This window comes from Arsukibacterium sp. UBA3155, from assembly GCA_002364615.1.
In the GTDB taxonomy this organism is placed as follows: domain Bacteria; phylum Pseudomonadota; class Gammaproteobacteria; order Enterobacterales; family Alteromonadaceae; genus Alishewanella.
The window spans coordinates 1-57,671 of record DEYP01000030.1; the positions used below are offsets into that span (position 1 = coordinate 1).

The following is a 57,671-nucleotide window of genomic DNA, read 5'->3' on the forward strand; positions in this document are numbered from 1 at the left end:
ATTCTTATCTGATCGGCATTATGCCAATTGGCAGGTTTTTTTATGCTTAAAAGCTCAGGGCGAACAAAGCCTGCTTAGCTTTAGCATACCCTCTGTTAAAAATTTACCACCAGCGGTTCTGAGCACTGTGCGGTTGCATCCAGACACAAGCGGTATGTCGCACTGTTCACAACTGGATTTTTGAACTGGTCGTTGTAACGACCAGGCCGGCTTAGCGAGGCTACCGGGCTGTCATCGCGGTACAGGGTCAGGGCCTGGTCCACATCACTGCTCCAACGCAATTGTACCAGGGTTGCACCGGAACGGCTGCGGTTAACCCGGATAAGCTCCAGATTGATGTCGACCGGAGGGTAAACCGGTGCCAACTGCAGTGCTACAATCACCGGATCATGGTCAGACGAGCGATACGCATCCGGGGCATAGTAATCGAATATCTGTTGATCGGTTTTAAATTCAACGTTGTAATCCAGCGCTATCGGCTCGTCAGCGTTAATATTCCATTTATCAGCATCGGCCAGTACCTGTAGCGCATGCTGGTTTAACAAGGCATGGTCCAATGAACCGGCAAGCCCCTGAAACACATAACCATAGCTTGCTGTTTTACCTAGTACGTCAAACACATCATGGTAACCGGCCTGGGCAAGTGCCGTAATCGGATCTTCTTTGGCATAGGCATTTAAGTCACCGATCACCATCGCCGGAATATCAGCAAAGTATTGCTCAGCAAAAATGCCAATCGCTTCAGCAGCCCGGGTACGGCTTAAGTTACAGTTCCCCTGACCATCACCGCTATCGCCATCAGCTGCACCACAACCCGAGCCCTTAGACTTAAGATGGTTAACCATTACCGCAAATTCGGCATTATTTTCCAGTAAACGGAAACGTTGTGCCAGCATCGGCCGGTTGCGGCTGTCATCAAATAGTGGCTGACCACTGCCATCCACAGCTGAATTACCGGAATCTAGCAAACGAGAGGCCTCTGCAGGCACCAGTAAATCGGCACGGTACAGCAAGCCAACTGCAATTTCATCGGTACCGATAGGGCTTACCTGCGCCTGCACAAATTGCCAATCCATCTGGCCCGTTGTCTGGCGCAAACCCGCCACTAAATCAGCGATGGCAGAAGTGGCAGCAAAACCATCATTTTCCAGCTCCATTAAGCCGATCACACTGGCGTCCAAACCTGCCATGGCGGCCAGAATTTTCGCACGCTGGCGTTCAAACTCTACCGCTGAATCTGCACCGCGCGAGGTTGGGAAACCGCCACCCATGCCGTCACCGTTAAAGTAATTCAGCACGTTAAAACTGGCCACTTTAACGTTACCGTCAGCCAACAAAGCCGGAGCAGCGCTTCTTGGGTTATCTGCCAGAATGGTCACCGGGTTGCTCGGCATAATCCGGTATTCATTAAACGAATAATATAAAGTACCTGTTAAACCTACCACGGTATCACCACCGCGCACCGAATTAGCTGCGCTTAGTCCAGGTGCAGGATACGGCACCAGCGCCGGGTTCTGTACTGTGCTGTTGTCGTCCAGAATAATCCGGTTTAGTTGATGGGCAGCGGCCAGAGCAATAGCGTCTGCCCCGGGTGCCACAACCTGAGTAGGCGTATAGCGACGACCATTTGCTAAGGTAAGCTCACCAAAACGTCCCAGCGCAAACGTCTCATTTACGGTCAGCGGCTCTGAAAAGCTGACCAGCATGCCCTCATGCGCCTCCCAGTAAGCCATATCAGGCACCGGCAATTGCAATTCGGTTGCTGCAGGTATTGCCGCAGTACCACAGTCAATGGTGGCAGCAACATCAGTAAGCTGAGTCATGGTAAAGAATTCGGCAACCTTAGCCTGTAATCTAACGCGTTGACCGGCCACTACTGCCAGGTTATCACTGCCGGTGAACACGAATACGCCTTCAGAGGTCATTGGATCGCTGTCTTGCTCAAACGACGCCGATTGAATGTTAAAGCCACGCAGTCCAGGTAGTGTTTGGGTAACAACCGCTTCAACGACCAGCGTCTGCCCCACTAGCGGACTGGTATCGCCGCTGCCCTGAATTTGGTGGATCGGCGTAAATGGTGCACCGCAACTTAAATCAAAGTCCGGATCCGGATCCGGGTCACCCGGGCCGCCGCCTTCGCCATTAAATAAGCCAATATCGCTGAAATCATCCTGGGGGAAACCTAACCATTGATCAGCAGGCTCAAACGTATCCAACGCGTTGCTATCGTAGCTAACTGCGGCACGACGTAAGGTATCATTTGCCGTGGTGATATTTCCTGATCCCCAGGCTGAACCCGGGTCAAAACCAATCTGACCAATACTGTCGATCACCTGACCACCTTTGGTCAGGGTAATGGCATCGTCACCATTCCAGAGTCCGCCACCGAGGGTCTGATCCGCCAGACCGAGTAGTTCTTCAGACGCGCTGGCAGAAACAAACACATAAGTTGCACCTGCTGCCAGCTCACCGTTTAATGCTACGCTGACGCCCGCGCTGGCACTGCCATTAAAAAACACGTTTATCCGGTAATCTGCCAGATTTAACGTGGTGTCGGTCGGGTTAAAAAATTCTAACGCTTTATTATTACCCGAGCCTTCAACATATTCAGAAATAAAGAGCTCAGCATGCGCTGCAGGCGCTAACAGTATTGCAATACTGGCCGCTAAAAGTGTTTTTTTCATCGTGATTCCCTGAGATTATTGTTATTAAATAAATAAAACAAAGCGTCTTACCATAGCGCTAATTTATGTCATTTTCATTAACATTTTGCAAAATAACCAACTGTTTATTTTACATGGTAATGTCAGTTTTTTTTACTGGGAAAACCAGTGGTTTTAAGGTTTACTAGTACGCTTACTTTAAGGAGAAGACATGTTTAACGTAAATCAGTATTTTGATGGCAAAGTTGCATCTATCGCGTTTGCCGGCGAACAACTTCCTGCCACCGTGGGAGTGATGGCGCCAGGTGAATATGAATTTGGTACCAGTCAGCACGAAGTAATGACGGTAATAAGTGGTGCATTAACGGTATTACTGCCCGGCACTACTGACTGGCAAACGTTTAACAGCGGCCAGCATTTTAACGTTGCGGCTAATGTGAAATTTCAGGTAAAGGTAAACCAGGATACCGCTTACCTGTGTACTTATGCATAATACTCATTAGTGATCATTAAATAGAGCAGTCTATGCGCGGCATGCGAAGTACAGCTAAACAACCGGAACCGCAAAAGCGCCCCGAGGCACTGCAACTGGGCCAGACCATCGCCACACTCTGGCCTTATTTAATGGCATTTAAAGGCCGGGTGTTGCTGGCTATATTGGCGCTTATTGCCGCCAAAGCTGCAACGCTAACCATGCCCTGGGCCTTAAAAGAAATTATTGATGCGCTCGACCCTACCGTCAGCAGCGTGGTGCTGCTGCCTGTTGCGTTACTGTTATTGTATGGCGGGCTGCGGTTTGCCACGGTATTTTTTGGCGAGTTGCGCGACGCCCTGTTTGGCCGGGTGACTGAACACGCCATGCGCCAGATTGGTCTGAAAGTATTTAAACATTTGCATAGCCTGGAGCTGGCGTTTCATCTGGATCGGCAAACCGGCGGCATCAGTCGTGATATTGAGCGAGGCAGCAATGGCCTGAGCTTTCTGATGCGTTTTTTAATGTTTAATATCGTGCCTACCCTGTTCGAAATACTGGCGGTAGCCGTCATATTCAGCCTGTTGTTCTCGCCGTTGTATGCCGTTATTACCGTAATTGCCGTAGCGCTTTATATCTTTTTTACCGTGTCGGTAACCGAATGGCGCAATAAGTTTATCCGAGAGGCCAACCAGGCAGACAACACCACTAACAGCCGTGCGGTCGACAGCCTGTTAAACTACGAAACGGTCAAGTACTTTAACAATGAAGCGTATGAAGCAAAAACATACGACGGCTTTCTGGCCAGCTGGGAGCAGGCCCGGCTGAAAAACCGCTTAAGTTTGCTGGCGCTAAACTCAGGACAGGCGCTGATCATTGCTGGCGCCATAACCAGCCTGATGTGGCTGGCTGCGGCAGAAGTGCGCGCCGGTAATATCAGTCTTGGCGAACTGGTAATGGTTAATGCTTACATGATCCAGCTGTTTTTGCCGCTGAATTTTTTAGGTTTTGTTTACCGCGAAATTCGCCGCGCCCTCACCGATCTGGAAAATATGCTGGGGCTGCTTAGCCGCCAACCCGCCATTGCCGACACCCCGGATGCGAAGGCACTTACGGTTAGCCACGGCGGTATCACCTTTAACAATGTCCAATTTGCTTACCAGGCTAATCGCGCTATTTTGCAGGGGCTAAGCTTTACCGTGCCCGCTGGCAGTAAGGTGGCTATTGTCGGTGCCAGTGGCGCGGGAAAAAGCACCCTGTCCCGCCTGCTTTATCGTTTTTATGCCATTACCGGTGGTCAAATCAAGATTGATGATCAGGACATCAATAGCGCAACGCTGGACAGCCTGCGCCGTGCAATCGCCATCGTGCCACAAGATACGGTGCTGTTTAACAGCAGCATCCGCGATAATATTCAATATGGCAACCCGGATGCCAGTGGCTCAGAGGTTGATCAGGCCATCGAGCTGGCACATTTGCGTAAATTTATTGATAGCCTGCCACAAGGTGACGCCACCATAGTAGGTGAGCGCGGTTTAAAAGTCTCCGGAGGCGAAAAGCAGCGGATTGCTATTGCCCGCGCCATTTTAAAAAAATCCCCGATCCTGGTATTCGATGAAGCCACTTCGGCACTCGATTCCAGTGCCGAGCAAGCTATTTTGCAAGCCATGCGCGAAGTGGCCCGCAACCATACCAGCCTGGTCATTGCCCACCGGCTGTCTACTATTACCGACGCCGATAACATCATCGTGTTAAAAGACGGCATGGTGGCCGAGCAAGGCAATCATCAGCAATTAATTGCCCGCCAGGGCGAATACGCCAGGATGTGGCAATTACAGCAACAACAGCAGACATGAGACAGATCAACCCCTTAACCTTAAAAGCAGGCTATGCTTAGACTGAGGGTAAAAAGGGGGTTCATCATGCAGATACAACAGTTAAAACATAAATTATTAGTGCACAAAATGCAGTTAGAACGTCAATTGTCTGCTAACCATCACGATTTTCTGCGAAGTGCTGATTCTGCCGAACAAGCCGCTGAGCGAGAAAGCGAGCAGATACTAAGCAGTCTGGAACTTAATGCTGCCGAAGAATTAAAGCAAATTGATATTGCACTGCAACGCATGGAGCATGGCGAGTACTTAAATTGTAGCCATTGTGGCGAGGCTATTGGACTGGAAAGGTTAAATGCCGTACCCTTCACCACCTTGTGTATCAGCTGCGCCAATACACCCGTGTAGCGCCAGCCTGCCTTTGAGCGACAAGCTGGCTGTTTAAAGGATTACTGGCAGAGCGTGTTAACTCAGGTGTTGCTTAAAGAAGGCTACAGTGCGTTGCCAGGCCAGCTCCGCCATTTCTTCGTTGTAGCGTGCGGTAGAGTCATTGTGAAAGCCATGGTGCGACTCTGGATAGCGGTGTACGGTAAATGTTTTATTATGCTGCTGCAGTAATGCTTCAGCCTCAGGCCACATCGCATTTACCCGGGTATCGAGCTCACCTAACTGCACCAGTAACGGCGCTTTAATGTCAGCAATTTTATCGGCTGGCGGTGGCGAGCCATAAAATGGCACACCGGCATCCACCACATCGGGCAATTCCGCTGCCAGCAAGCCGGTCATGGCACCACCAAAGCAAAAACCGACTACCCCCAGTTTACCGCTGCCGCCATCAACCTTATTTAACCAGGTTGCTGCCGCTTTTAAATCAGCAATAATTTTCTGACCATCCATACTGCGCTGCATTTGTCGGCCATCGTCGTCATTGCCCGGATAGCCGCCTAGTGGCCACAGCGCGTCAGGCGCAAAAGCAATAAAGCCGGCTTTGGCTAAACGACGGGCCACATCTTCAATATAGGGGTTTAAGCCACGGTTTTCGTGTATCACCAGCACGGTTGGAAGCGCAGATTCGGCTTTAGCAGGTTTTACCAGATAGCCTCGCCCCTCCCCATGCCCCTCTGGCGAAGGAAAAGTCTGATAGGTAGCGGTAATATCAGGGTCATTGAATGACACTTGTTCTGCCAGCGCATAATTCGGTAATAAGCCACCAAGAATACTGGCCGCGGTGGCCGTGCCAATGGCCAGGCCGCCAATAGCCGTTAGAAAATCCCGGCGGTTTAACATGCCATGAGCATATTTATCGTATAACTCATATGCTTTGGCCGGAATAGCTGAAGGTTGTTCTTTTTTGTTGTTGTTCATCGTTTTTCCTGTTTTACCGTTTTTTTGATTACAGATTGCAATAACGCAACACGATCTTTTTGCCTACGCTGATAGGTTCAGTAAAGTTTAGTATAACAGCTGAAAAATAGTTGCTGCTGAACGCTGCGCTCAGTGGAAAATAGTGTTGCAACTGATATGCTATGCAACAGTATTCTCAACGGGGACAACCTTATGTTACTGGCAGTGTTAGCGTTAGTTTTTGGCCTGACGTTATTGGTCTGGAGTGCTGATCGTTTTGTTGATGGTGCCGCAGCGACGGCTCGCTTTGGTGGCATGCCGCCATTACTTATTGGTATGTTGGTGGTGGGTTTTGGTACGTCGGCTCCTGAAATGGTGGTGTCTGCCATGGCCGCTGCTGATGGCAACCCCGCCCTGGCGCTCGGTAATGCTTATGGCTCTAATATTACCAATATTGCGCTCATTATAGGTTTGGTTGCGCTTATCAGCCCGATAAATGTGCACTCGCAGGTCATTAAAAAAGAATTACCTTTGTTGCTGGCCATTACCCTGTTTGCTGGCTGGCAATTGTTTGATCATCAGCTAAGCCGGTTAGATGCCTGGTGCTTACTCGGCGTATTTGCTGCAGTTATGGCCTGGTCGGTATGGCAAGGCATGCGTAACCCCCAGGATGCCATGGCAGCCGATGTTAATACCGAAATCAGCAATAATACCATGACACTAAAGCAGGCATTAATGTGGCTGGTACTGGGCCTGATTTTGCTGATTATTGCTTCACGCTTTCTGGTTTATGGCGCTGTTTACATCGCGCAGGGTCTGGGTGTCAGTGATTTAGTGATTGGTTTAACCGTTGTTGCCGTCGGCACCTCGTTACCAGAACTGGCGTCGTCATTAATGGCCATCAAGAAAGGCGAACATGATATTGCCCTGGGTAATATTATCGGGTCTAACCTGTTTAATACCTTAGCCGTGGTCGGTATTGCCGCACTCATTAAGCCAATGGCGGTCGATCCGGTAGTGCTTACCCGCGATTATACCCTGATGTTTGGTTTAACTGTCGCCTTACTGGTACTGGGCATTGGTATCAAAAAAGCCGGCCGTATTAACCGTTTAGAAGGCGCGTTATTGCTGGCGGTATTTTTTGGCTACACCGGCTTCTTAATCAGCACGGCGTTCTGATACCTATCTATACTTCTGTGCGGCTGATGGCTTACATTAGTCGCACAGAAAACTCTGCTTACAGTTTTTGACATCAACAATTGTTATCCTGTGCTATTACTTGTGGGTTATTTTTTTAAAACCACAATAAAAATGCAGGGGACTCTGATGTTTAAACCCAAAAAACTGGCCATGTTATGTTGTATCGGCCTGGGCCTTAGCGCCACCGCCGCCGTCGCAAACGATGGCACCCGCTTATTGCAACAACCCGATATATCAGCCAATCAGCTGGCATTTGTTTACGGGGGCGATATCTGGCTTACCGACCGCAATGGCCAGAACCCACGACAGCTCACCAGCCACCCTGCCAGTGAATTTGCGCCAAAATTCTCGCCCGACGGCAACTGGCTGGCGTTTTCAGCCAGTTACGATAACAATACCGATGTTTATGTAATGCCTGCCAGTGGCGGCCCGGCCAGCCGGCTGACGTTTCACCCGGATGCTGACACCGTTAATGGCTGGAGCCCCGATGGCAAAAGCATTGTGTTCGCGTCGAACCGCGAAATTGCCAACAGCCGCAGTAACCAGTTATACACAATAAGTGTTGAAGGCGGTTACCCGGAAAAGCTGATGGAAGCGGTTGCCTATGAAGGACAGCTATCTGATAACGGCAAAAAACTGGCTTACCGGCCAAATAATATGGCCTACAGCGGTGCCAGTGGCTGGCGGCTGCATCGCGGTGGCAGCACCCCACCGGTCTGGATTATCGATTTAGAAAAACAGCAGCTGGAGAAAATCCCCCACCCTAATGCTAATGAATTTAACCCGTTCTGGCTCGGCGATACGGTGTATTTTTTATCAGACCGCGATAATACCGCCGTTAACCTGTTTCAGTACCGTGATAAGCAGGTAAAACAGTTAACTAACAATACTGACTGGGATCTACGCAGCGCGGCCGGCCACGACAACAGCATCGTCTATGAGGCGGGCGGTTTCCTGCATCAGTTTGATGTTAATAGTGGCCAGAGTAAGCCCATTAATATCAGTATTACCACGCAATCAGCCCAGAAACGGCCACAGTGGAAAGACGCCAGTAAAACCTTAACCAGCGCCCGCTTATCCACTACCGGACAGCGGGTTATTGTCAGTGCCCGTGGTGATATTTTTACCGTACCGGTAGAAGATGGCAGCAGCCGTAATTTAACCCAAACGAGTGGCGTGCGTGAATTTGATGGCCTATGGAGCCCCGATGCCACTAAACTGGCTTACATTTCTGATGCCGGTAATAAGCATCAGCTGGTGCTGGAAAATCAGGATGGCTTAAGTGAGCCGGAAGTATTTGCATTAGCCGATACCGGCTACTTTAACCTGCTGAGCTTCTCACCCGATGGCAACCTGATTGTCTATCACGATAATCATTTAAACCTGTATGCGTTTAATCTTAAAACCAAGCGCAGTCAAAAACTCGATACGTCATTACGGCGCACAGACTTTAATGTGTCGTTCTCCCCTGACAGCCGCTACCTGGCCTATACCGTATCCGGTGCAAACTACTTTAGCCAAATTAAATTATTTGATTTTCAAAACAATAAGGCCACTCAGATCACTGACGGTATGAGCGAAGCGAACGATCCGGTATTTACTCAGGATTATTTGTACTTTACCGCATCGGTCAACAGTGGTCCGTCGCAGGTTGGCCTGGATTTATCCACCCAGGAACGGCCGTTACGAAAAGCTATTTATGCCTATGTGCTGGCCAGTGATGGTAAATCACCATTGCTGCCGAAAAGCGGTGATGAACCGGCAAAAGCTACAGCTAAAAAAGATGACAAAAAGAGCAAAGATGAGGATAAGCCAGCGGTAAAACCGGTAAAACTTGATCTGAACGGTCTGCAAAACCGGATTGTTGCCCTGCCAATAGCCGAGCGTAATTATGACAGTTTAAGTGTTGCTGACGATGGTGCGCTGTTTTATCTGGAGCGCACTCAGCCCGGCATAAGCAACGAGCTACCTGGCTCGGATAGCCGCAATAGCGCCACCTTATACCGCTTCGACTTTGAAGAGAAAAAAGCAGAAGCTGTTACCCAGGATATTGCCAGTTACAGTTTAAGTGACGATGGCAAAAAAATGCTGTTACTGAGCGTGCCGAATAAACTGCAGGTCGCTGATACCAAAGCCAAACCCGAACCCAAAGCGGTGTCAATGGCAGAGGTTCGCAGCTTTGTTGAGCCGGCAAAAGAATGGCAGCAAATTTTTGATGATGCCTGGCGCATGCAAAAAGAGTTTTTTTATGATGCCAAACTGCATGGCATTAACTGGCAGGCCATTTACGACAAGTACCAGCCAATGCTTAAGCATGTGCAGCGCCGGGAAGATTTAAACGACGTGCTGGTACAAATGATTGCCGAATTGCAGGTGGGCCACAACCGGATTGGCGGTGGTGATGTGCATCAGGAAAGCAGCAGCAAAGTGGGCTTACTGGGCGCAGACTTTGTGATTAACAATGGCAAGTATCAGTTTAAAACGGTGTACACCGGCGATCGCTGGAGCCCGTTTTTAAATGCGCCGCTTAATGTCCCGGGCGCCAGTGCTAAAGCCGGTGATTATTTACTGGCAATTAATGGCGAACAACTGACTGCCAGCGACAATGTGTTTGCCCTGTTGGATAACACCCAAGGCAAGCAAGTCGTGCTAAGCATTAGCGATGATGCCCGCGGCAAAAACCAGCGCAACATTACTGTAGAACCGGTGGCCAGTGAGAATCAGCTGCGACTGTGGCATTGGGTTGAGCAGAACCGTAAGTTAGTGGCCGACAAAACCGACGGTAAGGTCGCTTATGTTTATCTGCCCAATACCGCCGATGGTGGCTTTTACTTCTTTAACCGCATGTTCTTTGCCCAGACCGATAAACCGGCGGTTATTCTGGACGAGCGTAAAAATGGCGGTGGTCAGGCAGCTAACTACATTACGGAAATTCTGGCCCGGCCGTTTTTATCTGGCTGGAAAGACCGCGATGGCCTGATCTTTACCACACCAGGCGCCGGCATTTATGGCCCGAAAACCATGCTGATTGATCAAGACGCCGGCTCAGGCGGCGATTTCCTGCCATGGGCCTTTAAGCGGCTTAATCTGGGCACCACCATCGGCACCCGTACCTGGGGTGGTTTAATTGGTATTTCTACCAATCCACCGATGATCGACGGTGGCTTTCACGTAGTACCGTTTTTCCGCTTCTACACCCCGGACGGCGAGTGGCGCGTAGAGAACGAAGGTGTGGCGCCGGATATTGAGGTTGAACTGGATCCGATAGCGGTTAATAAAGGCATCGATGTGCAGTTAAACCGGGCTATTGAGCATACTTTAAAAGAGCTGAAAGCCAACCCGCCCAAAGATCACAGTAAGGCACCGGCCATGCCGACCAAGCTGGGTTTGTAATCTTTAACATCTAGTCAAAAAACCGCTGCCTGGCAGCGGTTTTTTTATCCGGTTTTAGCGGTCCTGGTTTAAATTCCGCTCGGCCGGGTGATCACTTAAATATTCAACAAACTCCACTTCAAAGCCGGCCGGGTCCACAAAGTAGATGTTTTTCCGAAACGGCTCATCAGCACCCGTTTTGGCAATGGCATAACCGGCATTATTCAGCCGGGCAATCACCCCATCCAGGTTAGTCGTCACATAAGCAAAATGAGCAAAACCGACGCTGTGCCCAGCCAACTCGCGATTGTTACCTTCACCGTGATCGCTTAGTGCCAGATAGTGATAATCGTCGCCAAAGTGCAGCCATTTTCGCGGCTTGCCATACCATTCCCCTTCGCCTTCATCCCTAATGCGCCAGTGTGGAAAAGCTGCGCGGTAAAACTGCAGCATCGCATCGATATCGGCTACTACCAGATTAACGTGTTCTAAATACATAGCTTGTCTCCTTGCATTAATTCGACCGGCAGGTTAAAACCTCAACCTAAGTTGAGGTAAAGTGTTTTTTTAGGGTTGGCGAAAAAAAATTTCGGAGCAGAAATGGCAGAGGCAACATGGAGTGTCGGGCGGGTGGCGAAGCGTTGTGGTGTTAAGGTAAGCACCTTGCACTTTTACGAGCAAAAGGGTCTGATTAAAAGCTGGCGTAATAACGGCAATCAGCGCCGTTACAAACCCGAGGTACTGCGGCGTATTTCAATCATTAAAGCCGCTCAGAAACTGGGCATCAGCCTGGATGAAGTAAAGCAGGCCTTTTTGTCGCTGCCGGATAACCGCACCCCCACCACCGAAGACTGGCAATTGCTATCGACTAACTGGCAGCAAATGCTTGATGCCAGAATTAGCTATATGCAAAAACTCCGTGACCAGCTCACCGGCTGCATTGGTTGTGGCTGTTTAAGCATGAACAGCTGCCCGCTGTATAACCCGGACGATATATTGGCAGCGAAAGGTAACGGCCCGGTACTGTTGGATCAGTCATCAGCACAGCATCAGACTTAGTGTTGCCCTAAGGCAGATACGTCAGGGTCTTTTACAAATTCTATTTTCCCCAAACAATCTAAAGTAGTAAGTGCTTGTATAAAAAGCGTATTACTAATACGGTTTAAATCTTGCTTAGTTTTTAAGCAGCTACCTTAACACCCTTGCTAAAGCAGTACCTGTAGCTTATCCATTCCTGCCATGTCGTAACTGGTGAGAATAACGCATACGTTGTATCGTTAATGTTAAGGAATATCTATGTCTACAAAACTAAAACTACTTACCCTGCCATTGTTAGCGTTGTTTTTGTTTGCCCAGTTTGCCGAAGCAACGCTGGTCAGGTCTGGCGGCAGAGGCGACGCTAGCAGAAATTTCTCCCAGGCTTTTTATTATGTCGATAACCAGTATTTAAATGAAGTGGGTATTATTGAATCAGCCTTTAATTTTGATGCCCCTTTTGCCGCTAACAGTATTTTGCGCGCCGTCGGCGGTGGCGGCCGTGGTCTAGGTTCCGTGCCGAATGACTGTATTAATGGCTATACCCAGGACGATTTGGATAACTTAGACCAGGAGATAAGCTTTCTGCAAGACGATTTTAACGACGGCCTGATCACAGAAGCAGAATTTGATGCTGCGGTTGCTGCATTAGAGTTTGCGATTTATGGCGAGCCTTGTGTATGGGAATTTAACCAGGGTGATGCGCTTTCAATGTTTGGCTTTTTCAGCCTGTATTTTGATACGCCGGATATCAGCTACGACGTTAACTGGTTAGTTGATGGCGTTTCTCTGCCCGGCGATATTAATACCGCTGGTGATCTGGTAACGCCTGACGGTACTATTGAAGAGGGCTGGGTTACCTTAAATACCCCTCCTACTTCTGCCTTTGCCCCCGGCGATTATATGGCTTATGTAAGTGTTGGCCTTTCTGCCCCGAATGGCCGGTTTTTTATGACCAGTAACCAGCCGGACTATGAAATTGTATTTGAAGAAAAATGTATCGAAAAACCAAACCCTGATTTTGATCCTGATGCCGGAAATGACCCCTTTATTCAGGTATGTGGCTATACCAATGTCGACAGAAACGATTCAGAAGTGAATAACCCGACCATGTCGTTTTTCTCTGATGGTGAAATATTGCTTATTCTGCCGGCCATTGACGGCCCGGTAACCGTTAATGCTCCAGCATCTATTGCGCTGTTTTTAGCAGGCGTATTAACGATGGGCTTAAGAAGACAACGTAAAACCCAAAGCTAAAGTTTTATAATCTTGAAATAAAAAAACAGAACAGGTGAAAACCTGTTTTGTTTTTTTATGCGACATTATTCAGTAAACAACTTTAGCGCCTCGGCTTTTTGCCGGGCCAAATCATCGTCCAGAAACTGGATTAACTGCTGAAACTCAGGCTCACCAGCCAGGCTTGCCAGCAACGGATCATACTTAGTCCACCACTCCCGCCAACCTCTTTCGATAGCCTCAGACAAAGCATTAATCGCTTTAGCAGATTGCCCCTCCAACGCATAAACGCGAGCAGCCAGATAATGCAGCTCTGAATAAGTGATAGAAGATTGAAGTTGTTCAATCATCAGCGTTTTGCATTGTGTAATAAAATCAGCTGCCTTTGCCTCATTCCCCAACTGGCGTTCCGCCCAGGCAACTTCTATTGCCGGCGAACAATATGGCATACCAAACATATCAGCCGGCTCAATCAGGTTAGATTTCTCAGTTAACAAGTTCAGTGCTTTTTGCTTACTACCAAACATAGAGTGATACCAGGCAACTTCAAAAGCAATCCAATAATCATCAGGATTGCTCGCCAGCTTAAACTCCATACTTTCAAATAATGCTGTAAAATTTCTGTCAGAAAGCAACATATTTTCATGGTGTGTCTCAATAAGTTGCTGCCACGTAGGATCCGATGCTTTATTTTTAACTTCGTCTAATAATCCCAACTCTAGCATCGCAAAAAAAAGTCTGCTCACCAATGTCTGATTCTCTGGAGACACCGTTACTGCCTTCTGAATTTCCGCAATAACACCGACTAAATTGCCCTGACTAAAATAGATATCAGCCAAACCCTGATAGGGAAACGGTGACTGGGGGAAATCCAATTGCATTTGTTTAAAAATAGCCGCAGCCTCGTCAAAACGACCAGCCCGGCTTAATGCCCAACCTAAATTATAAGTATTGGTCTGAAATAATGGATCAAGTTGTTCGGCCTGTTCTAAAGCTTGTAATGATTCATCAAAACGCTGCAGAGAATTTAATGCCAGAAACTTCCACATATAGGCAATCGCCAGGCTGGGGTTCAACTCAATCGCTCTATCGTAATCAGCAATGGCCTTGGTTAAATCTCCCTGAATAGCTGAAATTAAGCCCAATACGGCATGAGCCTCAGCCAGTCCGGGTTGGCGGGCTAGCGCTTTATCAATATTCTGTTGCGCTAAACTGGCTGCAATATCCGTTTTTATTACACCAAAGCCTGCCTCACCTGAGCCTCCCTCAGCCATTAAAATTAGGGTATCCGCCAGCCCGACATAGCCTCTGGCATACTCAGGGTCCAGTGCTACCGCTTGCTCAAATAACTGGCGGGCTTGCTGCATCGCTTCGGTGGTTTGTTTGCGGTACTGCTCACGGCCTTTTAAGTACAGCACATAAGCATCGGCATTGCGGGTACTGGCCAGGTTGTTAAAACTGCCGGCCTCTGCATATTTATCCTGTAGCGTATTGACTACCGAGCGGCCAATTTCCTGTTCTAGCTCAGCAACAGCAGCGAGATCGCGGGCATAAGTATTGCTCCAGAGGGTGTTGCCACTGTTAACATCCAGCAACTGTACCCGCACATTCAGCCGCTGACCTATGGCCTTAACGCTGCCGGTCAGCACGGTATCAACCTGTAAACGCTGACCAATTTGCTGCGCGGTTAAGCCCTGCTCGCTTAAAAACTGGCTGGAGCGCGAGGCCGATACTTTAAAATTGGCAGCACTACCCAGCAAGCTGGTCATCTCTTCTGCTAAGCCGAGCGCTAAATAGGCTTGATCCTGCGCCGCGCTGTCATCACTAAACGGCAATACCGCAATAGTGCTGGTACCAGCCTGGCTGGCGGCAGTTGCGGCCTGTTGCTTTGTCAGCTGTTGCTGCGCAAGCACGCCATAGTACTCAACACCAACATAGCTACTAACCAGCATAACCAAAACTAAACCGGCCCATTGACGGCTACCCGGCGCGGCAGCGGGCTTGTCTTGTTCATTAACACTTGCCGTGCGTGTTATGCCGCCAAAGCTAATATCACAGTACCAGGCGAGGTAGATAACCAGTGGCAGGCTGCAAAGTAGCAGCACAAACAGCGCTGAGCCCAGCAACGGGTTAAGTGCCAGCGTACTGGTTAACACCGAAATAATTTGCAGCAGTAACCAGCTTAACCCCAGATACACCAGTATCGATTTAACCACAGCACGGCGCTTTAGCTCGCTAAGAAAGGTTTTCAAAATAGGATAGACTTTAGAGGCATCGAATATATAGAGCCTAGTCAACAACAGGTATTTACACAACAGCCCCAGCGGTGCTGGGCCGTGTTTGACCGAACTTCAACGGCCCCGCCACAAGTGAAAACCGTAATTCACCACAAAAAATGGACAACTGTTCACTGAACTCGATTTCAACTCCATTCAAAATTAAAATTTAATTATATAATTTCATTAACTTATAAAAATTAAAAAGCAGAAAACAAAAACAAACTGGCCAAACCAGATATTTTAGTGTACAACTGTGCGCTGAAATTTAGTAGTAACCTTTAACGGAAAGCAGATAAGCCACGTGAAGCCTTTTTTTACCCGCCTTTGGCGCAATTTTTGTTTAATGCTGGCAAACCAGCCGTCATTAACCTTGTACTTGCTGCCGCTACTGCAACGGCTATGGCCCGGCTTTTTACCCGGACTTTACCGGGCAAGCCTTTTAAGCCAGCAATGGCAAACACCTGATATGCTGTTACTCACCCTTAAGGTGTCGGGCCGCTGGCCGGGCTTTGTACCAGGCCAGCATATTGTATTAACCCTTAAGCATAATGGTCGCTACCTGAGCCGACCATTTAGTATTTGTTCGTCGCTCAAACGGTGGCAAAGCCAGCGCCAAATACAACTTTGCTGCAAAATAAACAGCATTGGCGAATTTACTCCGCTGTTGGCGCAATTACCTGACAACAGCTTACTGAATATTAGCCAGGCGCAAGGTGATTTTTACTGGCAGCAACCTGCCCTGCCAGCGGTATTTATTGCTGCCGGCTCCGGTATTACCCCTATTGCGGCCATGTTGCTAAGCCAGCGTCACTGGCTGGCGCCGGTCAGTTTGTATTACCGGGTGCGGGGCCAAGAGAACGCCGCCTTATTAAGCGAGCTTGAGCAGCTTGCTGCCAGACAGCCATTATTTAGCCTGCAACTATCAGACAGCTGCACTACCCCCTCGGCAACCCTGCAACAGCAGGTTATTGCCAATGCGGCTAGTAAACAATTTTTCCTGTGCGGGCCAGCAGCTTTTATGGCGCAGATCCGCGCCGCACTGGTTAGCAGTGGCGTAGATGCAGCGAGTATTCAGCAAGAACAATTTGGTTTGGCCATGCCAGCATTGCCAACAGTTACCAGCGATTCGCCCACACTCACCGGGCATTTTATCCGCGCCGGTATCAGTAAAGCGGTAACACTGAACCCGCAACAAAGCCTTTTGCAAAACGCCGAACAGCATCAACTTAGCCCGCAATTTGGTTGTCGCATTGGCGTCTGCTTTCAGTGCGTCTGCGACAAAGTCTCCGGCCAGGTGCGTGATATTCGAACGGGTAGCCTCAGTGGCCATGGCGTTGAGCAAATTCAGCTGTGTGTCAGCCAGCCGGTAACCGAATTAGTGATTAAGCTGTAACAGGAGCTGTGATGAAACTTTCCACCGAGCAATTTAACGCACTGGAGCAAGCGCTCAACGGCGTGAAACATCAGGTAAAACAGCAATTGGGTGATGCCGATGCGCGTTATATCCGCCGGGTTTTTCTGGTGCAGCGGCTAAGCGCGCTAAGCGGGCGTGTATTAATGGTGCTGGGCTTTATTACGCCGTGGCTGTGGCTGTTAGGCGTGCTGCTACTGGCCCTGGCTAAAATTCTCGATAATATGGAAATTGGCCACAATGTGCTGCATGGTCAGTATGACTGGATGAACGATCCGGTACTGCATTCCAAACGCTTTGAGTGGGACATTGCCTGTGATGCCGGCTCGTGGCAGCGTACGCATAACTTTGAACACCACACTTACACCAATATTATTGGCAAAGATCGTGACTTTGGTTATGGCTTGCTACGCTTAAGTAATGATTTTCGCTGGCGATTGCGTAACCTGTGGCAAGGCGGCACTTACCTTGTGCTAAGTATGCTATTTCAGTGGGGTGTGTCGTATCACGAGCTGGCGGCGCAGCGGGTGTTTGCTGGTAACAAAAAAGCAGACCGTCATTCTCAGGTTACTGACAGCCAGTTAAAAAAAGCTTTTTTTGGTAAAGGCGCCAGGCAGCTGCTGAAAGACTATCTGTTTTTCCCGTTAATTGCCGGGCCAATGTGGTTGTGGGTATTAACGGGTAATTTACTGGCTAATCTTATCCGTAATTTGTGGACGTCGACGGTTATTTTTTGTGGCCATTTTACCAAAGAGGTGCAGGTGTTCAGTGCTGCAGAGTGCGAGGGCGAAAGCCGGGGCCAGTGGTATTATCGCCAGATGCTGGGCTCATCTAATTTTACCGGCCCGACCTGGCTGCATATTTTAACCGGTCATCTAAGCTGCCAGATTGAGCATCACTTATTTCCGGACATTCCGGCCAGGCATTACCCTGCGATGGCAAAGCAAGTGCAGGCAATTGCTGAAGAATTTGCAATTCCGTATAACAGCGGCAGCTTTATACGCCAGTACAGCACGGTATTCTGGCGTATTCTGCGCTACTCATTGCCGGGCGGGAAAACCGCGCTAAAGCTAACATCATAATCTGCCAAAGGGTGCAGCTAAGCCCTTTACCAGTCCAGCCGTGCTTCAAAGTTCATTTCCAGCATTTGCTCGGTTCCGGCTGGCTGTGCTGTTACCTTCAGCTGAAAAACTCGCTGCGAGCTGGTATCCAGGGTACCGTAGTAAGAAATATAACCATCGGTCTCGGCTGCACGCATCTCAATTACCTGAGTCTGCCCCAGCAGGTTTGCATGTTCGACATGTACTTCAGCGCTGACCGTGGCATCCTGGCGCGGCTCATTATTGTCCTGAATAACCAGGTTCAGCAGGGCAAGATCCGGATTTTGCTCGATGCCATACTTTTGCGCCATATTCTGGTTTAATACAGTAGCGCGGGTGATACTAGTCCGCATGGTGTAGCCATCGAACTCCATAACCTCCCCTAACGGCTTATCTGGCCCGGTGATATCACCGGCAGCGGAATCCTCCGGACCTGGGGCCAACCTCTGCCCTGCCCGGTCACAACTGCTCAGAATGCCGACAGTGGCAAGTATCACAACGGCAAGCCTGAACATTCTTACTGGAATTTTAAGTCCAATACTCATAGTCAACTCCTGATGATAAACAGAACAGAACGCTATCAGTCAAACTTCCAGACACAAAAACAGGGTGTCTTTGCCAATAACCGCTATTAATACTTAAAGCATAGTTGATCGTTGCGTATCTTGCTGGCGGCTTACTTTGCTTTGTCGTCAGCATCACTACCAGAATCGTCTGGCGTTTTTGATGGCAGACGTCCGGCTTTGCGCAGGGCGTCATGCAGCAAATATTCTATCTGGCCGTTAACACTTCTGAACTCATCATCAGCCCAGCGCTGCAGGGCGCTGAGCATTTTGTCATCCAGCCGTAAGGCAAAGGCTTTTTTAGCCACACCCGCCCCTTTTTAGTACAGACTGCCGGTATTGAGTACCGGCTGCACATGATGATCACCACACAATACCACCAGTAAATTACCTACCATCGCCGCTTTGCGCTCATCATCCAGCTCTACCACGTTACGGGCAGATAACTGCTCCAGGGCAGACTCCACCATACCGACTGCGCCTTCAACAATTTGGCGGCGCGCCGCAACGATAGCGGCTGCCTGCTGGCGCTGCAGCATGGCACTGGCAATTTCCTGGGCATACGCCAGGTGGCTAATGCGTGATTCCAATACCTGCAAACCGGCTTTATTCAGCCGCGCCTGAATTTCATCTTTTAATAATTCAGTAATATCATCGGTGCTACTGCGCAGGCTGATGTCCTGATCATTACCGGCATCATAAGCATAACTCGACGCTAAATGACGAATAGCTGACTCGCTTTGAATCGTGACAAAATTTTCATAGTTGTCTACTTCAAATACCGCTTCGGCGCTATCAACTACTTTCCATACCACCACCGCCGCAATTTCCACCGGGTTACCAGCACTGTCGTTTACCTTCATTTTACTGCTTTCAAAGTTACGCACCCTAAGCGATACTTTTTGCTTGCTGTACAAAGGGTTAGACCAGCGTAAACCGTTATTTAAATCGGTGCCAACGTAACGGCCAAATAGCTGCAGTACCGCCGATTGATTCGGGTGCACCATATAAAAGCCAAACCAGCACACCAGTACCACAATTGCGGCCAGTAAAAATAACGCTTTAGCCACACCCGGTACAACGATAACTCCCGCGACCATTAACACCTGCAGGATCAGCAGTACGCCAATCATGCCAAAGCCGCCTTTGCTGTTAATCATTCGTTCCTTCAACATAACGCATCCTCTCAAAGTGATATCATATTAATATCACTTTAATAGATGACAGCTAAAAAGCAAGAAAAAAGGCCGGTTTTTTAACCGGCCTCGTTTTCAGGGCGCTCAGAGTGGCGAAACAAGGCCCCTAAGTTATTGCCTTTGCTAATGTTAATAACAATAGTGTCGCTATGGTCGCGTTCTGGTACGCAGAAAAAAGGCGACAATCACCGATGTTACCGTGCCCATTACAAACGCCCCCAGCACGCTTTGTTTTATGTAGCTTGGTAAATTAAAGTACGCCGCGGCTTCCTCGCTACTCATCATATTTTGTGCCACCGCATAGGCTCGAACGTTACTGAAGTATTGCGGACTAATCATGGAATGGAACAGCCATTGTGACGCCGGGCTAATAAGCGCCACGACTAAGGTAATCAGTAACCCCGCTATTATGCCTTGTTTCCAGCTCATAACGCCGTTGTAATCACGCCACTTTTTTTGGCGCAGTGCCAGCACATAAATAGTAATAGCCGGTATCGCAAACAAATTGGTATAGGTGGCATGATGCGCAATATAAGGTCCATGCAGCCCTACTAATTGCTCCAGCCATAGCCATAGCAAGGTAACCAGGCTGAAAATAACACCCCAGCGAATTTCTGTCAGACGTGTTTTCATAACATATTGTTCTTATTAGGTTAGACACCGAAAAACTATAGCGTTTTCTGCATTAAACGCCAGCTACTTGTTGACTGTAATAACGTAAATTAACGAATTGTTGTGGTAGATCATGTCTGGCTGCTACTGACAGGTCGCGAGCAGTGAAACCCTGTGATATGCTGATTTAACTCATTATTGCCTGACAGGGTTTGCCAACTTATGAGCAGTATATCTTCGCTGTATCTTTTTATAGAACGCACCTTTTTCGGCACCTTAAGCCGGAAAATCGTCGGCAATATCAGCTTTTTAGCTATTTTTTTCCTGTTGGCGCTCTACCTCGCTTACCCAGAGGGTGGTGCCAATGGCCGCTGGTGGACCCTGCTGATCCTGGGCTTGAGTGCCTTTATTTTTACCATCGGGTATATGCATCATTTATTTGTCCGGCCGGTAACAACGCTGGTAGCGGCGCTGCATGACACTAACCGCAAGGGCACTGATTTAAACTTGCGCCTGCCGGCCTTTACCTTTGATGAATTTCGCACCTTATCTGAGGAGTACAACCAGTTTGTAAGTCAGCTTGGGGTGTTGCTGGGTGATGTACACCAACAGGCACAGGAAACACATCAGATAAATGAACAGGTTTCAACAGCCGTAAAAAGTACCCGTCAGCACTTGCAGGATACCGAAAAACGCAGCGGTCAAATTCGCCGCGACAGCGATCAGGTGCTGGATGATCTGGCCGAAATAGTTCGCCATGGCGATGAAGTTAATCAGGTATCCGGCCACGCGGTGGATAAAGCCAAAGTGGCAAGCGGCCAAATGCAGCAGTTAAGTGGCCAGCTTGGCGGTATAGTTAAATTGCTTGATACCTTTGGCACCACCATTAACGGCCTGCATAAAAACTCAGAAAATGTGCGGCAAATTCTGGTTATGGTAGAAACCTTCTCTGATCAGACTAACCTGCTGGCGTTAAATGCCGCCATTGAAGCCGCCAGGGCCGGTGATGCCGGCCGCGGTTTCGCCGTAGTCGCCGATGAAGTGCGCATCCTGGCCGCCAAAGTAAACGATGCCACCAGGCAAATATCCGGCTTTTTAAATGAAATGGAACAGCTGGTGGGCGAAACGCGCACCGAATCGCAAAGCCTGAACCAGCAGGCGCAGCAGGCCCAACAGCAGATAACTGATACCAGTGGCGAATTTGGCCAATTACAGCAAGAATTGCAGCAAGCGAAAAGCGGTATACAGAATATCAGCCAGACCGTATTGCAGCTGGAACAACGCTACCAGCAAACTCACCAACACTTAACGGCCATAGAGAAAGTTACCACAGATGCCCACCATCAGATGGCCTCAATTGATAAGGCAGCCAAAGACTTACTTAGCGGCACCGCCCGAACCCAACAGCAGCTGGGCCGGTTTGCCCGCAGCTAAGCCATTAGCTAAGCCCTTAGCTAAGTGCTCTACGAAGCCTTTAACTAATAAAGGCCCGTAAGTAAAAAGCAGGTTAGCGGACAACAGAGTGCTGCTGCCACCACTGGCTAAGCGTTGCGGCATTGCCCTGCATTAATACCGGCAGCTCGCGTTTTTTTAGTTGATACTGGTACATCGGATCGTAATAGTCGCTTAATAACCGCGCTATCCAATTCCGGTGCAGGCTAACATCACCGCTGCGTTGCTGCTCAGCTAAAGCCTCTGTCAGCAGCCCGTTCAGCTCTGAGTAAAGAACACCACCTAAGCGTTTGCGAATGCGTGCCATGGCCTGTTGCAGCATGGTGCCAAAGTGCTCAAAGCCCTGCTCGCCATGCAGACTTGTCGCTTCAACCAGCAAATCGACCACATAATCCTGCAATATAACCTCAATCCGGTCATCGAGTGGCTCATCGAGTAACAACAGCGGACTTTGCTGCATAGCCTGAAAAAAACCGTGCGGAATATTACGCTGGCCAATTAGCAGGCTTTCATCTTCCAGCAATAAATAGGCTGGTTTAGCCTTCTGAACTTGCAGCAGCGCCGCGGCCAAATCATTTTCAAAGCGTATTTGAGCTGGTTGCGCTGCCAGCTTGCGGCCAAAGGCGGAACCGCGATGATTGGCCAACGCCTCTAAATCTACCGCGTGCAACTGACGCAACAAGCGGGTTTTACCACTACCGGTCGGCCCTGCCAGCAACAGCATGGGCAAGCTGGCAGCCTGGTCAATAACGGTAATGGCCGCCTGGCGTAATGCTTTAAAACCGCCTTTTACCCGGGGGTATACCACACCAGCATCGGCCAGCCATTGCTGGGCAATTTGTGAGCGCAGCCCGCCGCGGGCACAGTACAGTAGGCCGTTCGGCTGCTTTAAGGCAAAATCACGCCAGGCTGCTACCCGCGCTGTTTTCAGCTCGCCCTGTACCAATTTATGCCCAAGGGCAATAGCCGCTTGCTGTCCCTGTTGCTTGTAACACAGGCCAATAGCGGTGCGTTCACTATCGCTCATCAGCGGTAAATTAACACTGCCGGCAAAGGCACCACGGTCAAATTCAAGCGGTGCGCGCAGATCCAGCAGCGGTAGCTGCTGGCACAAGATCTGTTGGTAGTTTGCTACCAGCGGTAAGTCAGTGGCCATATCTGGGTTTGCTATCGCAGCCGGATCCGATGACCGCTACCTGGCGTAGTCAGTTCACCAATGGGTTGCAGTATCAGATCATACGCCAGCGCTATGTCCCTGAAGGCCGCTTCGGCGTTGGGGCTTACCGCCAACAACAGGCCACCGCTGGTTTGCGGATCGCATAATATTGCCTGCTGCGCCGGGCTTAACGGCGATACTTTGGCGCCATAACTAACAAAATTACGGGCACTGCCGCCGGGAATACAGCCTTTGGCGAGGTATTCGGTGACATGAGGTAGCACCGGTATCGCCGCATTATCCAATACGGCATCTACGGCGCTGCCTTCACACATTTCCATTAAGTGCCCCAGCAAACCAAAACCAGTCACATCGGTCATGGCATTGATGCCCTGCACGGCAGCCAGATCGGCACCAATCCGATTAAGCTGCACCATACTATCGCGCGCCAGAGTGGCATGATCGGCATGCAGCTTTTTCTGCTTTTGCGCGGTGGTTAAAATGCCCACCCCTAAGGGCTTGGTCAGATACAACTTATCACCTGGTTCGGCCGTATCGTTGCGCTTTAACTGCTTTATCGCCACCTTACCACTTACCGCCAAACCAAATATTGGCTCTGGCGCATCAATACTATGGCCACCGGCCAACATAATGCCGGCCTGTTTGCAGGTATGCCGTGCCCCTTCCAATACCTGGCGCGCCAGCTCTGGCGGCAGCTTATTAACCGGCCAGCCTAAAATGGCAATCGCCATCAATGGCTGCCCGCCCATGGCATAAATATCACTAATGGCGTTGGTGGCGGCAATGCGGCCAAAATCAAAAGCATCATCAACAATTGGCATAAAAAAGTCGGTAGTGCTAAGCAGTGCAGTGCCATCACCTAAATCGTAGGCAGCCGCATCATCCTTGCTGGTATTGCCTACCAGTAACTTGCCATCGCTGAAGGTTGAATCGGTTTTAAGAATGGTATCCAGTATTTGCGGAGAAATTTTACAACCACAGCCAGCCCCGTGGCTGAATTCAGTAAGTTTAATTGCAGAGAAATCAGACATAACAACCCTATCGGGTAACAACGTAATACCGCCAACATACCCAAACGCTTTTGCAATAACAAGGTATGTTTTAGCGGTTAATTTCTATTACTCATCAAATTGTTTGTTTAGCTTTTTCAGCAAGGCAATATCTGGCGTATAAGTGATTGCCAGCTCTGCCCGGGCAAGGGCAGCTGCTGAGTGCTCTCTGGCGCAGCGTTTAAATTCAGGCCCATAATCAGCCAGTGCCAAAAAAGCTTTTTGCAGGCGAATGTTGATTTCAATATTAGCCGCACCATCACGGGCGATAGGCGTGAAAAAGTCATCAAACACTTCGTGTAACTTAACTTCAGGTGCCCATACTCTTGTGTATTTTATCTCGGTCTGACAATTTTCAGGCGGCCAGTTGCTAAGTACCCTAAGGCCGCGGCCTATAATCTCAATAGCCGTACCGGGGTCGTTAACGGCAGGCGATAACGCCTTTGACGCTATTTCTGCCAATACCATCAAACCAAAGCGCGGGTCCTGGTCAAAGTTACGATTGTCACTAAGGTAAAACGCTGCTAACAACGTATCGTCTTGCGGTGCATCGCCGCCGCTTAACCACATTAATGGCCTATTCTTATGGACAAACGCGCCGGGTAAACTGCTGATGTACACCCTCGCATTATGTTCATTGGCCCAATTATTCAGCGCCTTAACATCAATATGCTGAACATAGCCTATTTGCCCGGTACATATTGCTTTGGCGTCGGCCGGAATATCGGAGAAATCGGCAAGTTGATTAGCATCCATCCAGGGATGTTGCTCGCAGCGCCGCACTGCTTTAAAAGCCTCATCTTCTACCCTGTCGGCTGTCTCACCCACCCGGCCTAAACTGGATAAATGCTCTATCCAGATTAAAATGGTCACCACTATCAGTAAAATAATGCCGATAGTAATGATATACAGCACCACCCGGCCACTTTCACCATACACGTCAGCGCTAAGCAACACGATACTGACAATGCTGTACAGAAACGAGCCAATAAAGGTTGCCAGGGCATTTTGAGTGGTACTGTCGGCCATCAGTAACCGGGTAGCGCGCGGCGATACACCCGTTGAAGCGGCATTAAATGCCGCTACCATCACACTTAAAGAAAAGGTGGTTACGGTTAACATGCTGGTGGCGAGAATAGTAAGAATTTTCTCTACCGCTTCACTACCGATGGCTACGCCAAGCGAGTCAGGAATTAAATCACTTAACAAAAACCCCAGGGCAGGCGTAAAAAAAGCCAGCAGGGTAAACAACGTTGTTCGAACCCATAACTTGCGGCTTAGTCGCAACAATTGCCAACCCAGTTTAGATAACATAATACAGCCTTGTTTTTTTATTGTGTTCAACATAGCCAAAGGTTTCGCCGCTGACAAGCTTTGGCCGGCGTTTTTACACGGTGGTAAACTGTACTACGCAATACCAGGCAACACTATGCCCACTCCGGCTTTAGTATTACACTAGTGGCATTAACGCTGTTTAAGGATAAATTATGTTGCACCGTCTTGTTATTTTTTGCGCCTTGTTGCTGGGCAGTTTTGCCGCCAGCAGTGCTACTGACCATTATACCTATGCCAATTACCAGCAAGTCACAGTGACCCATTTACACCTTGACCTTAGCATGGATTTTGAGAAAAAAACCTTAAGCGGCTTCGCCGACTTACAGCTTAACTGGCTGGATAAAAACCAGACCGTGGTTCATCTGGATACCCGCGATTTAGTCATTGACCGCGCGTATGCCAAAGCACACGATGGCAGCTGGCAAAAAGTAGCCTTTAGCCTGGCAGAACGCGATCCCGTGCTGGGTAGCAAGCTCACCATCAGACCTGACTTTGCGGCTAAAACCCTGCGAATTTACTATAGCTCTACCCCGGAGGCCTCAGGCCTGCAGTGGTTAACGCCGGCCCAGACGGCAGGTAAAACCACGCCCTTTATGTTCAGCCAGAACCAGGCCATTCATGCCCGCAGCTGGATCCCAATTCAGGATACGCCAGCGGTACGCATGGCTTACAGCGCACGCATTCAAAGTCCGGAAAATGTGCTGGTATTAATGAGTGCACCCAATAACCCTGCCGCTGCGCGCGATGGGGATTATCAGTTTGCCATGCCAAAACCTATTCCGGCGTACTTAATTGCCATTGCCGCTGGTGATTTGCAATTTAAAGCGATGAGCGAACAAACCGGCGTCTATGCTGAACCCTACATTCTTAATGCTGCGGCCAGCGAGTTTACCAGCACTCAGGCGATGATTGACGCTACTGAGAAACTCTATGGTGAATACCGCTGGGGCCGTTACGACTTGTTGATTTTACCGCCAAGCTTCCCATTCGGTGGCATGGAAAACCCGGTACTGAGCTTCATTACCCCCACGGTGGTGGCCGGTGATGCCAGTCTGGTTAATCTTATCGCCCATGAGCTGGCCCATTCCTGGTCAGGTAACCTGGTCACCAATGCTACCTGGCGCGATTTGTGGTTAAACGAAGGGTTTACCTCTTATGTTGAAAACCGGATTATGGAACAGGTTTTTGGTACTGACCGCGCCGTTATGGAGCAAGCGTTGTCAGTACAGGGTTTAAAAGACGAATTAACCGAATTAAGCCCCAACGACAGTATTTTGCATATCGAATTACAGGGTCGCGACCCGGACGATGCCTTCAGTGGTGTACCCTATACCAAGGGCCAGCTGTTTTTAATGTTTCTGGAGCAACAATTTGGCCGCGATAAATTTGACCCTTTTGTGCGCCAGTACTTTGCCGACCATGCGTTTCAAAGTATTGATACCGAAACCTTTATAAATTATCTGGATAAAAACCTGCTGCAAAAACATCCGGGTGTAGTGTCACTGGAGCAAGCCAAAACCTGGATTTATCAGCCAGGCTTACCAGCAGGCACACCACAGCCGCAATCTGATGCCTTCGTTAATGTTCAGCAGCACATTAACAACTGGCTGAACGGCACTACAGATCTTGCATCGCTGCCTGCAGCCGGCTGGACCGTGCATGAGTGGCTGTATTTTATTAATAATTTACCGCTTAGTTTAAGCACGGAACAAATGGTTGCGCTGGATAATCGCTTTACGCTCACCACCTCTGCCAATAGTGAAATTGCTCATGCCTGGTATTTACTGGCGCTGAAAACCGGTTATCAGCCCATAATGCCGCAGCTGCAGCAATACCTGATCAATATTGGCCGGCGCAAACTGATTATTCCGCTTTATAAGCAGCTGGCCACAACACCAGAAGGGCTGGCATTTGCCAAAGCCGTATACAGTAAAGCACGACCAGGCTATCACCCGCTGGCACAGGGCAGCGTAGATGAACTGTTACTAAAATGAGATTGATCGAAATAGCCATGGCACCGTAACAGGTGCCATGATGGCTAACTGGATCTAATGATGAAAAAACTGTTTTATGATGGCAGCTGCAAAATGTGTCAACGCGAAATAAGCGCATTAGCACCAAAGCTAACGCCTCACCTGCAACTGGTCGATATTAGTGCTGATGATTTTAGCGGTTATGCTGGCGTAAGCAAAAGTGCGATGATGCAGCAAATTCATTTATGGGATCAGGATCATTTTATTATCGGAATCGACGCCAGCCTCCATTACTGGCAATTGGCAGGCTATCGCAAGCTGGTTGCCTTTTTACGGCTACCCCCTTGCTATTGGCTGGCCAGTAAAGCCTATGGTTTTTGGGCTCGCAGCCGTGCCAACTGCTCTGATGGTAACTGTGCTTTGTGAGACCGCGCAGAACGAGGCTTAACCGCGTCAGGACCAAAGCGCATGACGCGACCGACAAACACATTTTAGTCCTGCACCAGGCCATGGTTGCCAAGCTATTGGCTGAGCCTTCACGGGTAACAGCAGTGTATCAGCGACTGGAGCAGCGCTATCAGGCCGGCCAGCTGCGCCACAGCGCCTATATTCACTGGCACAGTATTCTGGATTGTATTGATCAGCCCGAGTTATTTCAACGGGAACTGCTGGACGAAGGCGAGCGCATGTGCAAACTGCGCCGACGCACTATTCTAACTGGTATATTAACTGAACAGGAGCGCCTTGCGCTGCTGTATCCTGAGCCAAGCTAGCAGATCTTGCCAGCACCGCATTAATCGCTATGAAATAGTAATTTTTTTCGGCACACTCAGCACATTGCACTAAGAAAGTGGAAAGTGAGCGGAGCTTATTATGCCAGATGTTGTTATTGCCTTTTTTGCCCTTGGCCTGCTGGCCGGTTTAGTTAAATCAGATTTAAAAGTCCCACTGCCTATTTATGAAACCCTGTCGATATTACTGATGTTAACGTTAGGGTTAAAAGGCGGTATGGCGCTGCATGGTGTGCCATTACTACCAATATTGCCAGAACTAGGGTTGATTGCCGCGACCGGCGTGGCACTGCCACTACTGTTGTATCCATTGCTACGCAAACTGGTAAAGCTTAGCAGTGCCAATGCTGCCAGTGTGGCAGCGCACTATGGCTCGGTTAGCGCCGGTACCTTTGCCGTGGTAATGGCGCTGGCTATTCACCACAACTTACCCATGGCACCACAAACCACCTTGTATCTGGTATTGCTGGAGCTGCCTGCTATCGTCACCATGCTATGGCTGTTTCGCTATCTTAACGGCAGCAAAGCCGGCTCGCTGGCCATTTTGCATGAAGCACTCACCAGCCGTGGCGTGTTGTTGCTGGGCGGTGGCATGCTCATTGGCTGGTTGTACGGGCCACAAGGTTTATCAGGCATTACTCCGGTATTAATGGGTGGCTTTAGTACCTTATTGGCACTGTTTTTACTGGAAATGGGCCTGTGTACCGCTAAAGTCTGCTCGCCACTGCCTTTAACACAATGGCGGCTGATGCTATTTGCCTTAATTGCCCCTTTTGTCCTGGCCTGGTTTGGGATTGCTCTTGGCTTAATGCTGGGATTAAGCAGTGGCAGTATTCTGGTGCTGGCGGGCTTAATGGCCAGCGCATCTTATATCGCGGCACCGGCAGCAATCCGGGCGGCAATCCCCGAGGCCGATATAGGTCTGGCACTGCTGGCGGCATTGGGTATTACCTTCCCGCTCAATGTGTTAGTAGGCTTACCCTTGTATTTAAGCTGGATAAACGCTCTGCTAATCTGATCACAGACAAAGGCGCTGGCGTAATAGCTGAAAAGTCGAGGTTAACCATGAAACTAACTAACATACTGGGCTATGCTGGCTTGCTGCCTTTTGTTTTGCTGCCGCTGGCCTATCATATGCAGTGGCATATGCACTGGCTGGCTGGCAGCGCCCCGCTATTGCAGCTTTATCAGCTGTACAGCGCACTTATTCTGGGTTTTATGGCCGGTGTACTCTGGCCGGTGCTGCACCAGCAGCATAACTCCGCTGCAGAAAATAAGCTCGCCTTACTGGCAGTCAGTTTTCCGGTAGTCAGTATTGTCAGCCTGGCGCTGCTACCGGGTTATTTTCTGCTGTTGCAAGCGTTGTTGTTTTTGCTGCTGCGAATAGCAGAGTTCGGCTCTGGTATTAACCGGCATTACAGTAAAGATTACCAAAACCTGCGAAATGCCCTGACATTGGTAGTCGTGATCAGCCACATCGTAATGTATGTCGTGCTGACGCTGTCAGTAGCATAAGGCTTGGTGTTACTGCTTAGCTTTATCGGTCAGCACCGCTTTTACTTTCGGCTCCAGTGAGCTTAAGCCGGCGGCGCGGCCAAACTCCAGCGCTTCCTCAACAGGTTTACCATTAATTTCATGGGCGCCAATGGCAAGCAGTGCCCCCACCCGGTTACCTGACGCGCAGTGCACAAACACTTTTTCATCACCTTGTAACAACTGATAAAGCGCACGGGCATTATCAGTTGTTACATCACCGGCGCCAGCAACCGGCAAAGCACTATAAGTCATGCCAAGCGCTTCGACTTCTGCCTGTTCATCATAAGAAATCGACTCCTCTGCCCCCCGCAGGTTAATAATCTTGGTAATGCCAGCGGCTTTCAGCATTGCCAACTCGGCCTGCGTCGGCTGGCCACCAGTTAGCAGATTTTCGGCAGGCTGGTTAAAAGAAGGTGGAACTGCGGCATTTTCGCGGCTGTCAGCCGAATAGCTTATAAATACCAACACGATTACGATAAAAGCAGACGCAAAAGCGAATTTTACTCCGTACATGACATTTTTCTCCAAAAGCTTGAAGCCCATTGTTAAATCATTTGCCCTGAACTAGTACCACTTATATCTGACTGGCGGTAAGCAATCGATGTCTTACCGCTACCCGCTTTGCCGATATTACTGCAGTAGTGTCAGAATATCGTCGTCCGCTTCCGCAAACTTTTCCATTCTTAAATACACGGTTTCTAAACTAAGATGTGCAGCATGAACCAGTTTAACCGGGAAGTCGTCAAAAACGCCTTGCGCGACCTTATCGTTGTAATTAATCATATAACGGGCCAGATACATCAGTGTGGCGTAAGGCAACAAAGTGCCGCTGCCAGCGGGTTGATGCTGCCATCGAATTGCCTCAGCTATTTCGTCCGGAAATTTCCAGTGTTTCGCCAGTTCGCTGCCAGCCATGGTGTAATCAAAACCAAATAATTCAAGCTCGGTTTTGCGTCGAGGCGCCCCACCGGCTACTTGTTGATCGATAGTCTGAGCGAGCTCAGGCTTAACAATGTGAATAAGGTACTCACCAATTCCATGCAATAAGCCACAGGTATAAGCAATTTCTGCGTCAACATTGTTTAATTTAGCCAGCCATTTCGCCCGGTTGGCCATCATAAATGATCTGCGCCAATAGGTTTTTAAATCAAAACTGGCCGGCGCTTTAAAACTGGATACCAAGCCGACAGAAAGTACCAAGGTGCGAAGTGCGTCCCTGCCTAGTACTACCAAAGCATCTTTAACCGAACCCACTTTACGCTGGCCACCATAATGAGCCGAGTTAGCAAGACGCAATACTTTTGCAGTAATCGCCTGATCGCTGGTAATAATACCGGCCAACTTCTCTGTTGAGACATCCTCATCCCTCATGCTGGCAATCAGTTTTTGAACCACTTCTGGAATACTAGGTAAATTAGTCGCTTGCTCAATCATTTGCTTCATAACAGTATCATTCCGCCGGTTGACAAATCATGGTTTTATTTACAGTGAGCTTAATGCCTGAGCGTTCAGTTAACAAGGGATTGCACCCCGTATTTGTTAAATGTGTAATTCTATTATTCAGCTTTCAGTTGCTGATGTCTGTTGTTGTTTTATCCAGGCTGCTGTTTCAGACGCTGGTTCCGGACGAGCGAATAAATAGCCTTGATAGCAAAGACAGCCGCTCTGGCGCAGCAAGTTATGTTGTACTGCGGTTTCCACTCCTTCCGCCACCAGTTTCATGCCGTAGGTATTGGCGATACCAATTATGGCGTCAACAATAACCCAATCTCTTGGGTTACCCGAACTGCCGCTACGCACAAAATATTGATCAATTTTTACTTCATCAAACGGCAGTCGCGATAAATACGATAACGATGAGTAGCCGGTACCAAAATCGTCCATGGAAAATCTGACACCCAGTTGTTTAATTTGCAGCATGCGTTCAACAGCATCGTCCAGATTCGCCAGAATTAAACTCTCTGTCAGTTCCAGAATAAGTAACTGCGGCGCCAGTTCATATTTATCCAGACATTGTGAAATGATGCTGACAAAATCAGGTAAATAGAACTGTCTGGCGCTGATATTGACAGACATGGTTAAACCGGCAAGTTTGGGATCGGTCTGCCATTTTTGCAGCTGCTGGCAGGTATGATGCAATACCCAGTAACCAATCTCTTCAATCTGGCCGCTTTGCTCTGCCAGTGGAATAAAAAGTGCCGGTGATACTGAACCAAGCTGTGGGTGATTCCAGCGCAGCAGCGCCTCGACACCGCTGACTAAGCCATTGTCAGCAATTTGTGGCTGGTAATGGACACTCAGCTGCTTTGCCGACACCGCTTCGGCCAGTGCTAACTCAATAGCATTACGATGCTGCTGTTGCTGATACATTTTGGCCGCAAAAAGTTGCTGGCCATTGCCACCTGCCGCTTTTACATGAGAGACCGCCATTTCAGCCTGCTTTAATAGTTGATCAGCGCTAACGCTACTGTCATTAATGACGCAATACCCCAAACTGAAATTATTTTTAAAATAATGACCATTAATATCATAGGGCTGTTGCAAATTATGCCGCAGGGTTAAAGCAAACCGTTCCAGCTGACTGGTATATTCAGGCAGCTGTCCTGGTAATTCTGTTACCAGAATAACGAATTCATCACTACTTAAGCGGCCACATGCACTACCAGCGGGCGCATGATGTTGTAACCGCTCAGCAACCTGCCGCAGCAGCTCATCACCGGCTTTGTGGCCCAGGGTATCGTTGACACGTTTAAAGTGATCGACGTCAATTAACACCACTGCGCGCTGCTCACCAGCCTCTTTGGCACACAACTCCTGCAAACACTTCTGAATTTTTCGTCGGTTATACAAACCGGTTAGGCCATCATAATAGGCCAACTGATGCATTTTTTGCTCGGCAGACTTGCGCTGGGAAATATCGGTAATAAAACCACTCCAGCTCACACCTTGCGCATCACGCTCGGGTATTGCATTACCGAACAACCAACGTATGGTGCCCTGCTCGGTAACTACTCTGTACTCATGGCGCCACGGTGTCATACTTTCAGCAGACTGATAAATAGATTGCAGCATGCCTTCCCGATCCTCTTCATGAATCACTTCCAGCACTGGCAATGCATCCCGTTTAGCATCTCGCGGGCTGATACGATAAAAGTCACGGATGGCATCACTGGCATAAGGAAAGGTAAAGTTCCCGTCATTATCCAGCCTGAATTCATACACCATACCAGGCACTCTGGCAGCGATACGATGTAAACGCTCCGCCAGCTGTTGCACCCTGACATTGGCCTGAACCTGGCTTTGCTCAGCGCTTTTAACTCGCCTACGTAGCAGCACCGTAATGGTTGCCAGTAATAAAATGGAGACGACCACGACCAGCGCTAACGTACCAAGCGTCTCAGTCGTAAAGGCTAAAAATTCCATGAGTAATCCTGGTACATAAACTTAAAATGGCTGTGGATGCAGTTTCAGATACTGGCTGATATCATCCAGCAGTGTCTGGCTGATACTGATATTCCACGCCGCAATATTCTGTTGTAACTGCATCATAGTAGTCGCCCCTATAATAGTCGACGTAACCCCCTCTACCTGATTGACCCATGCTAAGGCTAATTGAGCTGGATCAAGTTTATGGCTGGCAGCCAATTCTACAAAATCAGCTATCGCTGTGGCCGATTGAGGAGTATCACGAAACAGGCCATTACGCTGCAGCATGCTCCAGCGGCTACCCTGTGGCCTTGCACCGTGCAGGTATTTGCCGGTTAAAGCGCCGCCCGCCAATGGCGACCAGGGTAAGTACGCTATATTTTCATGAATACACTGCTCAATTAAATAGGGCCAGTCTTTGGTGTGCAGCAGGCTGAATTCGTTTTGAATAGAGACCATTCTGGGCAAGTTGTGCTCAAGGCTTAACTGCAAATATTGGCTAATGCCCCACGGCGACTCATTAGACAAACCACAAAAACGAATTTTGCCGGCTTTGACACAACTATCCAGCGCTTGCAGTAAGCCCAGCATTTGCTCGGTTTGTTCGCCGGTATCAACGTCGGAAAAACCAATACGACCAACGCTATGCCTGCCAAAGTGCGGCGAAACACGGTTGGGCCAGTGCAGCTGATACAGGTCCAGGTAATCGGTTTGCAGCCGGCTTAACGAGTCATCGACCGCCTGCAATAACGTTTGTGCGGTCATGATGCCGCCATCACGAATATACGACAGGCCACTACCCGCCATTTTACTGGCAATAATAAGCTTTGATCGCTTATCGTTGTTACGGCGCAGCCAATCGCCAATGATCCGCTCCGTCGCACCATAAGATTCAGCAGTTGGTGGCACAGAATACATCTCTGCAGTATCAATAAAATTAACCCCATGCTCCAGAGCATATGCCAACTGTTCATCGGCATCTTGCTGAGTATTCTGGGTGCCCCAGGTCATGGTTCCTAAACAAACACGGGAAACATCAATGTTGCTGCTACCAAGTACTGAATATTGCATAAATAATCCGTTATTAAACTGTCAGCTCGTGAAAAGTGAAGATTCAGCTGCACAGCTTAAATAATATTAAATCTAATTATGGAACCGCCTGAGTTTCGGGACGGTGCACCTGATCAGGTGCTACAGCTTGCGCCATCATTTTATCCTGCGCCAGCTGTTTATCGTCCTGATCGGGATCAACGCCATCCTGCGGTTGCTGCCTACCGGTGTAACATAACCTGACCAGCATGGGGAAATGATCTGAGCCAATAGAAGGCAGCCGCTGTAACTGTTGCAAGGTAAAGTGGCTGCTATGAAATATGTGGTCCAGCGGCCAGCGCATAAAAGGGTAATCGGCATGAAAACTGTTAAACATACCGCGGCCGATACGGGGATCAAGCAATCCGCTGATCTTCCGAAATAGCCGGGTTGTTTCCGACCAGGCAACGTCATTTAAATCACCGGCGACAATGACTGGCGTTGTCACATCTTTAACACTGGATGCCACCACCAGTAATTCGGCATCACGTTCTTCAGAGCTGTAGTTTTCTGACGGGCTCGGCGGTGCAGGGTGTAAAAAGTGTACGGCAATCCGGCTACCATCAGTCAGCTCTGCTTCAGCATGAATAGAAGGTACCCCTTCTTCGACCAGAAACTGCAACGAGGCATTATGTAATGGCAAGCGTGAGTAAACATGCATACCATACAAATTATCCAGCGGACATTTAACACTGTGTGGGTAACTATCACTTAACTGGTCCAGCTGCTGCTGCCACCAACTATTGGACTCTAACGTCACCAGAATATCGGGCTGATGTTGTTTAACCAAATCAATAAGGGCTTGTGCATTGCGATTTGGGCCCAGCACATTTGAGTTGAGAATAGCAATGCAGGGACTCGTGCTATCGGCCGCCGTTGCCATAACTTCTTTACTAAATAACGGCGTGTAAGGCAGTATCCACCACAGCTGAAATAACAGGCAGCCACTACTTATCAGCAACATCGACCACTGATTAAACTGAGTTAAGTCGGTAAAAAGCAGCTGCAGAACGACAATCACCACAGCGAGCACCGCCAGCTGCAACCTTGGAAAATCCAGACCGCGAACCCACCATGCTTCAAACCGCCACAACGGTAATAACGTCAACAATGCTAATAGCAGGCTGGCCAGCCATAACCCGATAACCATTTATCTGCCTCTTAAATTTGCCATACTCTGCCACTTTAGGGGCTGGACCAGCAAAATGCCAGTATTACCCCGGTGCCGGACAGAAAAACACCTCGCGAATAATAACGCCACCCGGGGGTGGCGTTCTGCTACTTCATAATTCTTATAACGATAAATCTTCTACCGGATATCCCAGAGCTTCCAGTTCCGGACGTAACACGGCAGAGTCACCCACCACCACAATCACCATATCTTTTGGATTAAAGTGTTGTTTTGCCAACTGGTTAATATTTTCTTTACTGATAGTGGCAATAATCGAATTGCGTTCATCAACAAAGGTCGGCGCCAGATCATGCTGCAGGATCTGGGCTAAGAAACCCAATTTAGCGTTCGGTGTTTCGTATTTTAAAGCGTCACGCTGATTCAGCGCCCGGCGCATAAATGCCAGCTCAGGATCAGTAACCCCCTCTGCACTAAAGCGGTTTAGCTCGTCGATAAACTCTTTTACTGACGCGGCTGTGGCATCAGCCCGCACCGCGGCTGAGGCAATAAACACCCCGGTATAACCATCTGCGTTAAACCCGGTACGGGCACCGTAGGTATAGCCTTTGTCTTCCCGCAAGTTAAGGTTTATCCGGCTGTTAAAATTACCACCAATGGTGAAGTTAGCTAAGCCTGTTTTAAAGTACTCACCGGTAATATCCTCAGACAAACTGCGCTTACCGATACGGATCTCTGATTGCGGTGAATCATCTTTATGCACCAGATAAATAACCGAGCCACGACTGGTATCTGCTGGCACCTTAACATTTACCGCCGGTGCTTTACCGGTAAACTGCGTAAGCGGCGTAATCGCCTGCTGCAGCTTGTCCTTCGCTAAATCTGACACCACGATTAACTGGCCACCATCAGGCTTAAAGTGGCTTTGATAATACGCTTTTACATCTTCCAGGCTCAGGTTAGTGACACTGGCTAAGGTACCACCACCAGGCTGACCTAAAATGCTGTCGCCATACATCAGCTTACGAAATGCATTGCTGGCCAGGTAGCCCGCATTCTTCTCAGACTGTTGAATGCCTTGTAAACGTTGTTGCTTCAAGCGATTAAAATCGTCTTCGTTAAACGCCGGTTGCAGCATTTTCTCCATCAGAATATCGATGGTTTTATCCAGGTTTTTGCTCAGGCTTAACACATAAAGCTGAATATGTTCATCGCTGGCGCTGATGCTGATATAACTACCGAGCTTCTCTAATTCCAGAGCAATTTCTTCACCGCTGAAGTTTTTGGTATCTTCGTTCAGCATCGCGGTTAACATGCTGCTTAAGCCGGTTTTATCCGGGTTTTCGTAATACAAACCACTGTTTAATTTCAACAACATTGCAGTAGTTGGCGTTTCATCGCTGGCCGCACCTAATACCTTAATGCCATTGTCCAGACTGCTTTGCCAGTATGCTGGCACCGTAACGGCAGGATTAACTCCGGCTTGTGGCTCTACACTGCGATCAAAGTCATCGGTGGCACGCCTCACCTGCAAATCGTCGGCACTGGTGGTAGAAGGGCCACCAAAATCCTGTTCTTGCGGGGTAAAGTTATCCGCAGCAGCAATTAACTCCAGCTTACCGCGCGGCACCACTGACATCACTACTGCACCTTTACCTTTGAGGTAGGTATTGTACACCCGCATTACGTCTTCTTTAGTGACTTTATTAACCCGGTTTAAATCGTTCTGCAGGTTGTCCGGATTGCCGGTCAACGTTTCATTAATTGCTAGCTGGCTTACTTTACCCGATACGCTTTGCAGACCATAAATCGTGTTGGCCTCCATTTGTGCTTTCACTTTTAGCAGGTCGTCGTCATTCACGCCGCGCTGCTCAAACTCGGCCAGGCTGTCCCGCATTAATGCTTCAATATCTGCCAGGTTTTTACCCGATGTCGGGTGTGGCAAGGCTAATAAGTTGAAGGTACAGGCCAGCTCAGCACAGGGATGGTTCACCGTAGCTTGTACCGCGACCTGAGTTTTCACCAGATTTTTATAGAAAATAGAATTTTTACCGCCGCCAAGGATCTCGGCCAGTACATCAAGCGCGGCTTCATCTTCGTTACGCAGGTATACCGTCGGATAAGACATATAAAGCAGCGGTAAATGGACGTTATCTTCCATTGAAATATAACGGTTGCTATCCAGTGATACCGGTTGCTTCGCCGCTGCGGTCACTTCAGGGCCACGGGGAATTGAACCAAAGTACTGCTTTACTAACGGGAGGACTTCTTGGGCGGTTACCGCGCCACCAATCGTAATAGTGGCATTATTGGGGCCGTACCAGCGTAAAAAGAACGCTTTAACATCGTTAACATTGGCCCGGTTTAAATCATCCATATAGCCGATTACCGGCCATGAGTATGGATGTCCTACCGGGTACAAGGCTTGCGATACCCGTTCCCCCAGGCGGCCGTAGGGTCTGTTATCAACACGTTGACCACGTTCGTTTTTCACGGTTTCGCGTTGTACTTCAAACTTCTCTTCCGTTACGGCATCCAGTAAAAAACCCATCCGGTCTGCTTCTAACCACAACATTTTTTCCAGCTGATTTGATGGTACTGTCTGAAAGTAGTTAGTACGATCAGAGTTTGTTGTGCCATTTAGCGTACCACCGGCTTCGGTCACAATCCGAAAATGCTCTTCATCGCCAACGTTTTCTGAGCCCTGAAACATCATATGTTCAAAAAAGTGCGCGAAACCCGATTTACCCAGCTCTTCCCGGGCAGAGCCAACATGGTAGGTAACATCTACATGCACCAATGGATCAGAATGATCTTCATGCACAATAACTGTTAAGCCATTGTCCAGCTCATATTTTTTGTAGGGTACTGACACACCGTTTTTCTGCTGAGTATGCTCAGTAATCAGTTTAACGCCTTGCGGTAACTGTGGTGCAGCCGGTTGTTGGCTACACGCCGAAATGCCCGCTACCAGGCCCATGGCCAGCACAATTTTCGATAATTTCAAATCTTTTTCTCCGGATGAATTCTTGTTGTCATTTTATTTACAAGGCCATGTTAAGTGTTAAAGGCAGCAGAGTCATTAGCCTGGTAATATTTTGAAACACTTTAGCCACAATTTGCGGCAAGCTGCGCTATTTTTAAGTTTGTAAATTTTATCCCGCTTTACTTGGTTAAAATATCGGCTGCCTGCTACGCTTACTCTGATAATACTAAGCTGCTAAATTATATAGTTTATCAGTTCAGGTTGGCGCCACTATTTCAGGGTCAGGGAGACAAGCGTGAAAGTAGTAATGCGGTTTTTATCAGAACTACGCCGACGCAAAGTTATTCAAACCCTTATTCCGTTTCTGGGCGTTATCTGGCTACTGTTACAAATTATCGCTGTGGTTACCCCGCTTTTAAACTTAAGTCCCTTTGTTGCCACCAGCCTGACGATTTTCCTGTTTGCCTGCTTTCCGGTGGTGTTTTACCTGGCCTGGTATTTTGATATTACGCCACAGGGCGTAAAGGTTACCGAAGTTGATTACAGCGAAAACCCCAAGCCTCTGGGGCCTAAGTGGTGGTTGGGTTTAAGCGTAGTGATGGTGGGCTCCTTAATGCTGGGCCTGCATTATTTCGACAACGCCCGTACTGACTTTGCCAAACGCAGTGAAGGTCTGGAAAACAGCATTAAAGCCAGTTCTATTGCGGTGCTGCCATTTCGGGATCAAAGCCCCGATAACGACCAGCAGTACCTGGCAGCCGGTGTTACTGAAGAGCTGGCTAGCCTGCTTGGCCGGGTGCCAGGGTTGCAGGTCGCTTCGGCCAGTGCCGGTTTTAATGTAGCCCGGAAAAACCTGCTACCGGTGGATATTGCCAGGCGTTTGCAGGTTGATACCTTACTGAGTGGTAGCATTCATAAAATTGGCAATCAAATCCGGCTGCGGGTAGAGCTGATTAATGCCAAAGACGGTATGACGTTATGGAGCCAGAGCTTTTCGCGGGAACTGAGCGATATTTTTGCGGTAGAAACCGAAATCGCCCGGGCTATCGCTAACTTGCTGCAACAACGTTATTTAGCAGCAGGCAGCCTGACTAACCTGAATAATACTGCCAGTACCGATGCCTATATGATGTACCTGCGTGGTCGCGAACAATATCGATTACAAACCACAGAATCAATTAAAGAAGCGCGCCGCTTATTCGAACAGGCGCTGGCGCTCGACCCGGAATACGCCATGGCTTATGTGGCACTGGCCGATACCATTATTTTACTGGCCGAGGGCAGTGCCAGTTTTGGTGTATTAAAAGCCGATATTGCCGCCACTCTGGCGGAACAACAGCTGGCAAAGGCATTGGTACGTGCGCCCGAACTGGCCGAAGCCCATGCCGTGCGCGGCTTATTACTGTTTTACCTGCAAAGTAACTACGATGCCGCGCTACCGGCGCTGGATAAAGCGCTTAGCCTGAACCCGAATTTGGCTCAGGCTCATTTATGGCGCTTTGTCGCTTTAGAACAGCTTGGCCGCAGCCAGGATGCGTGGCAGGCCTTACAACAGGCGCACCAGTTGGACCCTGTTGCGATTAGCCATCAGTACAACCTGGCTTTTAAACTGGCCGAGCGCGGTGACATAAATGCTGCAAAGCAACAATATCAGCAGCTGATTTCTGACTTCCCAAGCTCACCAGTCGGGTATCTTGGTTTAGCCAAGCTAAACAGCGCAAATTCCACTTCGGGAGTACCCATGCTAAGCCATATCGAAAACAATGCGGTTCTGGACAACCTTGATCCCCAACTCATGCAAGACATTAAAGCCCTGGGCTGGCAAAACAACTAACTCTGCCATCTCCAGCTATGCCACAACTATTAGCGCAATTTAAATACTGCAGCATCGACGCTACGCTGCATCACCACCTGCAGCAGCACCGTTTGATGTGGGGTAAATAACCAGTCAATGTCATCGGGTTGCAGCTTTAAGCCCGCGGTGGCGCTGGCCGCGACACTGGCATAACCAACCGGCTGACGCGGTGGCTTATAATGTGGCTCGGCATTAAAGCTAATGTACAACTTATTGAGCTGATAGCGCTGGCGCAGTTCGTTCAGGCTGGCCAGGTTAAAATACAGGGTACGATAAGCGCCGTTATCACTATAGGCATGCACCCCGCATAAAAACTGCTGGTACAATTGCTGCTCAAATTTTTCATCTTTTTTACCGGTGCGGTAAAACTCCACAAAATAGTCCTGCACATTGTTGGCCAGATGATCGGTCAGCTGACACACTACCTGACTGCGCTGCGGGCTTTTGCCGATGACGGCCGGGTCAAGTGCATTAATCTGCTGCTGCCAGTTAAAACTGTCGGCTAACGGCTGATAATCGGCATCTTCTACCTTTAACGCCTCTGCCAATATCGTTTGGGTAAGTGGATTGTTTGGCCCTTTATCTTTAAACACTAAGGTGCTGTGGTTTTCGTTGTCCAGAATAGCCAGCGCAATATCGCCTTTGCTGCGACTGAACTGCAAACTGCCGGGTAGCACGCATTGCTGCTCGTCCAGCGCCACCGTGATGCGGCTGCAATTAAGATTAGCACCACTGATCCGCACGGTGCCATCGGAACCGGCTTCGTTAGCAATAGCACTGACACCCGAGTAACCGGTATTTCCAATCATTACGGTTGCCAGAATTTTGCCGGCGCCATACCAGCTGTCTTCTGCAAATAAATCGTTAAAGGCCAGTTGCTGACTATAGGGAGAGGCCAGTTCCAGCCCTTTAAGAATTTGCGTACCCGTCTGAAAACCCGGCTGGCCCCAGCCTTTTACCGCCCGGCCAAAAAAGCTGCGGCCTTTGTGGGCTAAATGTGAGCCAAAATTAGCCGGCGCCATCATGACAAAGCGTTTAACCGGGTTGTGGCTGGCGCTGTAAAACTGGGTAAGCCACTGCCGTGCGACAAGGGAGCCGGTGCTGTGTACCACTAAATCGACGCTGCGATCAGCCGTTGGCAGGCCCATTTCATGCCAGGCACGCTGCATGGCGGTGCCCAAATCGGTGTAGGTCACATCGTCGTGCATCGACAGCCAGTCGCCAAGATGCAAATGCACGGTTTTTTTATTCGGTAACTGTTTAATAAATTTACTGATAGTGGCAAAAGAGCGACTGTTGTCGCTCCAGCCATGCAGAATAATAACCGGGTTGTCCATAACGTTTTCCTTGTTGCCAACCGGAAAACCAGACTTCACCCGCAACGTGCGCAGATCTTGGTTAACGTAAATAACGCTCACAGAGTATAGCAAGCTTTAACAATGCTATTGAGTTAATCGCCATGCGCTAATTCTGTCAGCACCTGCTGCGCATAGCTGCGCTTGCAGCTTAACAGGCTATCTTCTAATTTGTAGAACAAACCTGCCATTATTATCCAATATCGCCGCGGGTTAAATTTGGCTACAGTTGCCACATACGATCAGCAGTGAACAGATACTGGCTGAATAGTTTTTGCAAGAAATAAGGAGTCTGACATGGGGTTACTGGTCGACGGTAAATGGCAGGATAAATGGTACGACACCGACAGCAACGATGGTGAATTTAAACGGGAAAATGCCCAGCTGCGTAACTGGGTTACCAGAGATGGCAGCGCCGGCCCAACAGGCAAAGCGGGTTTTAAAGCTGAAAAAGACCGCTATCATTTATATGTCTCATTAGCCTGCCCCTGGGCGCATCGCACTCTGATATTTCGTCAGCTGAAAAACCTGACCGATTATATCAGCGTGTCGGTGGTCAGCCCCGATATGCTGAAAAATGGCTGGGAATTTGATACCAGTAACCACAGCAGCGGTGATGCTCTGTTTGGCTATGATTATTTACACCAGGTTTATACCCGCCACCAGAACGATTACAGCGGCAGGGTAACGGTACCGCTACTGTGGGATAAACAGCAAAACTGCATCGTCAGCAACGAGTCGGCTGATATTATCCGCATGCTCAATACGGCTTTTAACCAACTTACCGGCAATACTGACGACTATTGTCCGGCGGATATCCAGCCACAAATCGATCAGATTAACGAGCTGGTCTATAACAACATTAACAATGGTGTGTACCGCTGCGGTTTTGCCACCAGTCAGCAAGCCTATGAGGAAGCCTATTCACAGTTGTTTGCCGCACTGGAACAGGTAGAAACCATACTGAGCAAAAAACGTTACTTAACCGGTGAGTTACTAACCGAGGCTGACTGGCGCTTATTTACCACCTTAATTCGCTTTGATGCGGTGTATCATGGCCACTTCAAGTGTAATAAACAGCGACTGGAAGACTACCCTAACCTTGCCGGCTTTACTCGTGAGCTTTACCAGTGGCCTGGTGTAGCAGCCACGGTCGATTTTTATCATATTAAACGCCATTACTATTTCAGCCATACCATGATAAACCCGAGCCAGGTCGTGCCCGTCGGCCCAGATATCAATTATCAGGCTCCCCATCAGCGCAACAGCCGGTAAACAGACTTCCGTTCTTCAGCTATTACTAAATTCTGAAGAACGGACTTTACGGTCGCTTACCCGCCGCTACCTGATTAAGTTGTATTGCTGAGCGGCGGTATCTGTTTGCAAACCAAAATGACCCAATGCATAAGTATAGGTAGCATTCTCACCCCAAATCCGGCTGCTATGTATACCGTAAACCAGACAACTGCCGGTAGAACATACCACCTGATCGATATTACTTTTAATGGAGTACACCCGCTGGCCAAACCTTACGCCATACAAGCGATCCAGAAACGGACTGGACACCGATAAACCGTTGCTTGCGCAGGTTGTGCTCCAGACATTGTAAGGGTAAACACCACAGCTTAATAAACCGCGAAAAGCCCCTGCTACACCAACAAAAGCATCAACCTGTGAGGCCACACCTAATTTATCAATTTGCTGTGCAGCCAGAGTGGCCCCCATCGAGTGGCCAATAACGTCAATTTTACCGGTGCAGGAGTTATTGATTGCTGAGCTGATGGCATTGCGTACCGGCGTTTCCTCACTGCCACTATGATCGTTGCAGGCTGCGCACGTTTTCGATCCCCAGTTGGGCCGGTATATATCAGCGGCCTGGTAACCTTTGCTTCGTAAATAATTGTAGGTATTGTTCCAACTGCTGGTGCTGGCGGTATTGCCGTGTACCAATACGACAGCGTCAACGCAGGCGTATAATTTAGTCGCTAACAGCAGCGCCATACTGGCGATAATAACCAGTAATGCTTTTTTTATTGTTATCATAAATGACTCCTTGGTTAGGTCACCGATAACTTAAGCAGCTGTATAAATTTCAACCATAACACTTTAGTGCTACGGCGCTCCAAAAGACTAAGGTGTGTTGATATGCCGCGCGGTATCTGACTCAAGCGCTAAGTGTTGCAAATGCTGTTGCAACTGAGGATAAAACTGCAAAAAACTCTGTTCCAGCTCGGCATACCGTGGGGAAATTTCGTCAATAATTCCACCAAAATTGTTTGCAAAGCGGATACGGCCGGCAATATGGTCCAATGCCTGGCCTAGCCCGGATAAATGCTGATAGCTGGCAAACCAATCATAACGGCACACCCTTCGCATCGTATGTTGCATTGGCAACGGCATTAAAGGCATCGCCTCAGACAAGTGTTGATACAATTTCATTTTATAGTCGGCAAATGGCGCTTGGTAAAATTGCTGCCAGTGCCTGATCAAGAAGTGATCAAACAAGACATCCAGTGCTACCCCGGCAAAACGGCGACGCCCCGGCGAAAACCCGGCTTTAGCTGTCCTGACAATACTATGGCTGTCGGTAAAACGATCGGTGGCACGGTGATTGTCCAGACCCGCTTTAATATCAGGATGCAAACTGCCAACCTGCAGGCCTTTGCAAAAATCGCCCAGTAGATTACCGGTTAACGAATAAGGATTTGGTTTTGCCAGTACCGCATGGGCCAGGTAGTTCACACTGCTCTCCTGTTTTTGGTATACTTGCGCCGATTTTCCTTTAGTTGAAGAGTACGCAATGCGCTTGTTTATCCGTTTGTTCTTTAAGTTGGTCCGGCTTATCTTAACGCCTTTTATGTTACTCAGTGAATGGCTTACCAGACCAAAAGCCATTGCTCGTGACGCGGCGCAACAACTGAGCGTTGACGAAAATTGTCAGAACCTTGCGTTATATCAGTTTAGCGCTTGTCCTTTTTGTATCAAAGTACGTAAAGAAATAGCCCGCTTAGGCCTTAACATTGAAAAACGCAACGCGCAGCATAATCAACAATACCGTAATGAACTGGCAGAAGCCGGCGGGAAAGTGAAAGTGCCCTGCCTGCGGGTCAGCCAGCCAGGTCAACCTGTAACCTGGCTATATGAGTCAGCCGATATTATTAGCTATTTACAACGTCACTTTGACAACAGTACGGTCACAGCGAAGTAGTACCTTAACGGGTAAATACAATTAATACGCCACTCCAGTCCAAGCCCCGGCTTTTGCCCGCGTGTGGCGCAATTTCTACCCCGCAGTAGAAGCCCAGTAGCGGTATTCTGGCGCTGTTAAGTAAATTTTGTACTTCTACAGCGTCTTCCTGGCCGGCTTTATGTCGATCATTATCATCAAACTGAGCCACCCGGCCGGCGCAATCCATATAAAGCGCAAAGAACGGCTGCTTGCCATCCTGCTTAATTTGCTGCAACAGTGTCTCTGTGCTGGTTCTTGCCGAAACTCTGCTAAGAGCCGGACTGCGGCGCATTAACTGAATTTGCATACCTTCGTGCATATCAGGCTCAAACAAAATCAGGCCTTCATCATTCGGTAAAATGCCACTGATTAGCCGGTTACTATAATCATTTTCGCTGGCATGCGATGTGCTGTCAGTCGCTGGAATGCCAAGACATAGCTTACTGACCGGCGAACGTTGCCGCCAGTTGCTGCTACCAAAAGCCTGATCGATAACTCCAACTGCAGGTTTACCATCCAGCGTATATAAATACTGGCCAAAAATGCCGGTGACCGTATAACGCTGAGTGCTTAACGGCTGACAACCGTGCATAACCCCGATGTATGACGTTAAATTACCGCCAAACACCAGCGCTGTAGCACTTTGCTGCGCAATACTTTTGCCACAAAACTGCTGAGTATGGGCAAACCCCTGATCGCCCAGTAGCCCTGCGCCAGCAACCGGCACCTTACTTGATAAATTCATCTCCAGGCCACGCAATAGTGGCGCCGAGGGGTTCATCACCGGCGCGATGTGCTCTGAACCAGCAAATTTAATGGAATCATAAAGCAGCAACAACAGACTGGCATCTGGCATGTTGGGCAACGCCGCCGCTAACTGCTCGCCGGCGTTAAACGGACTATTAAACAAGCCACTGGCTACGGCCATCTGACAATAATTATCTTCAAACTTCAACACCGCTACCGCGGCCGGAAACCCCTGATACGACAACTGAGAATTGGTGATCACGCCAATTGCAGAGCCCCCGAAGATATTCACCTCGGGCCCCAATATCAGCCGCAAACCGCGGTAAAACTCCTGATGATCCAGCCTGCCACTGCAAAAGGCCAGTACTAAGTCAGGGTTACCAAACGACGCCTGAGCCATGGCAGCTTTTGCTGCCTGCTGGCCAGCAACACAGGCGTCCTCGCCATTACTGTATCCAATGCCAACTTTCATAGTCCCTCATAAATCATCCTTCACTTCTGGTACATCACAGAAAGCTTTTTACAGAAAGTCTCTGATACTGCTGCTGAATTGACGTCAATCCCTGACTAACATCATCAGAAAACCAATATTACACTGTATTAACTATTGCAGGAATACGTTAAATAACAAAGTTTCTGAATTGCAGACTAACTTGATATAGTGCAACCTTTGAGTATCAGTAATGTGTTTGTCGTTTCAAACGGTCAAGGTAATCAGATGCGGTTATTCATTGTATTAACACTGACAGTAGTAGTGCAGATCGTACTGGCCGGTTGTGCTGCAATACCAGAGCCCGTTATACCCGTGGTGAGCGCACAGCGGCTGACGGCCGCCGAGCAACTGGCGCTCTCTGAGCAGGCCGGCCAGCATTATCTGCAGTGGCCGGAGCAACAGAGCAGTCGCGCTGGGGTGAATAACCGGCGTCGCTTTAACAGCTGGCAAGGCCAGGGCGCGCTACTGGTAGATATGGCTCAGGCGATCTCTGGTACTGTCTCCGTTAATAATCAGCTTATAACGCTGCGCCGGCAAGAGCACGGCCAGCCATTTAAAATGGACATCGGGCCCTATACCCGGGACGGTGCGAATTATCTCCATTTAATTAGCGTAGAGCCCGCCAGCGCTCAGATCATTCTGGCACTGCCCTATCCAGAGCTTGATGAGAAGCCGCTACATGCCCAAATCAACAGCCCGCGCTTTGCGAAGGTCGATCGCCTGATAAACTCGGAAATTGCCGAAGGCTTTCCGGGCGCCGTTTTACTGGTGGTAAAAGATGGCAAAATCATCAAACAAACTGCGTATGGTTATGCCCTTCGCTATACCGCTGATGGTACCGAGCAGGTTACCCCAGAGCCTATGCAAACCAATACCTTATTTGATATTGCCTCCAACACAAAAATGTACGCCACTACCTACGCCGTGATGCAGTTAGTCAGTAGCGGTATGCTGGATATTAATCGCCCGCTGAGCGATTACCTACCCGAATACCTTGGTGACGGCCGCGAACAACGTTTAGTCAGCGATCTGCTTCACCACACCAGTGGTTATGCGCCAGAAGTGCATTTTCATCGGCCTGACAATAGCAATGGCTTGTTATTTTACTCTCTGAATAAAGCTTATACCGATCAGCTTTTGCTGGGACAGGTTCCTTTTATCAGTGAGCGCGGCACCACGGCTCGCTATAGCGACGTTAACTTTATGCTGTTGGGACTGCTGATAGAGCGCTTGACGGCGATGCCGTTAGATCGCTATTTACAACAGCAGTTTTACCGGCCACTGGGCTTAAATAACCTGATGTTTAACCCACTGCAACACGGCGTCGCCCCTTCACGCATCGCCGCTACCGAGCTTGATGGAAACAGCCGGGGTGGCCGGGTAAACTTTCCGGCAAACCGGCAAGGCGTGCTGCGCGGCGAGGTGCACGATGAAAAAGCCTTTCATGCACTGCAGGGAGTGGCCGGCCATGCCGGCTTATTTGCCAGTGCCCGCGATCTGGCAGTGGTAATGAGTGTCGTGGCGCAGCAAGGTGGCTATGGCTGGCAACGATTTATCAACCCGGCGGTCGTGCAGCAATTTACCCGGCCATCCGGCTATGATCATCGTTTTGGTCTGGGCTGGCGTACCGCCGCTGGCGGCGACTTAAACTGGCATTTTGGCGCTTATGCCAGCGACTATGCTTATGGCCATACCGGCTGGACTGGCACGGCTACACTAATCGATCCGCAACATAACCTTATGGTGGTGCTGCTGACCAATAAAAAACACAGTCCGATTATTACAAACGGTAAAAGCTACGAATTTAGCGCTGACAGCTTTGAAACCGGCCGCTATGGCACGATTATGACGTTAATTTACGAAGCCATTCTGCCTTAAAGACGTTCTGGTTCTAATCAGCACTGTCCGCATTTAAAAACTGTAACTGAGCAAGCTGCTGATACAACGGACAGCTTTGCATCAGTTCGCTATGTGTACCTACAGCAATCAGCTGGCCTTTATCCAGCACCACAATGCGATCGGCATGTAGTACGGTACTTAACCGGTGAGCAATAATTAAGGTAGTTTTGCTCTGCATTAAATGCGTCAATGCCTGCTTAACCAGGTGCTCACTGGCAGCATCCAGCGCACTGGTTGCCTCATCTAACAGTAGTAGCGGCCTGTCGGCCAACATTGCCCTGGCGATGGCTATTCGTTGTTTCTGACCGCCGGATAAACGCACGCCGCGCTCGCCCAACTGGCTGTCATAGCCCTCACTCAGCTCCTGAATAAACGCATCAGCCTCTGCCGCTTTGCAGGCAGCAATAACATCCTGCTCACTGGCGTCAGGCCGGCCATATCGCACGTTTTCCAGCACGCTATCAGCAAAAATCACCGCATCCTGGGGTACCAGCGCAAACTGCGCACGCAGCTCGGCAGGGTCAAGCAAGCTGATATCCACGCCGTCCAGCAAAATCCGGCCCATTGGCAAGTTGTAAAAACGCTGCACCAACTGAAACAATGTGGTTTTGCCGGCACCACTTGGGCCAACTAACGCTACCCGCTCTCCTGCGGCAATATGCAGGTTAAGCTGCTTCAGTACCGTTTGGTCTGGCAATTGCGGATAGTAAAAACTGATATCGTCAAACACCAGGCTGCCTGTGACAGGCATCATTAAGCGGGCGGGTGTGGCAGGTGCAGCGATTTCCAGCGGTATGCTGGCTAATTCGATCAAACGCTCGGTAGCGCCCGCCGCCCGCTGTATCTCGCCAATCACTTCGCTGATGGTAGCAACAGAGCCCGCAACGACTACGGCGTAAAATAGAAACGCAGTTAACTCCCCGGCACTTATCTTGCCCGCCAGCACATCGAGTGCGCCAACCCAGCCAACCAGGGTAACGGCACTGATACTGAGCAACATGACCACACCAATTAACAGTGCCCGGTAAAAAATACGCTGTTTTGCTGCGGACATCACCTGCTCAATTTTGCTGGCAAACTGTTGCTGATCCAGCGCTTCATGACCATAAGCTTGTACGGTATGAATTTCATGAAGACTTTCATCTACATGGGCGCCAATATCGGCCAGACGGTCCTGACTGGCACGAGCCATATGACGTACCCGCCGTCCTAATACAAAAATAGGCACCAACACCAGCGGCACCGCAATTAACACTAACCCGGTCATTTTTAAACTGGTAAACGCCATCATCAGTAAGCCGCCAACGGCGGTGACAACCGACCGCAGCGCCATCGAAAAACTGGAGCCCACCACGGTTTGCAGTACGGTGGTATCTGCAGTAAAGCGGGAGATAACCTCGCCGGTTCGGGTTTCACTATAAAACGCCGGCGACAACAGCAGCATATGCCGGTAAACATGGTTTCGAATGTCAGCACTGACCCGCTCGCCCAGCCAGGTCATCAGATAAAACCGACAGAACACCGCTGAAGCACTGACGCAGGTGATCAACAAAATCAGCAGGATGATTGAATTCAGCCGGCCGCTATCGCCCGCAACAAACCCTTGATCGACCAGTAAACGTACACCCTGACCTAGCGCCAGCCACGCCAGAGAACCGATCAGTAAAAACAACATCGCAGCGGCCACCCTGACGCGATATGGTTTTAAAAAGCCGGCAAGCCACGGTAAAACAGGTTGTGGGGTAGACTCAAGGATACTGCTACGCTGCGTAGGAAGGGAACTCATATCACCTCAGATCTCGTTTGTTGTTAACACAAGCAACTGGCCTGATTAGTCATTCAGGCATTTGCAAAACATGGCGCTGACAATATTCACCAGCCTGACCGTTATCATAACAGGCTTAGTCAGGGGCAACGCTAACAATCCTGCTTCGCAAACAGCCTAAACTGCTATAAAATGCGCCACCTTAATTTAGTGCCAGCCACCATTATGTCGTCATCCAATGCCCTTTACACCGATTTATCGGCCTACTACGATTTAATGTGTCGCGACATTAATTATCTGGCCCAAAGCAATATGGTGCACCGGCTTCAGCAGTTGCTGGGAAATGGCGGCAACAGACATCTTGATTTAGCCTGTGGCACCGGCCCGCATATCCGGCATTTTATTGATTATGGCTATCAGTGCAGTGGCCTGGATCTGAACCAGCCCATGCTGGATTTGGCCCGCGCCCGCTGCCCTGAAGCCCGCTTTGTGCTACATAATATGGCAAGCTTCACGCTGGATGCACCGGTAGATCTGGTCACTTGTTTTTTGTATTCCCTGCATTACAACCCTAGTGTCAATGCGCTAAAACAGTGTCTGGCCAGCATATACAATGCGCTAAAGCCCGGTGGATTATTTGTTTTTAATGCCGTAGATAAAGATAAAATTTGTAATTTATCGACCATTCGCCATGGTACCCAGCTTAATAACAGTCAGTTTGTATTTGAATCAGCATGGCATTATCAAGGCGTAGGCGAGCAACAAACGCTAAAGTTGAGTATCGCCAAAACTACCGCAGCAATAACTGAATTTTGGCAGGACCAGCATACTATGGTGGCGGTGAGTTTTACCGAGTTGCAAGCACTGCTTATCCCTTACTTTGAAGTGCATATGTTGGCACATGACTATGCCAAAATAACACCATGGGACCAAAACTCAGGCAATGCCATAGTGGTAGGTGTTAAACGCTAAAACGGTTCTAATGCTGCAAATACGGCCCATTCCCCTTCCTCATGAAAAATGATAAACATAATTTATTTTATGTTTATCATAAAATACTTATTGATATACGAAAATTTATACGCTAATGTTTGCTTATGAACATACAAATTAATCTCGATATACAATTAGCAAAGAGCAAGATGTCTCTTACCGAGTTATCGCAACAGGTTGGCGTGTCTATGACTAATCTATCGTTGCTAAAAACAGGCAAGGTCAAGGCCATTCGCTTTAGCACTCTAGCTGCCATTTGTCAGACGTTGAACTGTCAGCCTGGTGATATTTTGCAGTACATCAGCAATGACAATACTGCTACTTGAACACAATTGATGACTACAGGAGGTTTTTATGACTAAACAGGACTATTTTTTACCTGGTATTGCCGCGCTGCTGCTAGCGGTGCTATTTCCGAGCTATTGGCTATATGCTTTTAGTATTGGTACAGAAAACTTTATGGCAGTATACCGTGCTGATTTACTAAGCCTAAGCCTGTCAGACCTTGTGTTTGTATTGATTGGCGTGCTGGAGGTCTATATTTATTTGTGTTTGCGCCGAAGTTTTGCTGAGCGTTTAAGTTCCGGTTCAGCGGCAGTGTTGTTATTGATTATGGCACTTTTAGTGACGTTATTTCACGCTACGGTGCTAATCGATATAACACTTAGTATTATAGGCTCCGGCCTTACCGATCAGACTATAGAGACTATTAGCGAGTTCACAATAATAGGGGCGCTTGGGGTATTGTTTGCATATGGTTTGGTGGGGTTTATTCTTAGTATTGTTTTACTACTGAACCGCACTGGCGCCCCTAGCTTACTGAAATATTTTGCGGTAGTTCTAATGGTGTGCTGCTTGCTGCAATTTACGGTAATTTTAAGCCCGTTGAATGTATTTGTATTTCCAGTTGGCTTACTCATACTGGCTTTTTATTTTGTTAAACCGGCTCAGCAACTGGAGCTTGTTTAATAACTAGCTTAGGTCGCCATCAACGGGTCTTACGACAGAATACCCCGTCGCATAGCACTACCAGCTATTCTGCCTGCCACTGGAACACTTGCTCCAATGGCAGTTTAAATTCTCCGGCGATGCGAAATGCCACTTCCAGCGACGGTGAATATTTGCCTGCTTCAATTGCCGCAATGGTCTGACGGGTTACCCCTACCCGTTGCCCCAACTCAGCCTGGGTCATCTCGCTTTGTAAAAAACGCAGCAAGCGGATGTTATTACTTAGCGATCCCTTCATCCTGCCTGCCTGCGATAACCCACTACCACCATCGAAAACTGCACCAGCTCCGCGAAAACAATCATAAACAGCGCAGAATTTACAATTTCCCAGCCACTACTGGTAAAAGGCATTACCACCCCGACCAGGATCATACCGGTTATCAATACATAATAGGCCGCAGTAACTGACCGTTGTTTTATGGCAATATCGCGCTCATCTGCCGGCAGTTTTGCATCCTGTGGGTTGCGGCGACGCAGCACCATATGGCCCACCAGTAACAGGGTCACCTGTAGTGTCGCGGTGATGGCATAGCCTGCCAGCTGGTGCAAATCCGGCATGGGCTTTGCCGGAAAATAACCACTGGCCACCAGGGTAAAATACGGACCAAAAGTGAACAACATCGCCAGCATAGACAGCCAGGCTATTTTTTCCCGATATGGCATCGTTTCCTGATACGACATGCTGCTCTCCTTATGTAATTTGGTCTTCGTGACCAACAGAATAAACACAATGGTAGTTAAAAATAACTCAATGTCAAACATTTTTAACATTGACTAATAAAAAACAGCAATGCCAGCGTAAAAAATCGGTTTTATCGCTTTCAGACTATTGATTGCAGACTATTGATGGCGGGCTGGCGCCTGCTTTGCCTTACTAAATGTTATTAGTATGCTGGCATTGGAATGGCTGCTGGCGAATGGTCACACTGCCCTGCTGGCCCAATTGTACCTGGTAAAGCAGGTTATAGTGCTGTTCTGTCAGTGGCGCAACTTCGATACCGCTAAGCAGCTTAACCAGTTCGGGCACAGTGTTGCTATGCCCCACCACCAACACTGGCTGGGCATATGCCTGTAGCTGTTGTTGTAATAGTTTTGGCTGGCGCGCATCGTATTGTTGAACTGGCAGTTTTTTGTGATTCGCAACGGCTGCCGCCGTTTGCTGGGTACGTTGATAGGGTGTGGCATAGACCGCAGCTAACGGAATATCGGCAAACAAAGCAGCCAGGGCTTGTGCTCTTTTCTGACCGCACTCAGACAGTGCCGGGTCTTTGCTGTCGTCCTGTTTTTCAGCGTGTCGCACCAGATAAATGGTAGTGGCACTGACCTGCAGCGCCAGCGCGCAACTGGCCGCGCCAAACCAGGGTAAAATGTTAGTAATTTTCATCAATTTTCTTCCTGTATAGCACCGCATCCACTTCACCCAGCGCGTCCTGATGCATATAGCGTTTAACAAACCGCATACCCAGTTTACGCATTACGCCAATTGAACCGGCATTGTCTGGCGTGGTAATCGCTGATACATATTGCACTTCATTATTATTTGCTACTACCTCTTTGGCAACCGCAGCCGCCGCCTCACTGGCATAGCCCTGGCCCCAATATAGTCGCTTAAAACGCCAGCCCAGTTCAACATCGTCGACGCTTGGTGTGGCGGTATTAAAACCTATTGGCCGGATTAATACCCAGCCCATATAAGCGTTGTCCACTGTACGACATACCTGCCAGATCCCATAGCCCCGCTGTGGGTTACGGTACTGGGCCATTCGCGGCAAAAATATCTCGGTAATTTGTTGCATAGAGGTCCGTTTACCACCATTCAGATAACGCATGACTTCTTCGTCCTGATCAACTTCGAATAATAACGCAGCATCATTTGCAGACAATAAACGAAAGCTTAGTCGCCTGCTGGCAGGAACAGTGAGTGAATGAAGTACGAAATTAGCCATCACGTTATAAATTCCTGTAAAACTATACTATGCCGCTAAGATCTGAGCAGGACTGTCTGAGGCCGCATTGGTTAATAGGGCAACTATCAGCAGCCGGCACCTGTTACGCTGACGACGACACACCAAAGGGTGTTAAACCCAATAATACAATAGCCACCAGTAAGGTCATGCCAAAACTGAGCAATGAACCGAGCAGAATATATTCCGTTAGCGCCCGGTCGTGAGAATCACGTAAGTCGTTATAGCGCAGCACTGATTTAGCCGCCACCACCAACCCAACGCCTGAATACTGGCCTGCCAGAATTAACGTCAGGATCAGTACGCGCTCGGCAATGCCAATTAAGTGGCCCGCAGCCGGTGAGCCTTGCTTTGTAGTGCTAGCCGGAGCAGATATATTTGTCAGCACCATCCCTATTAATACCGAAGTTGGCTTCATTAACAGCAAGTACGCCAGTAACAACAGCAGGTATTCTGGTTGCAGTAATACCCCGCCTAGCACAATCAGGGAACGGTAATCCATATCCGCCAGGCTCAGCCATACCAGTAGGATGACCAGCAGATGTAACAGCTGATCCAGCACAAAGTAGCGCAGGTCTTCAAAATAAGACTTGCCGATATCAATCAGCAGGTGGCTGATTGCAATGAGCAGCGCCAAACCAATCACGCCGATAACGCTGACAGCCGACCAACTAAGGTGGTACCACAACACTAACAGCAGCAGGTTCAGGCCAAAGTGAATTAAACTATGATAATACAGCTGGGCGCAACGCCAGTGCTGTGCCGCCCGGGCCTGCACCCAAGCAGTCGGCTGCAAAAAGAAATCGGCCAGAACATGCACCAGCACTAAGCCCAGTAATAAACTGCTATCACTCATGCTATGCCCCTTAAAATATGACTGTGGCAATACTCGATAAATGCCTGCATCAGCTGGTAATCAGCATGGTTATTGTTCAGCAGTTTGGTGACATTCTCTCTGGAGGTGCCGAGTTTGCCCGCGATATTTTCATGCGAGCTGCCAGGCGTCAGAAAATATAACAATAACGCTTCGGCCTGACGGGCAGTAAGTTTGCTAAGCATGCTGTCGGCCATCTGTAACGGCACCGCTAATATTTGCTGCAACGGTTGCTGCTGGCTGAAAATTGCCAACCGTTGTCCCCCTGGTAAGTTATCCAGGCCATTGCCAGATAGGGTAAAAGCCGGGCCGCTGGCGCTTTTTACATCTTGTCGTAAATTCGTTACCTCACCCAAACCAATACTGATCTTACAATCCCGGCCCAGACTTATTAGCGTTAACCGAATATACAGAGCAAGGGTTACCGCTTCAGCGGGCTGGGGTAATAATATCTGAAACGCGTCACCCCGGTAAAAGTTGTAACTAGCGCCCAGGGTGTCAGCCTGAGCAACCAACAGTTGCTCCAGCTGATACAACACCGTATCGTATTGCCCGGAGGCAATGCCACGGGATTTAACAAAATCGCCGGTTAGCACTGCATAAATTGCTGCCATCTTTTGCTCTCAGATCCGTTTAAGCTGCGTTTAATAGTAATCAATTATGGTTACATGTCAAATATGTAACCATAATTGATTACAAAGCCGAAAGGTAACTAAAAAAGATTACTAAAAGCGTTGTCGCCACAACCTTAATACATCAGAGCGGCTAACCGTTCTAATGCTCTACGGCGATCCGGCCAGTTGCCACGGCCTGATGCCAGATACGTGGCTGGGGTGCCAGCACAAATAAATCACCATTCTGACCGGTCAGTTGTTGCCGTACTCCCGCAGCCTTCGCCACCGCGGCATTAGCCTGAATATGTTCCGCTTCACCATGCACCGGCACAGCAATAGCGGGTTGCACATAGCGATACATTAAGTCGAGTTCGCCCTGATTCGGATGGCCGGATACGTGAATTAGCTCTGGGCTGTCGGCGCTTTGTAAGGTGCGTACTTTCAGTACTTTTAATTGCGCAATCAACCGGCTGACCAGCATTTCATTGCCCGGAATTAAAATAGAGCTAAACAGCACCAGATCATTCTCCTCCAGGATTAAATGCGGATGACGCTGCTGCGCTAAGCGACTCAGCGCAGCGCGGGGTTCGCCCTGGCTCCCTGTGGCAACTACCAACACCTCGTTGGCAGGCAAATAGCCAATATGCGAGGGTTCAATTAATGGAATATCGTCCGGCCAGTAACCGCAGGCCCGTGCCCCCCCCACCATGTTTTCCATGGCACGGCCAAACAGGGCTAAATAGCGGCCGGTTTTTCTTGCAACGTGGCCAAGGCTGATTAGGCGGCCAATATTACTGCTAAAGCCACTGACCACCACCCGCTGTTTTTCATGGCGTATTACGTCAAATAAGCCCTCGAAGCAGGCGGTTTCAGATCCCGAAAAGCCCGGCCTTAACGCATTGGTGGAATCACACACCATGGCGGTAATGTCTTGCTTCGCCAAACGCTTAAATACTTGTGGTTTAAAAGGCTTACCGGTCATAGGGGCATTATCAATTTTCCAGTCTGCCGTATGAAATACCTTACCCGCCGCCGTGGTGATCAACAACGCCTGAGGCTCGGGTATCGAGTGGGTAATACTTAGCCAGTTAATTAAAAACGGACCAATATTGCAGGTGCCACCCAGTGGAATTTCAATAATCGGCATATCTTGTGATAACCCACTGCGGGCTATTTTGCGGCGCAGAATTTCGGCAGTAAAAGGCGTGCAATATACCGGGCAGCCTAAGCGCGGCCATAAAAACGGTAAGGCACCAATATGGTCTTCGTGGGCATGGGTAATAATAATCCCGGCCAGTAGCGCCTTGTGTTTGACAATGAACGCCGGATCAGCCGCCTGCACTTCTGCGGTAATGGGGCTGGATGTCGGTTGTAATGGGTTATAAAACGTCACCCCGCAATCTACCATTAACCAGCGGCTGTCATGACCGTACAGGTTCAGGTTCATACCAATTTCACCACAGCCTCCCAGTGGCAGAAACCATAAGTCACTAGGGCCGGGCAGTAAGTCTGCAGGTAAACGGACAGTCAAAACAACATCCTTCATCTGAAAAAGATAAGCATTGTACGCAGTAAATGGTTAGACAGCACAGCCAACTCAACCCAACAGTGGCAAACAACACAAAAAAACTGATTGGTTATTAACCAAGCTTGACGTAATTAATATTTAGAGGTAAAACGTTTAAGACGGTCAAGGCGATTAAAATAACAGCTAACATCCATGGCGGATTAATAGCTAAAAAAAAGGCTTTCAGCTTATTAAGCTACAGGATTAAAACAAAAACAGAATAAGTGAGATGTTGGCCTGGCTGTAATTATACCCACAAACTTAAACGATTAAGTAATATATAACGATACCAATTTGAATTGACGAGGGTAAAACAGATGAAAACAAAAAATTTAAATCGTTCATGCCTGGCGCTTGCTGTAAGCCTGGCAATAGGCTCTGCTACTGTAAACGCACAGGAAACAACTACTGAAAATGACGTTACAGCGACAGAATCCAGCACAACGTCAGGCCTTGGTTTTGAACGTATTGTCGTTACCGGGGCTGTTTCACGTAATCAGTCAGTTATGCAATCAAGTGTCTCAGTCAGCACCCTGACATTTGAAGATATCGATGTAACGAGCCCTCGCTCTACAGCAGAAATTTTCCGAATGTTACCCGGAGTAAGAAGTGAGTCTACCGGTGGTGAAGGCAATGCAAACATTGCTGTACGCGGCTTACCGGTTGCTGCAGGCGGTGCGAAGTTTTTAACGTTACAGGAAGATGGTTTACCAGTACTGCAGTTTGGTGATATTGCTTTTGGTAACGCAGATATTTTTGTCCGGGCAGATTCAACCATGGCCAGATTAGACGTCATTCGTGGCGGTTCAGCCAGCACCGCCGCAAGCAACTCACCGGGTGGTATTATCAACTTCATCAGCAAAACCGGCGAACACCAGGGCGGCAGCATCGCTGTTACGTCAGGCATAAACTACGACCAGTTCAGAACTGATTTTGAGTTCGGTGGTGACATTAACAATGACATGCGTTTTCATTTTGGTGGTTTTGTTCGTCAGGGTGAAGGTGTTCGTGACCCAGGCTATCAGGGTGAGCGCGGCTATCAAATCAAAG

General features: G+C 48.9%; 52 protein-coding genes (1 of these 52 running past the window's edge). 23 read left to right on the top strand and 29 right to left on the bottom strand.

Going from position 1 to position 57,671, the window contains the following annotated elements:
* Positions 1-95: 95 nt before the first annotated feature.
* On the bottom strand, positions 96-2,684 hold the full coding sequence (locus B2X65_RS17315; RefSeq protein ID WP_290614814.1) for an ExeM/NucH family extracellular endonuclease: 2,589 nt from the start codon (positions 2,682-2,684) through the stop codon (positions 96-98).
* 190 nt (positions 2,685-2,874) lie between these two features.
* Here B2X65_RS17315 and B2X65_RS17320 point away from each other — a divergent pair, with 190 nt between their 5' ends.
* The 3 genes from B2X65_RS17320 (at position 2,875) to B2X65_RS17330 (ending at position 5,375) form a co-directional block, all read left to right on the top strand.
* Complete coding sequence (locus B2X65_RS17320) at positions 2,875-3,156, top strand: pyrimidine/purine nucleoside phosphorylase (RefSeq protein ID WP_290614816.1); 282 nt, start codon at positions 2,875-2,877, stop codon at positions 3,154-3,156.
* Positions 3,157-3,188: 32 nt separating this feature from the next.
* Positions 3,189-4,991 carry an ABCB family ABC transporter ATP-binding protein/permease gene (locus B2X65_RS17325; RefSeq protein ID WP_290614818.1) on the top strand — a complete coding sequence of 601 codons (1,803 nt, stop codon included), beginning with the start codon at positions 3,189-3,191 and terminating at the stop codon, positions 4,989-4,991.
* A 66-nt stretch (positions 4,992-5,057) separates the two neighbouring features.
* Entirely contained in the window at positions 5,058-5,375 is a 318-nt protein-coding gene (locus B2X65_RS17330) for a TraR/DksA family transcriptional regulator (protein ID WP_290614819.1), read from the top strand.
* Positions 5,376-5,432: 57 nt separating this feature from the next.
* On the opposite strand, the gene B2X65_RS17335 is transcribed toward B2X65_RS17330, so the two are convergent.
* Entirely contained in the window at positions 5,433-6,332 is a 900-nt protein-coding gene (locus B2X65_RS17335; RefSeq protein WP_290614821.1) for a dienelactone hydrolase family protein, read from the bottom strand.
* 192 nt (positions 6,333-6,524) lie between these two features.
* Between B2X65_RS17335 and B2X65_RS17340 the strand changes: the two genes are divergently transcribed.
* Together B2X65_RS17340 and B2X65_RS17345 are read left to right on the top strand one after the other, a co-directional pair.
* Positions 6,525-7,490: a calcium/sodium antiporter gene (locus B2X65_RS17340; RefSeq protein WP_290614823.1), complete on the top strand. Its 966-nt coding sequence runs from the start codon at positions 6,525-6,527 to the stop codon at positions 7,488-7,490.
* A 147-nt stretch (positions 7,491-7,637) separates the two neighbouring features.
* Positions 7,638-10,904, top strand: coding sequence for a S41 family peptidase (locus B2X65_RS17345; RefSeq protein WP_290614825.1), 3,267 nt, complete (start codon positions 7,638-7,640; stop codon positions 10,902-10,904).
* 54 nt (positions 10,905-10,958) lie between these two features.
* Here the strand turns inward: B2X65_RS17345 and B2X65_RS17350 are convergent, their stop codons facing one another.
* Complete coding sequence (locus tag B2X65_RS17350; protein WP_290614827.1) at positions 10,959-11,381, bottom strand: VOC family protein; 423 nt, start codon at positions 11,379-11,381, stop codon at positions 10,959-10,961.
* 102 nt (positions 11,382-11,483) lie between these two features.
* Between B2X65_RS17350 and soxR the strand changes: the two genes are divergently transcribed.
* Entirely contained in the window at positions 11,484-11,942 is a 459-nt protein-coding gene (gene soxR / locus B2X65_RS17355; RefSeq protein WP_290614829.1) for a redox-sensitive transcriptional activator SoxR, read from the top strand.
* A gap of 237 nt (positions 11,943-12,179) precedes the next feature.
* Entirely contained in the window at positions 12,180-13,175 is a 996-nt protein-coding gene (locus tag B2X65_RS17360; protein ID WP_290614831.1) for a hypothetical protein, read from the top strand.
* Positions 13,176-13,240: 65 nt separating this feature from the next.
* Here B2X65_RS17360 and B2X65_RS17365 read toward each other — a convergent pair whose 3' ends face one another.
* Positions 13,241-15,406, bottom strand: coding sequence for a tetratricopeptide repeat protein (locus B2X65_RS17365; RefSeq protein ID WP_290614833.1), 2,166 nt, complete (start codon positions 15,404-15,406; stop codon positions 13,241-13,243).
* Positions 15,407-15,734: 328 nt separating this feature from the next.
* Between B2X65_RS17365 and B2X65_RS17370 the strand changes: the two genes are divergently transcribed.
* The gene (locus B2X65_RS17370) at positions 15,735-16,826 is read left to right on the top strand and encodes a flavin reductase family protein (RefSeq protein WP_290614835.1); all 1,092 of its coding nucleotides are present in this window, start codon (positions 15,735-15,737) and stop codon (positions 16,824-16,826) included.
* Between the two features lie 11 nt (positions 16,827-16,837).
* Positions 16,838-17,926 (top strand): fatty acid desaturase family protein, encoded by a 1,089-nt coding sequence (locus tag B2X65_RS17375; RefSeq protein ID WP_290614837.1) that lies wholly within the window; start codon positions 16,838-16,840, stop codon positions 17,924-17,926.
* Between the two features lie 26 nt (positions 17,927-17,952).
* On the opposite strand, the gene B2X65_RS17380 is transcribed toward B2X65_RS17375, so the two are convergent.
* The 4 genes from B2X65_RS17380 to B2X65_RS17395 all read right to left on the bottom strand — a co-directional run bounded on the left by B2X65_RS17380 (position 17,953) and on the right by B2X65_RS17395 (position 20,336).
* A complete protein-coding gene (locus B2X65_RS17380) occupies positions 17,953-18,489 on the bottom strand; it encodes a DUF4426 domain-containing protein (protein WP_290614839.1) in 537 nt (178 codons plus the stop codon).
* Between the two features lie 131 nt (positions 18,490-18,620).
* Positions 18,621-18,815: an Arc family DNA-binding protein gene (locus B2X65_RS17385; RefSeq protein WP_290614841.1), complete on the bottom strand. Its 195-nt coding sequence runs from the start codon at positions 18,813-18,815 to the stop codon at positions 18,621-18,623.
* 12 nt (positions 18,816-18,827) lie between these two features.
* Positions 18,828-19,682: an SPFH domain-containing protein gene (locus tag B2X65_RS17390; RefSeq protein WP_290614843.1), complete on the bottom strand. Its 855-nt coding sequence runs from the start codon at positions 19,680-19,682 to the stop codon at positions 18,828-18,830.
* Between the two features lie 168 nt (positions 19,683-19,850).
* Entirely contained in the window at positions 19,851-20,336 is a 486-nt protein-coding gene (locus B2X65_RS17395; RefSeq protein ID WP_290614845.1) for a DUF4199 domain-containing protein, read from the bottom strand.
* Positions 20,337-20,537: 201 nt separating this feature from the next.
* On the opposite strand from B2X65_RS17395, the gene B2X65_RS17400 reads away from it, so the two are divergent.
* A complete protein-coding gene (locus tag B2X65_RS17400) occupies positions 20,538-21,749 on the top strand; it encodes a methyl-accepting chemotaxis protein (RefSeq protein WP_290614847.1) in 1,212 nt (403 codons plus the stop codon).
* A 73-nt stretch (positions 21,750-21,822) separates the two neighbouring features.
* Here B2X65_RS17400 and mnmH read toward each other — a convergent pair whose 3' ends face one another.
* The 3 genes from mnmH to B2X65_RS17415 form a co-directional block, all read right to left on the bottom strand.
* Entirely contained in the window at positions 21,823-22,923 is a 1,101-nt protein-coding gene (gene mnmH, locus B2X65_RS17405) for a tRNA 2-selenouridine(34) synthase MnmH (protein WP_290614849.1), read from the bottom strand.
* A gap of 11 nt (positions 22,924-22,934) precedes the next feature.
* Positions 22,935-23,975: a selenide, water dikinase SelD gene (gene selD / locus B2X65_RS17410; RefSeq protein ID WP_290614851.1), complete on the bottom strand. Its 1,041-nt coding sequence runs from the start codon at positions 23,973-23,975 to the stop codon at positions 22,935-22,937.
* A gap of 87 nt (positions 23,976-24,062) precedes the next feature.
* Positions 24,063-25,307 (bottom strand): DUF2254 domain-containing protein, encoded by a 1,245-nt coding sequence (locus tag B2X65_RS17415; RefSeq protein ID WP_290614853.1) that lies wholly within the window; start codon positions 25,305-25,307, stop codon positions 24,063-24,065.
* A gap of 173 nt (positions 25,308-25,480) precedes the next feature.
* On the opposite strand from B2X65_RS17415, the gene B2X65_RS17420 reads away from it, so the two are divergent.
* From B2X65_RS17420 to B2X65_RS17440, 5 genes are all read left to right on the top strand, one after another.
* Positions 25,481-27,322: a M1 family metallopeptidase gene (locus B2X65_RS17420; protein ID WP_290614855.1), complete on the top strand. Its 1,842-nt coding sequence runs from the start codon at positions 25,481-25,483 to the stop codon at positions 27,320-27,322.
* A 57-nt stretch (positions 27,323-27,379) separates the two neighbouring features.
* Entirely contained in the window at positions 27,380-27,727 is a 348-nt protein-coding gene (locus B2X65_RS17425; protein WP_290614857.1) for a thiol-disulfide oxidoreductase DCC family protein, read from the top strand.
* Positions 27,724-28,074: a hypothetical protein gene (locus B2X65_RS17430; RefSeq protein ID WP_290614859.1), complete on the top strand. Its 351-nt coding sequence runs from the start codon at positions 27,724-27,726 to the stop codon at positions 28,072-28,074. The genes B2X65_RS17425 and B2X65_RS17430 overlap by 4 nt, the downstream gene beginning before the upstream one ends.
* A gap of 100 nt (positions 28,075-28,174) precedes the next feature.
* Positions 28,175-29,110, top strand: coding sequence for a sodium-dependent bicarbonate transport family permease (locus B2X65_RS17435; protein ID WP_290614861.1), 936 nt, complete (start codon positions 28,175-28,177; stop codon positions 29,108-29,110).
* Positions 29,111-29,157: 47 nt separating this feature from the next.
* Entirely contained in the window at positions 29,158-29,607 is a 450-nt protein-coding gene (locus B2X65_RS17440) for a DUF3429 domain-containing protein (RefSeq protein ID WP_290614863.1), read from the top strand.
* Positions 29,608-29,616: 9 nt separating this feature from the next.
* Here B2X65_RS17440 and B2X65_RS17445 read toward each other — a convergent pair whose 3' ends face one another.
* From B2X65_RS17445 to B2X65_RS17470, 6 genes are all read right to left on the bottom strand, one after another.
* Positions 29,617-30,141 carry a protein tyrosine phosphatase family protein gene (locus B2X65_RS17445; RefSeq protein ID WP_290614865.1) on the bottom strand — a complete coding sequence of 175 codons (525 nt, stop codon included), beginning with the start codon at positions 30,139-30,141 and terminating at the stop codon, positions 29,617-29,619.
* 117 nt (positions 30,142-30,258) lie between these two features.
* Positions 30,259-31,071 (bottom strand): HDOD domain-containing protein, encoded by an 813-nt coding sequence (locus B2X65_RS17450; RefSeq protein WP_290614867.1) that lies wholly within the window; start codon positions 31,069-31,071, stop codon positions 30,259-30,261.
* A 117-nt stretch (positions 31,072-31,188) separates the two neighbouring features.
* Positions 31,189-33,051 carry a putative bifunctional diguanylate cyclase/phosphodiesterase gene (locus B2X65_RS17455; RefSeq protein ID WP_290614868.1) on the bottom strand — a complete coding sequence of 621 codons (1,863 nt, stop codon included), beginning with the start codon at positions 33,049-33,051 and terminating at the stop codon, positions 31,189-31,191.
* A gap of 21 nt (positions 33,052-33,072) precedes the next feature.
* Positions 33,073-34,125 (bottom strand): aldo/keto reductase, encoded by a 1,053-nt coding sequence (locus tag B2X65_RS17460; RefSeq protein WP_290614870.1) that lies wholly within the window; start codon positions 34,123-34,125, stop codon positions 33,073-33,075.
* A 76-nt stretch (positions 34,126-34,201) separates the two neighbouring features.
* Positions 34,202-35,293 (bottom strand): endonuclease/exonuclease/phosphatase family protein, encoded by a 1,092-nt coding sequence (locus tag B2X65_RS17465; RefSeq protein WP_290614872.1) that lies wholly within the window; start codon positions 35,291-35,293, stop codon positions 34,202-34,204.
* A 142-nt stretch (positions 35,294-35,435) separates the two neighbouring features.
* Positions 35,436-38,279, bottom strand: coding sequence for a M16 family metallopeptidase (locus tag B2X65_RS17470; RefSeq protein WP_290614874.1), 2,844 nt, complete (start codon positions 38,277-38,279; stop codon positions 35,436-35,438).
* Positions 38,280-38,553: 274 nt separating this feature from the next.
* Between B2X65_RS17470 and B2X65_RS17475 the strand changes: the two genes are divergently transcribed.
* Positions 38,554-40,092 (top strand): tetratricopeptide repeat protein, encoded by a 1,539-nt coding sequence (locus B2X65_RS17475; protein WP_290614876.1) that lies wholly within the window; start codon positions 38,554-38,556, stop codon positions 40,090-40,092.
* A gap of 29 nt (positions 40,093-40,121) precedes the next feature.
* Here the strand turns inward: B2X65_RS17475 and B2X65_RS17480 are convergent, their stop codons facing one another.
* Entirely contained in the window at positions 40,122-41,450 is a 1,329-nt protein-coding gene (locus tag B2X65_RS17480) for an esterase/lipase family protein (RefSeq protein ID WP_290614878.1), read from the bottom strand.
* Positions 41,451-41,765: 315 nt separating this feature from the next.
* Between B2X65_RS17480 and B2X65_RS17485 the strand changes: the two genes are divergently transcribed.
* Positions 41,766-42,743 carry a glutathione S-transferase family protein gene (locus tag B2X65_RS17485; protein ID WP_290614880.1) on the top strand — a complete coding sequence of 326 codons (978 nt, stop codon included), beginning with the start codon at positions 41,766-41,768 and terminating at the stop codon, positions 42,741-42,743.
* A gap of 66 nt (positions 42,744-42,809) precedes the next feature.
* On the opposite strand, the gene B2X65_RS17490 is transcribed toward B2X65_RS17485, so the two are convergent.
* Together B2X65_RS17490 and B2X65_RS17495 are read right to left on the bottom strand one after the other, a co-directional pair.
* The gene (locus tag B2X65_RS17490; RefSeq protein ID WP_290614882.1) at positions 42,810-43,511 is read right to left on the bottom strand and encodes an alpha/beta fold hydrolase; all 702 of its coding nucleotides are present in this window, start codon (positions 43,509-43,511) and stop codon (positions 42,810-42,812) included.
* Positions 43,512-43,598: 87 nt separating this feature from the next.
* Positions 43,599-44,210 (bottom strand): ACP phosphodiesterase, encoded by a 612-nt coding sequence (locus B2X65_RS17495; RefSeq protein WP_290614884.1) that lies wholly within the window; start codon positions 44,208-44,210, stop codon positions 43,599-43,601.
* Positions 44,211-44,268: 58 nt separating this feature from the next.
* Between B2X65_RS17495 and B2X65_RS17500 the strand changes: the two genes are divergently transcribed.
* On the top strand, positions 44,269-44,676 hold the full coding sequence (locus B2X65_RS17500; RefSeq protein ID WP_290614886.1) for a glutathione S-transferase N-terminal domain-containing protein: 408 nt from the start codon (positions 44,269-44,271) through the stop codon (positions 44,674-44,676).
* A gap of 4 nt (positions 44,677-44,680) precedes the next feature.
* Here the strand turns inward: B2X65_RS17500 and B2X65_RS17505 are convergent, their stop codons facing one another.
* Complete coding sequence (locus B2X65_RS17505) at positions 44,681-45,916, bottom strand: FIST signal transduction protein (RefSeq protein WP_290614888.1); 1,236 nt, start codon at positions 45,914-45,916, stop codon at positions 44,681-44,683.
* Between the two features lie 246 nt (positions 45,917-46,162).
* On the opposite strand from B2X65_RS17505, the gene pbp4b reads away from it, so the two are divergent.
* Entirely contained in the window at positions 46,163-47,815 is a 1,653-nt protein-coding gene (gene pbp4b, locus B2X65_RS17510; protein WP_290614890.1) for a penicillin binding protein PBP4B, read from the top strand.
* Between the two features lie 13 nt (positions 47,816-47,828).
* Here pbp4b and B2X65_RS17515 read toward each other — a convergent pair whose 3' ends face one another.
* On the bottom strand, positions 47,829-49,622 hold the full coding sequence (locus B2X65_RS17515) for an ABC transporter transmembrane domain-containing protein (RefSeq protein ID WP_290614892.1): 1,794 nt from the start codon (positions 49,620-49,622) through the stop codon (positions 47,829-47,831).
* A 171-nt stretch (positions 49,623-49,793) separates the two neighbouring features.
* Here B2X65_RS17515 and B2X65_RS17520 point away from each other — a divergent pair, with 171 nt between their 5' ends.
* The 3 genes from B2X65_RS17520 (at position 49,794) to B2X65_RS17530 (ending at position 51,563) form a co-directional block, all read left to right on the top strand.
* Positions 49,794-50,573, top strand: coding sequence for a class I SAM-dependent DNA methyltransferase (locus B2X65_RS17520; RefSeq protein WP_290614894.1), 780 nt, complete (start codon positions 49,794-49,796; stop codon positions 50,571-50,573).
* A gap of 125 nt (positions 50,574-50,698) precedes the next feature.
* The gene (locus B2X65_RS17525; RefSeq protein ID WP_290614896.1) at positions 50,699-50,920 is read left to right on the top strand and encodes a helix-turn-helix domain-containing protein; all 222 of its coding nucleotides are present in this window, start codon (positions 50,699-50,701) and stop codon (positions 50,918-50,920) included.
* Between the two features lie 28 nt (positions 50,921-50,948).
* Complete coding sequence (locus B2X65_RS17530) at positions 50,949-51,563, top strand: hypothetical protein (RefSeq protein WP_290614898.1); 615 nt, start codon at positions 50,949-50,951, stop codon at positions 51,561-51,563.
* Between the two features lie 64 nt (positions 51,564-51,627).
* On the opposite strand, the gene B2X65_RS17535 is transcribed toward B2X65_RS17530, so the two are convergent.
* The 7 genes from B2X65_RS17535 to B2X65_RS17565 form a co-directional block, all read right to left on the bottom strand.
* A complete protein-coding gene (locus B2X65_RS17535) occupies positions 51,628-51,840 on the bottom strand; it encodes a helix-turn-helix transcriptional regulator (RefSeq protein ID WP_349678723.1) in 213 nt (70 codons plus the stop codon).
* On the bottom strand, positions 51,837-52,283 hold the full coding sequence (locus B2X65_RS17540) for a hypothetical protein (protein WP_290614900.1): 447 nt from the start codon (positions 52,281-52,283) through the stop codon (positions 51,837-51,839). The genes B2X65_RS17535 and B2X65_RS17540 overlap by 4 nt, the downstream gene beginning before the upstream one ends.
* Positions 52,284-52,476: 193 nt before the next feature.
* Positions 52,477-52,986 (bottom strand): phosphoglycerate mutase family protein, encoded by a 510-nt coding sequence (locus B2X65_RS17545; RefSeq protein ID WP_290614902.1) that lies wholly within the window; start codon positions 52,984-52,986, stop codon positions 52,477-52,479.
* Positions 52,973-53,548 (bottom strand): GNAT family N-acetyltransferase, encoded by a 576-nt coding sequence (locus tag B2X65_RS17550; protein WP_290614904.1) that lies wholly within the window; start codon positions 53,546-53,548, stop codon positions 52,973-52,975. Before B2X65_RS17550 ends, B2X65_RS17545 begins: the two co-directional genes overlap by 14 nt.
* Before the next feature lie 103 nt (positions 53,549-53,651).
* Positions 53,652-54,422: a DUF3307 domain-containing protein gene (locus tag B2X65_RS17555; RefSeq protein ID WP_290614906.1), complete on the bottom strand. Its 771-nt coding sequence runs from the start codon at positions 54,420-54,422 to the stop codon at positions 53,652-53,654.
* Entirely contained in the window at positions 54,419-55,054 is a 636-nt protein-coding gene (locus B2X65_RS17560; protein ID WP_290614908.1) for a hypothetical protein, read from the bottom strand. The genes B2X65_RS17555 and B2X65_RS17560 overlap by 4 nt, the downstream gene beginning before the upstream one ends.
* A 160-nt stretch (positions 55,055-55,214) precedes the next feature.
* Complete coding sequence (locus B2X65_RS17565; RefSeq protein WP_290614910.1) at positions 55,215-56,585, bottom strand: ribonuclease J; 1,371 nt, start codon at positions 56,583-56,585, stop codon at positions 55,215-55,217.
* Positions 56,586-56,938: 353 nt separating this feature from the next.
* Between B2X65_RS17565 and B2X65_RS17570 the strand changes: the two genes are divergently transcribed.
* A protein-coding gene (locus B2X65_RS17570; protein WP_290614912.1) for a TonB-dependent receptor domain-containing protein crosses the window boundary here: on the top strand, positions 56,939-57,671 show its beginning. It continues 1,694 nt past the right edge of the window; the window shows 733 of its 2,427 coding nt (coding positions 1-733); it begins with the start codon at positions 56,939-56,941; its stop codon lies beyond the right edge, outside the window.

Excerpts from the sequence above, each read along its gene's own strand:
- B2X65_RS17315 (WP_290614814.1), bottom strand. The coding sequence starts at position 2,684 with ATGAAAAAAACACTTTTAGCGGCCAGTATTGCAATACTGTTAGCGCCT.
- B2X65_RS17320 (WP_290614816.1), top strand. The coding sequence starts at position 2,875 with ATGTTTAACGTAAATCAGTATTTTGATGGCAAAGTTGCATCTATCGCG.
- B2X65_RS17325 (WP_290614818.1), top strand. The coding sequence starts at position 3,189 with ATGCGCGGCATGCGAAGTACAGCTAAACAACCGGAACCGCAAAAGCGC.
- B2X65_RS17330 (WP_290614819.1), top strand. The coding sequence starts at position 5,058 with ATGCAGATACAACAGTTAAAACATAAATTATTAGTGCACAAAATGCAG.
- B2X65_RS17335 (WP_290614821.1), bottom strand. The coding sequence starts at position 6,332 with ATGAACAACAACAAAAAAGAACAACCTTCAGCTATTCCGGCCAAAGCA.
- B2X65_RS17340 (WP_290614823.1), top strand. The coding sequence starts at position 6,525 with ATGTTACTGGCAGTGTTAGCGTTAGTTTTTGGCCTGACGTTATTGGTC.
- B2X65_RS17345 (WP_290614825.1), top strand. The coding sequence starts at position 7,638 with ATGTTTAAACCCAAAAAACTGGCCATGTTATGTTGTATCGGCCTGGGC.
- B2X65_RS17350 (WP_290614827.1), bottom strand. The coding sequence starts at position 11,381 with ATGTATTTAGAACACGTTAATCTGGTAGTAGCCGATATCGATGCGATG.
- soxR (WP_290614829.1), top strand. The coding sequence starts at position 11,484 with ATGGCAGAGGCAACATGGAGTGTCGGGCGGGTGGCGAAGCGTTGTGGT.
- B2X65_RS17360 (WP_290614831.1), top strand. The coding sequence starts at position 12,180 with ATGTCTACAAAACTAAAACTACTTACCCTGCCATTGTTAGCGTTGTTT.
- B2X65_RS17375 (WP_290614837.1), top strand. The coding sequence starts at position 16,838 with ATGAAACTTTCCACCGAGCAATTTAACGCACTGGAGCAAGCGCTCAAC.
- B2X65_RS17380 (WP_290614839.1), bottom strand. The coding sequence starts at position 18,489 with ATGAGTATTGGACTTAAAATTCCAGTAAGAATGTTCAGGCTTGCCGTT.
- B2X65_RS17390 (WP_290614843.1), bottom strand. The coding sequence starts at position 19,682 with ATGTTGAAGGAACGAATGATTAACAGCAAAGGCGGCTTTGGCATGATT.
- B2X65_RS17395 (WP_290614845.1), bottom strand. The coding sequence starts at position 20,336 with ATGAAAACACGTCTGACAGAAATTCGCTGGGGTGTTATTTTCAGCCTG.
- B2X65_RS17400 (WP_290614847.1), top strand. The coding sequence starts at position 20,538 with ATGAGCAGTATATCTTCGCTGTATCTTTTTATAGAACGCACCTTTTTC.
- mnmH (WP_290614849.1), bottom strand. The coding sequence starts at position 22,923 with ATGGCCACTGACTTACCGCTGGTAGCAAACTACCAACAGATCTTGTGC.
- selD (WP_290614851.1), bottom strand. The coding sequence starts at position 23,975 with ATGTCTGATTTCTCTGCAATTAAACTTACTGAATTCAGCCACGGGGCT.
- B2X65_RS17415 (WP_290614853.1), bottom strand. The coding sequence starts at position 25,307 with ATGTTATCTAAACTGGGTTGGCAATTGTTGCGACTAAGCCGCAAGTTA.
- B2X65_RS17420 (WP_290614855.1), top strand. The coding sequence starts at position 25,481 with ATGTTGCACCGTCTTGTTATTTTTTGCGCCTTGTTGCTGGGCAGTTTT.
- B2X65_RS17425 (WP_290614857.1), top strand. The coding sequence starts at position 27,380 with ATGATGAAAAAACTGTTTTATGATGGCAGCTGCAAAATGTGTCAACGC.
- B2X65_RS17435 (WP_290614861.1), top strand. The coding sequence starts at position 28,175 with ATGCCAGATGTTGTTATTGCCTTTTTTGCCCTTGGCCTGCTGGCCGGT.
- B2X65_RS17440 (WP_290614863.1), top strand. The coding sequence starts at position 29,158 with ATGAAACTAACTAACATACTGGGCTATGCTGGCTTGCTGCCTTTTGTT.
- B2X65_RS17445 (WP_290614865.1), bottom strand. The coding sequence starts at position 30,141 with ATGTACGGAGTAAAATTCGCTTTTGCGTCTGCTTTTATCGTAATCGTG.
- B2X65_RS17450 (WP_290614867.1), bottom strand. The coding sequence starts at position 31,071 with ATGAAGCAAATGATTGAGCAAGCGACTAATTTACCTAGTATTCCAGAA.
- B2X65_RS17455 (WP_290614868.1), bottom strand. The coding sequence starts at position 33,051 with ATGGAATTTTTAGCCTTTACGACTGAGACGCTTGGTACGTTAGCGCTG.
- B2X65_RS17460 (WP_290614870.1), bottom strand. The coding sequence starts at position 34,125 with ATGCAATATTCAGTACTTGGTAGCAGCAACATTGATGTTTCCCGTGTT.
- B2X65_RS17465 (WP_290614872.1), bottom strand. The coding sequence starts at position 35,293 with ATGGTTATCGGGTTATGGCTGGCCAGCCTGCTATTAGCATTGTTGACG.
- B2X65_RS17480 (WP_290614878.1), bottom strand. The coding sequence starts at position 41,450 with ATGGACAACCCGGTTATTATTCTGCATGGCTGGAGCGACAACAGTCGC.
- B2X65_RS17485 (WP_290614880.1), top strand. The coding sequence starts at position 41,766 with ATGGGGTTACTGGTCGACGGTAAATGGCAGGATAAATGGTACGACACC.
- B2X65_RS17490 (WP_290614882.1), bottom strand. The coding sequence starts at position 43,511 with ATGATAACAATAAAAAAAGCATTACTGGTTATTATCGCCAGTATGGCG.
- B2X65_RS17500 (WP_290614886.1), top strand. The coding sequence starts at position 44,269 with ATGCGCTTGTTTATCCGTTTGTTCTTTAAGTTGGTCCGGCTTATCTTA.
- B2X65_RS17505 (WP_290614888.1), bottom strand. The coding sequence starts at position 45,916 with ATGAAAGTTGGCATTGGATACAGTAATGGCGAGGACGCCTGTGTTGCT.
- pbp4b (WP_290614890.1), top strand. The coding sequence starts at position 46,163 with ATGCGGTTATTCATTGTATTAACACTGACAGTAGTAGTGCAGATCGTA.
- B2X65_RS17515 (WP_290614892.1), bottom strand. The coding sequence starts at position 49,622 with ATGAGTTCCCTTCCTACGCAGCGTAGCAGTATCCTTGAGTCTACCCCA.
- B2X65_RS17520 (WP_290614894.1), top strand. The coding sequence starts at position 49,794 with ATGCGCCACCTTAATTTAGTGCCAGCCACCATTATGTCGTCATCCAAT.
- B2X65_RS17525 (WP_290614896.1), top strand. The coding sequence starts at position 50,699 with ATGAACATACAAATTAATCTCGATATACAATTAGCAAAGAGCAAGATG.
- B2X65_RS17530 (WP_290614898.1), top strand. The coding sequence starts at position 50,949 with ATGACTAAACAGGACTATTTTTTACCTGGTATTGCCGCGCTGCTGCTA.
- B2X65_RS17535 (WP_349678723.1), bottom strand. The coding sequence starts at position 51,840 with ATGAAGGGATCGCTAAGTAATAACATCCGCTTGCTGCGTTTTTTACAA.
- B2X65_RS17540 (WP_290614900.1), bottom strand. The coding sequence starts at position 52,283 with ATGTCGTATCAGGAAACGATGCCATATCGGGAAAAAATAGCCTGGCTG.
- B2X65_RS17545 (WP_290614902.1), bottom strand. The coding sequence starts at position 52,986 with ATGAAAATTACTAACATTTTACCCTGGTTTGGCGCGGCCAGTTGCGCG.
- B2X65_RS17550 (WP_290614904.1), bottom strand. The coding sequence starts at position 53,548 with ATGGCTAATTTCGTACTTCATTCACTCACTGTTCCTGCCAGCAGGCGA.
- B2X65_RS17555 (WP_290614906.1), bottom strand. The coding sequence starts at position 54,422 with ATGAGTGATAGCAGTTTATTACTGGGCTTAGTGCTGGTGCATGTTCTG.
- B2X65_RS17560 (WP_290614908.1), bottom strand. The coding sequence starts at position 55,054 with ATGGCAGCAATTTATGCAGTGCTAACCGGCGATTTTGTTAAATCCCGT.